General features: G+C 36.2%; 45 protein-coding genes. 15 read left to right on the forward strand and 30 right to left on the reverse strand.

The genetic code is table 11. The features are described from left to right. Nucleotides 1–281 precede the first annotated feature (281 nt). Nucleotides 282–908 carry an NUDIX hydrolase gene (locus tag RFH42_RS04520; protein WP_308974394.1) on the reverse strand — a complete coding sequence of 209 codons (627 nt, stop codon included), beginning with the start codon at nucleotides 906–908 and terminating at the stop codon, nucleotides 282–284. A 234-nt stretch (nucleotides 909–1142) separates the two neighbouring features. On the opposite strand from RFH42_RS04520, the gene RFH42_RS04525 reads away from it, so the two are divergent. Continuing rightward, nucleotides 1143–2384: an MFS transporter gene (locus RFH42_RS04525; RefSeq protein WP_308974395.1), complete on the forward strand. Its 1242-nt coding sequence runs from the start codon at nucleotides 1143–1145 to the stop codon at nucleotides 2382–2384. Here the strand turns inward: RFH42_RS04525 and RFH42_RS04530 are convergent. The 3 genes from RFH42_RS04530 to RFH42_RS04540 form a co-directional block, all read right to left on the reverse strand. Beyond that, on the reverse strand, nucleotides 2356–4917 hold the full coding sequence (locus tag RFH42_RS04530) for a TonB-dependent receptor (protein ID WP_374990812.1): 2562 nt from the start codon (nucleotides 4915–4917) through the stop codon (nucleotides 2356–2358). The two genes, RFH42_RS04525 and RFH42_RS04530, sit on opposite strands and share 29 nt — an antisense overlap. A gap of 166 nt (nucleotides 4918–5083) precedes the next feature. Beyond that, the gene (locus tag RFH42_RS04535; protein WP_308974397.1) at nucleotides 5084–6079 is read right to left on the reverse strand and encodes a FecR family protein; all 996 of its coding nucleotides are present in this window, start codon (nucleotides 6077–6079) and stop codon (nucleotides 5084–5086) included. Continuing rightward, nucleotides 6072–6626, reverse strand: a complete 555-nt coding sequence (locus RFH42_RS04540) for a sigma-70 family RNA polymerase sigma factor (protein WP_308974398.1) — start codon at nucleotides 6624–6626, stop codon at nucleotides 6072–6074. Before RFH42_RS04540 ends, RFH42_RS04535 begins: the two co-directional genes overlap by 8 nt. A gap of 306 nt (nucleotides 6627–6932) precedes the next feature. Here RFH42_RS04540 and RFH42_RS04545 point away from each other — a divergent pair, with 306 nt between their 5' ends. Next, nucleotides 6933–7661 (forward strand): SGNH/GDSL hydrolase family protein, encoded by a 729-nt coding sequence (locus tag RFH42_RS04545; RefSeq protein WP_308974399.1) that lies wholly within the window; start codon nucleotides 6933–6935, stop codon nucleotides 7659–7661. On the opposite strand, the gene RFH42_RS04550 is transcribed toward RFH42_RS04545, so the two are convergent. The 3 genes from RFH42_RS04550 to RFH42_RS04560 all read right to left on the reverse strand — a co-directional run bounded on the left by RFH42_RS04550 (nucleotide 7658) and on the right by RFH42_RS04560 (nucleotide 10578). Continuing rightward, the gene (locus RFH42_RS04550; RefSeq protein WP_308974400.1) at nucleotides 7658–8488 is read right to left on the reverse strand and encodes a DMT family transporter; all 831 of its coding nucleotides are present in this window, start codon (nucleotides 8486–8488) and stop codon (nucleotides 7658–7660) included. The two genes, RFH42_RS04545 and RFH42_RS04550, sit on opposite strands and share 4 nt — an antisense overlap. 142 nt (nucleotides 8489–8630) lie before the next feature. Further along, nucleotides 8631–9914: a sensor histidine kinase gene (locus RFH42_RS04555; RefSeq protein WP_308974401.1), complete on the reverse strand. Its 1284-nt coding sequence runs from the start codon at nucleotides 9912–9914 to the stop codon at nucleotides 8631–8633. Then, the gene (locus tag RFH42_RS04560; protein ID WP_308974402.1) at nucleotides 9907–10578 is read right to left on the reverse strand and encodes a response regulator transcription factor; all 672 of its coding nucleotides are present in this window, start codon (nucleotides 10576–10578) and stop codon (nucleotides 9907–9909) included. Before RFH42_RS04560 ends, RFH42_RS04555 begins: the two co-directional genes overlap by 8 nt. Before the next feature lie 256 nt (nucleotides 10579–10834). Here RFH42_RS04560 and RFH42_RS04565 point away from each other — a divergent pair, with 256 nt between their 5' ends. Further along, nucleotides 10835–13060 carry a TonB-dependent receptor gene (locus RFH42_RS04565; protein ID WP_308974403.1) on the forward strand — a complete coding sequence of 742 codons (2226 nt, stop codon included), beginning with the start codon at nucleotides 10835–10837 and terminating at the stop codon, nucleotides 13058–13060. A 140-nt stretch (nucleotides 13061–13200) separates the two neighbouring features. Here RFH42_RS04565 and RFH42_RS04570 read toward each other — a convergent pair whose 3' ends face one another. After that, nucleotides 13201–13776 (reverse strand): hypothetical protein, encoded by a 576-nt coding sequence (locus RFH42_RS04570; protein ID WP_308974404.1) that lies wholly within the window; start codon nucleotides 13774–13776, stop codon nucleotides 13201–13203. Nucleotides 13777–14808: 1032 nt separating this feature from the next. Here RFH42_RS04570 and ampC point away from each other — a divergent pair. After that, nucleotides 14809–15975: a class C beta-lactamase gene (gene ampC, locus RFH42_RS04575; protein WP_308974405.1), complete on the forward strand. Its 1167-nt coding sequence runs from the start codon at nucleotides 14809–14811 to the stop codon at nucleotides 15973–15975. Nucleotides 15976–16228: 253 nt separating this feature from the next. On the opposite strand, the gene RFH42_RS04580 is transcribed toward ampC, so the two are convergent. Together RFH42_RS04580 and RFH42_RS04585 are read right to left on the reverse strand one after the other, a co-directional pair. Beyond that, entirely contained in the window at nucleotides 16229–20770 is a 4542-nt protein-coding gene (locus tag RFH42_RS04580; protein WP_308974624.1) for a translocation/assembly module TamB domain-containing protein, read from the reverse strand. Nucleotides 20771–20888: 118 nt separating this feature from the next. Next, on the reverse strand, nucleotides 20889–23567 hold the full coding sequence (locus tag RFH42_RS04585) for an autotransporter assembly complex protein TamA (protein WP_308974406.1): 2679 nt from the start codon (nucleotides 23565–23567) through the stop codon (nucleotides 20889–20891). Between the two features lie 193 nt (nucleotides 23568–23760). Here RFH42_RS04585 and RFH42_RS04590 point away from each other — a divergent pair, with 193 nt between their 5' ends. Beyond that, nucleotides 23761–25083 (forward strand): MFS transporter, encoded by a 1323-nt coding sequence (locus RFH42_RS04590; RefSeq protein WP_308974407.1) that lies wholly within the window; start codon nucleotides 23761–23763, stop codon nucleotides 25081–25083. A gap of 2 nt (nucleotides 25084–25085) precedes the next feature. After that, complete coding sequence (gene coq7, locus RFH42_RS04595) at nucleotides 25086–25721, forward strand: 2-polyprenyl-3-methyl-6-methoxy-1,4-benzoquinone monooxygenase (RefSeq protein ID WP_308974408.1); 636 nt, start codon at nucleotides 25086–25088, stop codon at nucleotides 25719–25721. A 60-nt stretch (nucleotides 25722–25781) separates the two neighbouring features. Here the strand turns inward: coq7 and RFH42_RS04600 are convergent, their stop codons facing one another. From RFH42_RS04600 to RFH42_RS04655, 12 genes are all read right to left on the reverse strand, one after another. Next, the gene (locus tag RFH42_RS04600; protein ID WP_308974409.1) at nucleotides 25782–26498 is read right to left on the reverse strand and encodes a response regulator; all 717 of its coding nucleotides are present in this window, start codon (nucleotides 26496–26498) and stop codon (nucleotides 25782–25784) included. Nucleotides 26499–26554: 56 nt separating this feature from the next. Next, nucleotides 26555–29251, reverse strand: a complete 2697-nt coding sequence (locus RFH42_RS04605; protein WP_308974410.1) for a sensor histidine kinase KdpD — start codon at nucleotides 29249–29251, stop codon at nucleotides 26555–26557. A 143-nt stretch (nucleotides 29252–29394) separates the two neighbouring features. Then, nucleotides 29395–30009, reverse strand: coding sequence for a potassium-transporting ATPase subunit KdpC (gene kdpC / locus RFH42_RS04610; RefSeq protein ID WP_374990813.1), 615 nt, complete (start codon nucleotides 30007–30009; stop codon nucleotides 29395–29397). 15 nt (nucleotides 30010–30024) lie between these two features. After that, nucleotides 30025–32043, reverse strand: a complete 2019-nt coding sequence (gene kdpB / locus RFH42_RS04615; RefSeq protein ID WP_308974411.1) for a potassium-transporting ATPase subunit KdpB — start codon at nucleotides 32041–32043, stop codon at nucleotides 30025–30027. 12 nt (nucleotides 32044–32055) lie between these two features. Continuing rightward, entirely contained in the window at nucleotides 32056–33783 is a 1728-nt protein-coding gene (kdpA, locus tag RFH42_RS04620; protein WP_308974412.1) for a potassium-transporting ATPase subunit KdpA, read from the reverse strand. A 407-nt stretch (nucleotides 33784–34190) separates the two neighbouring features. Beyond that, a complete protein-coding gene (locus tag RFH42_RS04625; RefSeq protein WP_308974413.1) occupies nucleotides 34191–34652 on the reverse strand; it encodes a 2-amino-4-hydroxy-6-hydroxymethyldihydropteridine diphosphokinase in 462 nt (153 codons plus the stop codon). Beyond that, nucleotides 34609–34989 carry a dihydroneopterin aldolase gene (folB, locus tag RFH42_RS04630; RefSeq protein WP_308974414.1) on the reverse strand — a complete coding sequence of 127 codons (381 nt, stop codon included), beginning with the start codon at nucleotides 34987–34989 and terminating at the stop codon, nucleotides 34609–34611. The genes RFH42_RS04625 and folB overlap by 44 nt, the downstream gene beginning before the upstream one ends. A gap of 37 nt (nucleotides 34990–35026) precedes the next feature. Continuing rightward, the gene (locus RFH42_RS04635; RefSeq protein ID WP_308974415.1) at nucleotides 35027–36325 is read right to left on the reverse strand and encodes an ABC1 kinase family protein; all 1299 of its coding nucleotides are present in this window, start codon (nucleotides 36323–36325) and stop codon (nucleotides 35027–35029) included. 49 nt (nucleotides 36326–36374) lie between these two features. Beyond that, a complete protein-coding gene (locus RFH42_RS04640; RefSeq protein ID WP_308974626.1) occupies nucleotides 36375–37163 on the reverse strand; it encodes a HesA/MoeB/ThiF family protein in 789 nt (262 codons plus the stop codon). Nucleotides 37164–37409: 246 nt separating this feature from the next. Continuing rightward, a complete protein-coding gene (locus tag RFH42_RS04645) occupies nucleotides 37410–39053 on the reverse strand; it encodes an AMP-binding protein (protein ID WP_308974416.1) in 1644 nt (547 codons plus the stop codon). Between the two features lie 217 nt (nucleotides 39054–39270). Beyond that, entirely contained in the window at nucleotides 39271–40407 is a 1137-nt protein-coding gene (locus tag RFH42_RS04650) for an acyl-CoA dehydrogenase family protein (RefSeq protein ID WP_308974417.1), read from the reverse strand. Nucleotides 40408–40539: 132 nt separating this feature from the next. Further along, the gene (locus RFH42_RS04655; protein ID WP_308974418.1) at nucleotides 40540–41310 is read right to left on the reverse strand and encodes an SDR family NAD(P)-dependent oxidoreductase; all 771 of its coding nucleotides are present in this window, start codon (nucleotides 41308–41310) and stop codon (nucleotides 40540–40542) included. Between the two features lie 109 nt (nucleotides 41311–41419). Here RFH42_RS04655 and RFH42_RS04660 point away from each other — a divergent pair, with 109 nt between their 5' ends. The 3 genes from RFH42_RS04660 (at nucleotide 41420) to RFH42_RS04670 (ending at nucleotide 44643) form a co-directional block, all read left to right on the forward strand. After that, nucleotides 41420–42484 carry an AraC family transcriptional regulator gene (locus RFH42_RS04660; RefSeq protein ID WP_308974419.1) on the forward strand — a complete coding sequence of 355 codons (1065 nt, stop codon included), beginning with the start codon at nucleotides 41420–41422 and terminating at the stop codon, nucleotides 42482–42484. Nucleotides 42485–42505: 21 nt separating this feature from the next. Then, on the forward strand, nucleotides 42506–43546 hold the full coding sequence (locus tag RFH42_RS04665; RefSeq protein ID WP_308974420.1) for an NAD(P)/FAD-dependent oxidoreductase: 1041 nt from the start codon (nucleotides 42506–42508) through the stop codon (nucleotides 43544–43546). 185 nt (nucleotides 43547–43731) lie between these two features. After that, nucleotides 43732–44643, forward strand: a complete 912-nt coding sequence (locus RFH42_RS04670; RefSeq protein WP_308974421.1) for a hypothetical protein — start codon at nucleotides 43732–43734, stop codon at nucleotides 44641–44643. A 67-nt stretch (nucleotides 44644–44710) separates the two neighbouring features. Here RFH42_RS04670 and RFH42_RS04675 read toward each other — a convergent pair whose 3' ends face one another. Beyond that, nucleotides 44711–45178 carry an RDD family protein gene (locus RFH42_RS04675; protein WP_308974422.1) on the reverse strand — a complete coding sequence of 156 codons (468 nt, stop codon included), beginning with the start codon at nucleotides 45176–45178 and terminating at the stop codon, nucleotides 44711–44713. 17 nt (nucleotides 45179–45195) lie between these two features. After that, on the reverse strand, nucleotides 45196–45666 hold the full coding sequence (locus RFH42_RS04680; protein ID WP_308974423.1) for an Lrp/AsnC family transcriptional regulator: 471 nt from the start codon (nucleotides 45664–45666) through the stop codon (nucleotides 45196–45198). A gap of 724 nt (nucleotides 45667–46390) precedes the next feature. On the opposite strand from RFH42_RS04680, the gene RFH42_RS04685 reads away from it, so the two are divergent. Further along, the gene (locus RFH42_RS04685; RefSeq protein WP_308974424.1) at nucleotides 46391–46993 is read left to right on the forward strand and encodes a hypothetical protein; all 603 of its coding nucleotides are present in this window, start codon (nucleotides 46391–46393) and stop codon (nucleotides 46991–46993) included. Nucleotides 46994–47020: 27 nt separating this feature from the next. On the opposite strand, the gene RFH42_RS04690 is transcribed toward RFH42_RS04685, so the two are convergent. From RFH42_RS04690 to RFH42_RS04700, 3 genes are all read right to left on the reverse strand, one after another. Next, entirely contained in the window at nucleotides 47021–47581 is a 561-nt protein-coding gene (locus tag RFH42_RS04690) for a delta-aminolevulinic acid dehydratase (RefSeq protein ID WP_308974425.1), read from the reverse strand. A gap of 666 nt (nucleotides 47582–48247) precedes the next feature. Next, complete coding sequence (locus tag RFH42_RS04695) at nucleotides 48248–49012, reverse strand: glutathione S-transferase family protein (protein WP_308974426.1); 765 nt, start codon at nucleotides 49010–49012, stop codon at nucleotides 48248–48250. Nucleotides 49013–49380: 368 nt separating this feature from the next. Beyond that, nucleotides 49381–49929, reverse strand: a complete 549-nt coding sequence (locus RFH42_RS04700; protein WP_308974427.1) for an NAD(P)H-dependent oxidoreductase — start codon at nucleotides 49927–49929, stop codon at nucleotides 49381–49383. A gap of 119 nt (nucleotides 49930–50048) precedes the next feature. Between RFH42_RS04700 and RFH42_RS04705 the strand changes: the two genes are divergently transcribed. The 3 genes from RFH42_RS04705 to ychF all read left to right on the forward strand — a co-directional run bounded on the left by RFH42_RS04705 (nucleotide 50049) and on the right by ychF (nucleotide 52220). Further along, on the forward strand, nucleotides 50049–50405 hold the full coding sequence (locus RFH42_RS04705; RefSeq protein ID WP_308974428.1) for a winged helix-turn-helix transcriptional regulator: 357 nt from the start codon (nucleotides 50049–50051) through the stop codon (nucleotides 50403–50405). A gap of 71 nt (nucleotides 50406–50476) precedes the next feature. Further along, nucleotides 50477–51007: a cytochrome b gene (locus RFH42_RS04710; protein ID WP_308974429.1), complete on the forward strand. Its 531-nt coding sequence runs from the start codon at nucleotides 50477–50479 to the stop codon at nucleotides 51005–51007. A 121-nt stretch (nucleotides 51008–51128) separates the two neighbouring features. After that, nucleotides 51129–52220, forward strand: coding sequence for a redox-regulated ATPase YchF (ychF, locus tag RFH42_RS04715; RefSeq protein ID WP_308974430.1), 1092 nt, complete (start codon nucleotides 51129–51131; stop codon nucleotides 52218–52220). A gap of 95 nt (nucleotides 52221–52315) precedes the next feature. Here ychF and RFH42_RS04720 read toward each other — a convergent pair whose 3' ends face one another. After that, nucleotides 52316–52786 carry a hypothetical protein gene (locus RFH42_RS04720; RefSeq protein WP_308974431.1) on the reverse strand — a complete coding sequence of 157 codons (471 nt, stop codon included), beginning with the start codon at nucleotides 52784–52786 and terminating at the stop codon, nucleotides 52316–52318. Between the two features lie 195 nt (nucleotides 52787–52981). On the opposite strand from RFH42_RS04720, the gene RFH42_RS04725 reads away from it, so the two are divergent. Both RFH42_RS04725 and ygaH read left to right on the forward strand, forming a co-directional pair. Then, the gene (locus tag RFH42_RS04725; protein ID WP_308974432.1) at nucleotides 52982–53731 is read left to right on the forward strand and encodes an AzlC family ABC transporter permease; all 750 of its coding nucleotides are present in this window, start codon (nucleotides 52982–52984) and stop codon (nucleotides 53729–53731) included. Next, the gene (gene ygaH / locus RFH42_RS04730; protein ID WP_308974433.1) at nucleotides 53728–54075 is read left to right on the forward strand and encodes an L-valine transporter subunit YgaH; all 348 of its coding nucleotides are present in this window, start codon (nucleotides 53728–53730) and stop codon (nucleotides 54073–54075) included. The genes RFH42_RS04725 and ygaH overlap by 4 nt, the downstream gene beginning before the upstream one ends. Before the next feature lie 54 nt (nucleotides 54076–54129). On the opposite strand, the gene RFH42_RS04735 is transcribed toward ygaH, so the two are convergent. After that, nucleotides 54130–55734, reverse strand: coding sequence for a bifunctional aspartate transaminase/aspartate 4-decarboxylase (locus RFH42_RS04735; protein WP_308974434.1), 1605 nt, complete (start codon nucleotides 55732–55734; stop codon nucleotides 54130–54132). Nucleotides 55735–55788: 54 nt separating this feature from the next. Then, nucleotides 55789–57495, reverse strand: a complete 1707-nt coding sequence (gene aspT / locus RFH42_RS04740) for an aspartate-alanine antiporter (RefSeq protein ID WP_308974436.1) — start codon at nucleotides 57493–57495, stop codon at nucleotides 55789–55791. Between the last annotated feature and the right edge of the window lie 176 nt (nucleotides 57496–57671).

A 57671-nucleotide genomic window follows, 5' to 3' on the forward strand; every position in this document is an offset into this window, starting at 1 on the left:
CAGTTTTTATGAAGATTAAATGAATTCCGACTGTTTAACTCAGATTATTAAATGATAATTTTTATTGTGATTTAGTATAAAATACACTCAAAAACAAGGCGAGTTTATCATTCTAAATTCTCCCTTCACTTTTTTATAATCATTAATATTCAGTGCTAGGTGGCTTTTATAATCGTAATTTAACATTCAAAGATATAAAAGTATCCATGATGCTTTTTTATGTTTCTTATAAGAAAGTATATTAAATACACTAAAAACCACAATTAATATACTATTTTATTTTAGTCAAAGAATGTTTGATTACTATCAATTGTTTGAAAAAAAAGTTCTATTTGTTGCTTGTTGACTCTTGCAGTAGAAAGTTCTGGTAATTCATCACACGCAAAAAAGCCTAATTCTAAAGTTTCATGATTAGTCTTCAACTGACCTGAGTGAACTCTACAAGCAAAAAAAGCTTTATAAACATGTAAAAACATTTCCGGATGTAAATGTTTTCGTCGATCAAATAGTGCTAATAAACGATGAGCTTTCACATGCAATCCTGTTTCTTCTAAAACCTCTTTTTCGACATTTTCTGCTGCAGATAAACCTACATCTGCCCACCCTCCAGGTAAAGACCACAGACCATCTTGGCTTTCTTTAACTAATAAAATCTTTTGATCTTGAAAAATGACTGCACGTACATCAAGTTTAGGCGTTGCATACCCCACATCAATTAATACTTGCTCAATAAAATTTGAAGTATCAATGTGCTTAAGTTGTAATAATTGCTCTGTCAGTTGTAACAGCTCTTGATAACGCTCTTGATCATAAATATCCCGGCTATAATGCAAGCCAGATTGTGCTAATGCTGTTATTTGACTCAGAATATCCAACCATTGTTTCGATGTTTTTGTATTGATTTGCATATTACGATTTACTCCACGATTAATTTTTATAATTAAATAACATATCAATTGAAAACAGTGACACCAATTTTTTGATCAAAAAAAATGAATAGCATCATGAATAAAAAGAATTTATTTTCTCAAAACTATCAAATTTAGTTGTGATAGTTTGTATAGAAGATTGTAATTCAATCACTAGATTGTAGTGTTTCACTCAAATGGCCTTAACAACATATGATCAAGGGATCTGATTTTATGCGTTCAGCACATTTATATATAAAACCTATGCGGCATTCACAAAATAAAGCAATCGTATTTATTACTTTTGCACAATTATTAGGGACCTCTCTTTGGTTTAGTGCAAATAGTGTTGCTTTTAATTTAATGCAATCTTGGCATATTGGCATCACAGAGATTGGTTGGTTAACCAATGCTGTACAGACTGGGTTCATATTAGGTACTTTTGCAATTGCAGTGACTGGTATTGCTGATCGTTATGCTGCAAGTCGAATTTTTAGTTTAGCAGCTATCTGTGGTGCCGTATTTAATTTAGCTTTCGCATACCTTGCTGATAATATATGGAGTGGGATATTTTATCGGTTTTTAGTTGGTATCAGTTTAGCTGGAATTTATCCAATAGGAATGAAATTAGCGGTTTCTTGGGTACCTAAAAGCAAAGCCAAAGTTCTTTCTATATTGGTTGCCATGCTAACTTTAGGAACCGCATTCCCTTATGTTATCAAAAGCTTAACATCAAATTTAAATTGGCAATATATCATGAGTATTGCTTCTTTATGCGCATTTCTTGCAGCAATGATGATTTATCATTTAGGCGATCCTCATTTTAATTCCCAACATTTGACACCAGAAGTTACTCTTAGAAAAAAATTCAAATTACCTCTACATGTTTTTAATAATCATAAGTTTAAAGCTGCTGCTTTAGGCTATTTTGGTCACATGTGGGAACTATATGCTTTTTGGACAATTGTACCTTTATTAATTTTACAAACAAATATCGCTCAAGCTTTTGGCTTCAATCTAGTTCCACTACTGAGTTTCTTTGTTATTGCATGTGGCGCTTTGGGGTGTCTAAGCATGATTTGGTTGAATCGCTACTTCTCTAGCTCAACTTTAGCCATAGCTGCATTAACCTCGTCAACATTTTGTTGCATCATTTTTATTTTAGGTAGGAATACATTACCTGCCAGTATTTTATTATTTATTTTAGCTGTGTGGGGAACAACTGTCATTGCTGATTCACCACAGTTTTCAGCTTTATCTGCCCAATACTGCCCTCAGGAACATATTGGTGCTGCATTAGCCATCCAAAATGCTATTGGTTTTACCATCACGATTATATCCATATCACTTGTCACCTCAACTTTAGATCGAATTGGATTAGAAGCAATCTGGATATTAATCATTGGACCAGTTTTAGGTATTATTGGTTTTTATATTCAATGGCACATTAAAACCGTTGAGAAACACTCAACTTAAAATCACGACCTGTACCTGTCATATATTCACCTAAATACATTCTGTAATCTTTATTGAATAAATTATCAATAGAAAAATTAATTTGTGGGCCATGGTCACCGATTGGTTGCCAATCTACAAAAATACCATGCAGTGAATATCCTTTTGTTTTAGGTAGACTATAACTTACTGCTGTTTTATCTGTATCGGTAATACTACGTGTTTGGGCATCAACAAAAATACCTCGCCACCCCATACTTAAATTATGTTCAGGAATATTTACGCCTAGTGTAGCTGTTGCTTTTCGTGGTGGAATCTCTGTAATCCATGTTTTTTGATCAAACCAAGGATTAATTGGTGAATGATCACGTTGACCACGAATATAAGAATAAGTCAGACCTGCAAATACCAAAGGCTGATTATAAAAAACTTCTACTTCATAGGCTTTGGTATTATAGTCACCAATATTTCGATAGAAACCACGTTGAAAATTACCATTACAATCACGCATGCTTGCATCTAAACCCTGTGCTAATAAATCAGCTTGCGTTTGACAAAAAACAGAACGATGCCTAAAAATTTCATTAGAACCTTCTTGACGATAATGTGTTAACCGTAGCTGTAAATGATCTTCATTTTGAAGAATATTCTCAAAGTTCATTTCCGTTCCCAATCTCATTGCAAGCATTTTTTCAGGCTTCAAATAGCGACTAGTCTCAGATAATTCAACCAATTTAGACTGTACATAGAATTGTTCATCAATACGTGGTGCCCGCCAAGTCTTACTGATATTTGCATACCAAATCATATAACTTGTAGGCTGCCATGCTAATGCCAATCGTGGAGACCAGCCTGTATACTTTTTAGCACTATAATCATGCCCTGCACTCAAATCATTATAACGTGGAGCATAATTTCCATACCCTTGATTCTGTATATTGTCATAACGTAAAGAAGGTGTAATCGTCAGTGTCTTCCATTGATATTGATCTTCAATGAATGCACTATACATTTGTTGATCACCAGCTGGCATATAGTTTGGTTGATAAAACCCATAATTATATTGTGGATTATTACGATTTAATCTGTCATACATAACAGATTCTTGCTGCATCTTCTGATATTGCAAACCTAATTTTAACTTATGAAAGCCGTACAGTCCGTCGATATGACTCGTATTTGTTAGTTTAAAAGCAGTATTAATATAATTCACCCAACTCAAATTACCTAATGTACTTGAACTAGCACCAGCAGCCTCAGGTAAACGCTCATCATGTTGTTGTGTTTTTGAATATGAGAGACTTGTATTCAAGTGAATCAATGGATTCATTTCTGGATTGAACTCATAATGCAATGAATAACTATTATCTTGTTGATCTCGTAAAACTAAACGACGTTTCCACGCTAGATCATATCCATATTTAGAAATATCGCTTTCTGTTGGCACAGCATCTTGATCTCGCATTGCAGCAAAAGGTTCCCAACCTTTATGACCACTTTGTATTGCATTCAGTGTGATTTTTTGACTGGAAGTTGGGTAAAAATTTAATTTAGCCATGTAACTATCTTGTTCTTGAGCTGAATATAAGAACTCACTGTTATCAGGTCGTTTAACATTACCGCTATCCCGCTTTGTATAGAGTAAAATCGCATCAGCCAAATCTATTTCAGTTTTAGCATAAATAGCTGCAGTATATGTATTTTGTGAGTTGTTACTAAAACGAGAGTATTTTAATAGTCCACCTATTTGATGTCCTTCACGTAATAAATCAGTAGCATCTTTCGTCTCCATACTAACTTTACCACCAAAACCGCCATTGCCAACTTCTACATTATGTGGCCCCTTATCTACTACTAATTTTTTTAGCAGTTCCGGCTCTATAAAAACAGAGCCTTGGCGATATTTATCAAAAGACTTAACAGAGTCATCCAAACTAATAGGAACATCTTCCACACTTCCCATACCAAGAATATTTATATTTTGTCCTCCAGGTCGAGGTGAACCAGCTGATGAAATACTGGGCATAGTATCTAATAATTGAGCAACATTATTTGCTTGATATCGATCAATTGATTTTTGATTCAGCGTACTTTGGCCAAACTGAGTAGTATCATCTTCTCTTGCCTGTAAAATAATGGTTGGCATTTGATATAATTGGTCTGTATTTTGAGTCTTTATTTTTATATCTTGTTCCTTTGACTCAGTGCTATCTATGATATTACGCTCTTGAACAATATATCCGGCAACTGTTCTTTTAATTTCAAATGGGGTATTTTTCAATAAAGCAGTAAATGCTTGATCAATATCAAATTTCCCCTGCAATGCTAAGACTTGATAATCAGAAATTTTCTCTGTTTTTATCAGTAATGAAACTTGGTTTTGTTGAGCAACTTGTTGTAAGGCATAAGTCAGACTTCCAGCAGAAAGTTGATATTGCTGTAAACCACCTTGAGCAGCAGCAGAATTACTTAAAATACTTATTGAAATACTCATCGAGACAGCTAGCGATATTTGTGTCAAGATTGGTTTCATACACGAAGGAAAATGCTGCATAGTCCTACCTAATTTTACTGGTCAAATAAAAATCATTATTACTCTGCAGTCACTGTGGTAAGTGCCAAGTAATAAATACAAAATGTTTGATAATATGCCGTAGCACTACAGTAAAAACCGCAATTCAATTTATTCAAATAATGTTGATCCTAAATTTTGAATATAATCATGAATAATTTTTAGCGAGCCTCAATAAAATAAACTTACTTCCTAACTGATCAATTCTTAATTCGGGATACTGCATTGTAATAAGAGTTAAAATGGTTTGTGGGCTCTGTTGCATAGAAATAACCGCATTCACCCGAAGATCTGCTAATTGTTTCTTGTTATAAATAAAATATACCCTATGAAAATGTTCCAATTGCTCTAGTAGCTCAGATAATGGAATATCTTCTGCAACAAACTGATTTTTATTTAAATTATTCTCAATGGTTATAGGATTAATGTTCTTAACAGCTGTGATACCATTCAAACTAACATCAACCTGTTGTCCCTCTGATATGATTTTTTTAAACTTTGGATTTTCTGTGGTTTGTACCAAAACCTTAGAGTGTAACAAAGTTAAACGTGATCTTTTCTGATTTTGCTGCACAATAAAACGTGTTCCCATTGCTCTAAAATCAGCATGTAGAGAACTAACAATGAGTGGCCGTTTGGTATCTTTTGCTACTTCAATCATAATTTCCCCCTGAACCAATTCAATATGACGTTTCTTTTGATCAAAAGTAAAATTAACTGCGGAATCTGGAGCTAATGTAAGAAAAGATCCATCCTCTAATCGAAGTGTTTTCTTTTCTCCAATAGGCGTTTTAATCTCTGCAAAATAATATTGATAAGGAATCATTTGAACAGTCAAATATGATCCAATAGCAAATACCCCTATCCCAGCTAACTTCCCCCAATTCTTTTTTATTTGTTTTACAGCGTCTGAGTGTGCAGTAAAACAATGCTGTACTGTATTGGCATTAAGAACATGTTTCTTTGATAATGTTTGCAACTGCTTAGAGAACTCTAGCATTTCATCAATTTTTATTGCTTCATCAACGTGATGTTGCCTCCAAATAAAAAATTCTTTTTCCGCTTTCAAACGTTCTTTTTGATCATCAATACTTAATCGAACTACCCACATCGCAAGATCGGTAGAATTATCATCACTATGCATGGGCGATATCATCTAATTTTTTTCTGCTTGCGTAACATAAGCTAAGACTTTTTGCTAAATAGCCTTGTACAGAACGTAATGATTTATTGAGATGAAGAGAAATTTCACTTTGGCTATAACCTTCAAAATAATACATCACAAATGCCTGACGAACATAAATTGAGGTATCTACTAAGGTAATACTCAAAAAATCTAATATTTCAATAGCATCAAAAATATCTTGTTGGCTCAATTGCGATTCATAAGCCTCTAATTGTTGCTCTAAACTAAATAAATAGTTTTTTTCAAGTTGATAGCGCCTTTGTTTATCAATACTAATGTGCTTTGCAATATGTAATAGAAACGCCCGAGGCTCTCTAATTTCTTGTAATGATTGTTTAGTTTGCAATAATCGAACGAAAGTATCTTGTACCAAATCAGATGCATTTAAGGGATAACTAACCCTCTGATTTAGCCAAGACCTTAACCAAATATGATGATTATTATACATATTTTCAATTAGTTGATGTTGAGTAGCTGATTTAGATAGGGAGTCCATAAGAACCATTGGGAAAACACTTTAAATAATAATGATTATCATTCATTTTATTGTGTTTTGTAAACATTTTAATTGAGTAATGAAATGATGACCAATGGCGATGAATAAAATCTATTCATCACCATTAAACTCAGATTTGAAGATATATTGAAATCAATATTGCTAAAACAATAATAGATCTTCATTCAATGAATGACTTATTTTTAAGTGATTGCAAATGGATCTGCCAATAAAGTTCAAATATTCTACTTTAAAATGTTTTATTATCTACATAGTTAGCTTAATCTTAAACTTAAAGCGTTCGGATAATATTTTATGTTTAACAGCCCGTATGAAATTTTATTGAGCCCACTATTAATCGCACAAGGTTTATATACAAAATTCAAAACACCCCGATTAGCAGAAGCTCAGGGTCAAAGAGAAGGTTCCATTGGGCAAGGGGAAAATTTGCGTTTAATATTGTGTGGAGATTCTGCTGCTGCAGGAGTAGGTGCTAATCTACAACAAGAGGCATTATCTGGCCAAGTCTTACATTTATTACAAGAATATTATCAATGCCAATGGTGTTTAGAAGCAAAATCTGGTTATACCTCAGCTGCATTTATCACTCATTTAGAGCAGTTAACAGCACAAAATTTTGATATTGCCATTGTTTCTATTGGAGTAAATGATGTGACAAAAATTGTTTCAATAGAAACATGGAACAAAAATATCGCAAAAATTCATACGTTACTTACTCAAAAATTTGCTGTTAAATATGTGATTTATTCAGCAATTCCTGCAATGCAACAATTTCCAGCTTTACCTTTTCCACTGCGCTATTTTCTCGGTAAAACAGCACAACAAATGAATCGACAATTACAAGAAAAATATAACAATAAAAAAGATAGTACTGTTCTTTCTATACAGCTACCGATCACCACACATTATATGGCTCATGATGGATTTCATCCCAATCCCGTTGGATATACATTATGGGCACAGCATGTGGTTCAATTAGTTTTACAATATCAGAATAAAATACCACCTAAAATTGACTATTAACTTTTCACTCGTTTAAACAGCACCAACACACCTGAGGCAATAATTAATCCAATACCAAAAATTATGCTATTCGAAATTGCTTCACTGAAAAACCAATAACCTAAGATCAATGAAAAGATAATCTGACTATAAGCTAGACTACCAACAACAATTGGATTAGCACGCCCATAAGCACGGGTTAATGTAACTTGTCCTAATGTTCCAAATGTACCCAAAGCCAATATCCAAAATAAGTCTTGAGTTGCTAACTCAGTAAAACCACCTGTAAGTTGGGTAATCATAAAACTTAAGACTGTTGTGACTAAGGCAAAGTAAAAAATAATCCTTAACTCAGGCTCACCACCTCGAACTAGCCTACCAACACGGGCATAAGCTAAAGCTGTAAATAACCCAGATAGCACACCAATCAAAGCAGCTGAGGTTGAATCAGTACTAAATTGGGGATTTAATAATATTACACATCCACCAAAACCTAGTAACACCGCAATAATCAAAAACCAATGCACTGATTTGGGCTCAGTCAGCAAACTTATAATTGTTTGAAAAATTGGATGTGTATAAGTTAGAGTACTTGCTGTACCCAAAGGTAAATTAGCCAAAGCATAAAATCCACAGTACATAGCTATAGCTCCATAAGTGGAACGTAGAATATGCATGCGTGGGACTTGGGTTTTGAAGGAAATTCCCCCTAGTTTCATTACTATACTTATAAACAGTAAATTTAATCCGCCACGGTAAAATAATATCTCAATCACACTTATTTTTAATGCTAAAACCTTAATAACAGCAGCCATAATGGCAAAAAAATGCAGGCCAATAACATCCATAGAGCAGGCATGAGTTTTCCTAAATTAAGTCATTATTGAATTATAAAACAAAGCCATGGGAGTATTATTATCAATACGCATCATGTTTATTACATTTATTTCTTCAAATGATTATTTTGTCTTAGTCGTAGCTAAGAATGAGCTACTCTATACTCACTCTTGAAGCATCCAATTTTAAAATTGCCTTTGTTCCTTTGGTTTTTTCGGATTCAAATTCAAGTCGCCAACCATAATGTTGACAAATTTTGAGAATAAGTTCTACGCCTATACCATTGATTGAGGATGTACCAGCCCTTACACGCTCTCTATATAACTGACTAATTTCTTCTGCTGTCATTCCGTGGCCTGGGTCATGAATAATTATGCTACTCCCTTCCTGATATATTCTAATTATTCCCTTATCACTATGTTCAATAGCATTTCTAAGTAAATTACCAATTGTTACTCTTAACAATTGTAATGGTGCATAAACGATAAATGCGGTTTGTATTTCATTGCGAACACTTAACTGTTTGTCTATACAAAGATGTTTATGATATTCAATAATTGATGGTATTTCTTTACATAAATCAATATGTACGGAATACTGATTTAGTTTCTCTTTGCTTCTCGCCAAAACTAAAAGCATCGCCAATAGTTCTTCCATTTCAGCAGTTATTCTTGATATTCGTTGTACATGTGGTTTTATACGAGTTGTAGTATCAGGGTGATCTAGTAAATGTTCAATTGCTCCTGAAATCACTGAGATAGGAGTTCTAAGCTCATGACTAACTGTTTCAAAAAAAATCTTTTCTTGTTTAATATATTGATGTGACTTATTTAAATAGTCGTTTAATGCAGCATTAATAACAGAGTATTCATAAAAACGATCATCCAAACCCTCAACTGAAATAACATCTTTTTCGGGAGATATTGTTTTCAGCTGCTCAGCTAAAGCTAAAAGAGGGCCTATAAATTTATCCATTTGTCTATAGGTGATATAAGCAACAAACAATACAGCAAAAATGGTAAGTAATATTGTTGAAACTAACATTGTTTCTTCATGTTTTTCAATTTCAGTAATATCGAGTGCTAGAATATATTTGTTATTATTCTCCTTTATCACTTTGATAATATACTCTTTGTCTAAATATTTTATTTCATCATGTATTCCCTCTCCTAGTTGATTGAATATACTAGGAATAACATCACCTTTCCCCTCGTTATACCAGACTAGACGACTCTCTTTCCCTTCTAAATCATCATTGATCAAGCCTTCCTTTTTATAAAAATGTGTTGTCTCTAGATCTAACAATTCCTCCCAGACTAACTCTTCTATTTTTTCATTAACTATATATCCGTTCACACCAACAGCTATTGTCAGTAAACAAGTATATATGATTAAACCCGCGACAATTCTTTTACGAAGATCAAATCGTTTAATCATTACCATTAACCATAGAACAAATTTGATATCCCAATTTATGACAAGTTTTTATTAATTTTATGTCGTAATTAGAATCAATTTTTTTTCGTAATTCATAAATGTGTGTTCTTAATAAATCTTTATTCGGAAGATTATCTCGCCATATGGTAAATTCAAGCCTCTCTCGAGTAACAATTTTCGGGCTTTCACGCATTAATAAAACAAGTAATTTTTTTTCAATTGGATTTAATTTAATATGTACGTTATTACGTATTACCTCATCTGTATGTAAGTTATAAGATAAATCAGATACCTTTACTATAGCATTTTTACCCATGCTTCTTGCATGTAAAGCTTTTACTCGTGCTCTAAGTTCTCGGGTAGAAAACGGTTTAGTTAAATAATCATCTGCACCAGCAGAGAATCCTTCTAGTTTATCTTCTAAATCAGATTTAGCAGTCAACATAATAACTGGTGTAAATATATATTCTTCCCTAATTTTTCGTAAAAGCTCAATTCCACTTATTTTTGGCAGCATCCAATCTAATATAAGAATATCGTAGTGATTATTTTGGCAAAGTTCTAAAGCAGAGTGAGCATCTCGAGCAACATCTAATAAGTAATGATCTTGCTCAAATACAGCAAATATATTTGCTATTAAATCTAGATGGTCATCTACAACCAATATCCTCATTTATGAGATATCCGACAAATAGTAATGATAATACTTACTATTTGCATTAAATGAAAGCTCTGTATGCTATCCCGTAAGGTAAAAGTTGAAATAAAAAAGTAAAAACTTACTTAAATTATATTTAGCAGTTTCTATTGAATAAAACAGACAACATTGCACATTTTGACAATTTTCCTACATTTGAAGTGTTACCATTCTCAATTAGTAATGATTTTCATTAGCTTTTTGTACTCACTGGATCATAGATATGAAGTATATTTCAAGTAAAAAGAAACCACTCCCGTCAAAAGTGCTTGTTTCTGCTTTTTCATTAGCAACAGGAGCTTTAGTATCTTCCCCTTCGTTTGCCGATGATGAAAACCGAGTTATACTTGACACTATTGTGCTAAATGCAGATGCGAATCAAGAACCATCTTACTATATTAAAAGTTCAAAAAATTCAAAAATTACGACCCCTTTACTCGATGCACCTCGATCAATTCATATCATTTCAAAACAAGAAATAGATGAACGCGGCTCTTCCTCATTACAAGATGTACTTCGAACTACTCCAGGTATAACTTTAGGTTCTGGTGAAGGTGGCACGCCAATGGGAGATCGTCCATTTATTAGAGGGTATGAAGCTAGTACAGATATCTTAATTGATGGAGTTCGTGATTATGCACGAGGCTCTCATGATATTTTTAATCTAGAAGCTGTTGAAATAAGCAAAGGACCTGGATCTGTTTATTCTGGCCGTGGATCTACAGGTGGTACGATTAATTTAATTACAAAGAAACCTAAAGACAAGAATGAATCTGAAATTACCACAGAATATCAAAACTCGGGTACAGGTCAGGCAAAATATAGATTTACCACAGATAATAATGTGCTTTTAACTGAAAATATTGCATTTCGTCTGAATGCAATGTTAGATCAAGGTGATGTTGCTCGCCGTGATCAGGTTGAGGTTGATCGTTGGGGAGTTTCACCAAGTATTACTTTTGGTTTAAATACACCAACTCGACTTACTGCTGGTTATAGCTATTTAGACTTCAGTGATACACCAGACATGGGGGTTCCATTTAGTAATGCCAAAAATCCTAATCGTAAAAAACCCATTGAAAGTATGCCCTTTAATACAAACTTTGGTCGTCCAGACATTGATTTTAGAAATTATAACTCAGAAATTTTTCATCTAAACCTAGAACACGATTTTAATGAAAACTTAAAAGTTAAATTTGCCGCTAAAGATTTAAAAACCACACAAGACTATTTTTTCACACGCTTAAGTTTTGGTTGTGCAGCTAGTAGTGGTAATGCTTGTGCTACTGAAGGAGCTGGTCTAAGTTATGAAAGAAATGATCGATCATCCTATAGAACAAGTCATGTCAATAATGGCCAACTTGATTTACAAGCTAAATTTAATACTGGGTTAATCAAACACAATGTGATTACTGGTATTGATTATAGTAAAGAAAGAATTGGCACTAAAGATATGACCGTTACTGGTGCAGGAAAAGAAGTAGTGGATTTTTATAATCCAACCAACTCACGCCATCCAAATTTTAATATTCAATACGGCCCAGAAAAGAAAGCAGGTGAAATCACAAATACAGGTTTATATGTATTTGATACTATTAGCCTAAACAATAAATTAGATGTTAATTTAGGCCTGCGATTTGATGATTTTGAATCTACAAACTTCAAAGATACTGTCTCAGAAAGCATGTTTAATTACCAAGCTGGTATCGTTTATAAACTTGCACCATTCGGTCGAATTTATACAAATTATGCGACTTCCTCTAACCCAAGTGGTGATAATTTAGGACAAGCAGGAGGTGCAGATGGCGTAGCAAGTGGTAATAGACTTGGGGATAATATTGGTCCTGAAAAGACTCGTAGTATAGAAATTGGTACTAAATGGGAATTTTTTAATGAACAATTAGCTTTCAATGCTGCCCTATTTGAAACAAAAAAAACCAACGCACGTAGCACTGATGCTGAAGGCATCGTTGCTATAGATGGTAAAAACCGCGTTCGTGGTGGTGAAATGAGTGTTTCTGGAAAAATTAATCCATCTTGGGATATTTCTGCCGGATACACTTATTTAGATAGCAAACTTCTAGATGGTGGTTTTGTTAAACAAGCAGACCAATATATTGAAAATCCAGATAATGGCAATCAGTTGAAATTTATTGCAAAACATAGCGCCAACATATGGACGACTTATGCAATGAACAGTAAATTACGTTTAGGTGCTGGCGCAACATATGTTGGAAAACGTTTTGTAGATGACAGTAATGACTACTATTTACCTCAACATATTCGTTATGATGCTTTTGCTTCTTATCAACTTCTCCCAGAATTTGGTTTACAGTTCAATATAAATAACATTAGTAATGAAAGAATATATGATGCGTCACATGTTGGTGTTTTCTCGACTGTAGCACCTGGGCGCTCCTTTGCACTTAAAGGAACATATCGTTTTTAAAATTAAATAATTTAACAATCTAAGCATAATTACAGCAGTAGTTGTGCTTTTTTTAATTCAATTTACAAGCCCATTTTTCTATTAAATTAAAGTAATAAAAAAACCATCCAAAGATGGTTTTTTAAATTTACTTATCTAAATTAATTAGCAGTATTTTTATACTTGTTATAGAAGTTTGTACCACATACACGTTTAGTAAAATCTGCATCAGCAGTTGCTATTGATAAAGGTTTATCTCTAGTTAGGTAGATAAACTCCTTATAAAGTTTATCTTCTGCTTTTGTCGCTTTGCCTAGACCTGTTTCTGGTCTATCGTAATTTACACAGTAACCAAGAGTATTTGATGTCTTCTTATCTTTAACAACTTGAACTTGGTTGTATTTAAATACATATCCCTGGTTAGCTTTGGCTAAATCACCTTGTGTTTTTTGATTTCGAGCAAAAGGCCCCGCTAATCGATCAATTGCTGCTGCATACTCAGTATTCATTTTGTTGCTTACAAACTGCATATCAGAAGAACTTGCAGAACTATAGACTACGCCCTGTTTCGCAATATCTATGCCGTACGCTTCCCATTCTTCAGACTCTTTTACATAAGGCATTGCATCCGATAACATGTTTCCAAATTTAGATAACGCATCAGCCGTGCCAGATGTACTACATCCAGATAAAATAAAAACGGGCAATGCAGCTATTAATAAATATTTTTTTTTCATCTTGTTTTCCAAAAACCATTTAGTGAATTTTAATATTTATATTTTGTAAAATGCAAACAAATAGTGAAATAGAACACAAAAAAGATATAATCATGGGCACTTTAATATTTACTGTACACAATAAATTGATTACTCAGAGGAATACCATTGATATAGGCAGATTGAAAAGTGTTATTTTAAAACCGAGTAAATAGATAGGTATTTTATTTGCAAATAGTAGCTATTCCCATTTAGGTGTTCAAAAAGTATTACGCTGCTTATATAATTTCAGGAATAACAAAAATTCAGCGCAAAACTACAATATACCTAGCCAGAAAGCCTACATGGAGCATAGACAACACCATGTAGGCTTTTTTTTAACGATAACCCAATAAATACAGGTTTAAAATTCAGCGCTTAATACTGCTAAAGTATACATCAGTAAAAAAACATATCACACATAAACCCATATGATTTTATCGATCAAATTACATGTCTTTATTGATTATATTATTATATAAAAATTTTTTAACCCTCTGCTACTTAATAAAACGCTATATTTATATAGCTTAATAGAGAATTATTTTCTATTGCTAAACATTAGATAAACAAAATTTAACTTAATTATGATTGGCATCAAATTTATTTTGAGGTCAAAGAGAAAGGAAAAACACTTAAATTATTTTTATATATCTACATTAAAAAACCATTAATTATTATAGCAAACCATCTATAGACTATCTAATATTTAACAAGTTGCAATAAAATCTAGACCATTTGAATTGAATAAATTTTGATGCACGTATCTCCTCATAATAATTTATTCAATCCTATCTTTTATGGCGAGATAGAAATTTTTAAGGACAAATAAGCTCTTTAAATGCTCTATAAAAAGAGTCTATAAGCCCTCCATGCAAATTACACTAAAAATTGAATGCTTGATTCAACTATTTTCAATAGATGGCTCTATACTCAACAGGTTCCATCTCTTTTTTTAAATCTTTATCTTAGATTTGCATTTATATTAAAATTTGCACTTTAGGTTGATCTAGTATGTATCTTCGTCCTGATAGCAGGTTATTTGCTTTCATTATCTCTTTATCAATCACTGGAGTTACATATTCAACTCCCAATCACTTTAGTGAAACTCAACTAAATCACACCATGCAAACTGTGATTCCAAAACTTATGAAGGATCAATCTATACCAGGTATGGCAATTGCTGTCATAAAAGATGATAAAACTTATTATTACAACTATGGGTTAGCCGATATTGAAGGCAATAAACCTGTAACAAATAAAACAATATTTGAACTTGGTTCTGTAAGCAAAACATTTACAGGAGTTCTAGGGGCAGAAAGTGTGATCCGAAATGAGATAAAACTCTCAGATCCTGTAAATAAATATTGGCCAGAATTAACAGGCAAGCAATGGGCAGAGGTTAGCATGCTAAATTTAGCAACCTACTCCGCAGGTGGTCTCCCATTACAAATACCAGAAGAGATCACTAATAAAAACTCCTTATTAAATTACTATCAAAATTGGCAGCCGACATGGAAACCAAGTACGCAAAGATTATATTCAAATGCTAGTATTGGGTTGTTTGGACTATTAACAGCGAATGCTGCAAAAATGGAGTTTAAACAAATGATGGATGAAAGACTAATAAAACCTTTGAAGCTGACAAATACCTGGTTTAATGTCCCATCATCCAATATGTCTAATTACGCGTGGGGATATGTAAATACTAAGCCTGTCCGAGTATCCGTAGCTATGTTAGACAATGAAAGTTACGGTATTAAATCTTCAGTTGAAGATATGGCATATTGGATTCGTGTCAATATGGATAATCATATTGTGAATAGCTCAATACTTCGCGAAGCAATCGATTTATCACAAAAAACTCAATACCATGTTGAGAATGGAATTGAACAGGGTTTAGGCTGGGAAATGTATGAACTTCCAGTCAAAGAAGACATTATTATAAAAAATAGTGATAATAAAAATGCACTTTCTTCTTATGCTATTAAACCTTCAGTTTCAAATGAAAAACTTGAGAAAGAATATTTTGTTCATAAAACAGGTGCAACCAGTGGTTTTGGAGCCTATGTTGCTTTTATTCCATCTCATAAAGTGGGAATTGTTATGTTAGCCAACAAGAACATTCCAAATGTTGAAAGAGTAAAGACAGCATTTACAATCTTTAATACTTTAAATTAGCATCCAACATATTACAGCTCGTATTTTTATCCTTCCAATGTATAAATCAAGATTTATAAAACATGATAGATATCACTCTGCCCTAATTTCAATGACAATAAGTTAGGGCAAAGTTCATTATTGGATGTTGCATTTAAAGACTGAAAGCCTCAACAGTCTACAAAGCGTCTACACAATAACAAAATCATGTAGACGACTTTTGCATTTAAAATATAAAAATCAAATCATTATATCAAAAACCAACCACTCAATTTTAGAATTTCCAGTTATAGAAAATATCTATGGCCTTCTCTACAGATTCACTCGCTTCTAAATATAAGCGTTTGTTCATTTGATAACGTAAAGTCAATTTGTTTACAGGTGTAAATACACCTACACCATAACGAATATAAAGATCTGGAGTAATATATCCTGTTACACTAACTTGGGTATCATTACCTGTACCCTGCGCATCTAATGCCAAACCACTTAAGCCAAAAGTACGACCAATTTGATTTGTAAATGCACGAGTACCACCTAAACCTAAACTAATACCTGCAGCAGCAATCGTATTATTAACATCAGATTTAAAGCCTTCAGTATTGCTTAATCCGCTTGAACCTTCATTAATACGCCCCGTAATGAGAGCATTTAAAGCTTCCTGTTCAGACAAACCAGCATCATTAAAAATCTGAATATTAGGTGCAGTTGCTGTACCTAATACACGTACCCCGACATTGCTTCCCGAAACAACCTTATTGGTTTCAATATCAAGTGTAGGATTAGATAATGGTCCGTTAAAACGAGCAATTGCACGATTAAGATCTAGTTTCTGTCCATAAGCTTCAATTGTTACGCGTTGACTGACACCAATTGCACCATTCGCACGCATAGCAACCTGTTGACCACGTTGTGTAAGGTTTAAACGGCCAATTAATGGAATTCGACTATCAAAACCTTGGAAAATCACTTTATCACCAAGACTGACTGCAACATCTGCTCGAATATCCCAAGGTTTTGTAGCTTTAAACATGGCGAGTTGATCTTGGCCTTGTTTAACAATACGAACGTCAGGTGATACGTTTACAACGGTTGCACTTGATTCAGGCATTGAAATTAACGCACGAGGTATTGAAACCTTACCATTAACACTAATGCGTTTACTTGCAGGAAGAACATCCAACTTCATTTCGGTGTCCACTACCGCCGTTACCAGTGGGGCCTGACGAATTAAAAGTTTATCGCCTGTCAAATTCAGTGTAATTCGTGGGTCATTTTTCCAATCAATGTTTCCATTTAATTTTCCTACGCCACTTCCACTATTAAATGCACCATCAATACTGGCATTATTTTGATGAATAGAAGAATACAGTTGAATATTATCTAGGTTAACAGGTATGGAGATCATACTAATAGCACCATTTTTTAGGCGCATTCCACCATCAAATAGTGGTTGAGTTAATGTTCCACCAATTTTACCAGCAAAAGATAATGTACCATCCATTTTACGAACATCGGCAATAAAAGGTTTCAAGATTCGAAGTTGTACTTCATTAAATGCGACTTCGCCTTGCATAGTTTTATTAGCACTATAAGGATTAACCAAAACACTCGCAAAACCAGTACCGATATCAGGTGCTTTAACATCAAGACGCAATAATAATTTATCTTGAATACTTTTTGCGACAATACTCGCTTCATCATAAGTCATGGTTGATGCAGGGTCATCAGGATCATCTGCTGCCAAACCAACTTCACCTTTATGAGTGACTAAACGAGCATCAATAACAGGGGCTTTACCTTGTGTCCAACCAGCTTTAGCATAACCATTCAAATTACCTGTCATTGCTAAGCCTTCAGGCATAAATGCAGCAAAATCTTTCAAATCTAAATTATTAATAGCAAATGAAATATTTCCCTTAGCTTGACTCGCTCGAATCGGTTGATCAAAACATAATTGACTCTCATTACTTGTCCAACAATGTTGTCCGACAAAGAGTTCTGATTTTGCAGAATTAAAAATAATAGGTGCATTTGCAGTTTGTTTTAAATGCGCACGGACGGAGTCGAACTCGCCTTTTTGTACTTGCCCTAACCAATCATTCTGTGCATTAAAACCACCAACAAATTGCACATATAATTTCGAATAATAGTTCCAGCCTTGAATCTGCAGCATATGTGCTTTGCGCGTACCGGTTAGCGTGATTGCTCCGTGTTGAATTTCTCGGTTACCAGACCTTAAAGTATCCATTTCAGCACGAATAGAACTGGCTACTGTATCTGATGTTGGTAATTCTCCTTTTAGACTTAGCTTTTTAATGCTTAAACCTTCAAAACCAAAATTATCAACAACCATATTTGCAGTTGCACTTAGGCGAGGTTTTGCTTGTAAGTTGATATAACCATAGGCACGACCACGTAATCCGTTATATAGCTCCATCAATGCAGGTGCATCAATTTTTAAACGTAAACTTTGTGCATTACCAGATGCCTGCAATTGGTTGCCAGCATAAGAAATAAATAAATTATTTGCTTCAAACTGCTGTGGAACCAAACCAGATTGACTACTATTTAAGATCATTGCAAGATTGCCTTGACCACGTAGCGGCTTATTGTTGATTATCCCAGCCAAGTTTAGTTGTTCAATACTGACCCGTTTATTTCGATCAGACCATTGACCTTGTGATTTAACCTGACCTGAAACCTCACCTCTAAGTGATGAGACAAAATAATGTGGTTTAAAACGCATCATTGCAGCGTTAATATCCCAACTAATACCATCTTTTAATAGTACTTGACCTTTTGCAGATGCCTGACCAGCAACACCACTATGCTCAAATTGATCAATACGAATAAATTCTGGTGTACCTGAAAGATTAATTTTTAATGCGCCAGACCCTACAGGAACCTGAGTTGAATTAAGTGATCCCGCATATTTCACTGCAAAACTCTTAAATGCTCCACCAGATTTCGCATCATTAAATAATAATCCGATATTGCTTTTTCCAACTAAACGCACACTTTCAGTTTTAGCTTGATTTGCCATCTGCCCAACTAAATCAATCGATTCTAGCTGAATAATTTGGGTATTAGGTTGTGCATAGCCACTCGCCTGAATATGTCCGTTTAATGTATGAATAGGTGCAGCCGTAGCAATTAATTGTGGATTAAAATTATTTGCATTAAGTAATGCATTCCATTTTAACTGACGCTTCTCTGTAGGCAACTCAACATACGCTTTAGCATTTAAACCACCTTGAGCTGTTGTTAAACTAAAAAGTGGGACATTTAAATTATTATCTTTGATTGAAAGATGAGCAGCATATTGTCCTGTTGGCAAACTACCTTTTTCATGTGCAGTTACATGTGTATTCACTTGGATATTTTGTTGCTTACTATCAATTTGTAAGTCAGCTTTACCATTCTCACTATTTAACCAACCAATATATGGCATGGCACGGTTAATCTTATTCCAACTAACATTTAATAATAATGGCTCAGCAACAGGATTTTTATTTTTTGCTACTGGTTTTTCTGCTGCTTGATTTAGTTGTAATGCCCAAGATTCATATTGATCAAAATTAACATTAGCATTGAGATGAACACCCTCTTTAAGTTCACCTTTACTACTAATATCAGCATCCAATGTTGGTGGTAGAAATTCACGCGCAACTTCAGGAATAAGATTATCCTTTGGGTTAATTCGGTCTAGACGACCTTTAATATCCCAATGTACAAAATCCTTCCAAGCTAACATCCCACTCAGATTAATAGAGCCTCCCATGAGCTGCCCATTAAACTGCTGGATATTCAACTTCTCAATTAAATCTGTACTCAAAGTTCCTGTGTATTGACCTTGAGGGATTTGAGCTCCGCTTAAATCGGTATCAACATCAATATTCAATCCTTTGACATTACCATTAATCGTAATTAAACCTTTTTTCGATAGTAACTTTTGTTCTGGTGCAATAGGCCAATGATAATCTCGTAATCTTAATTGCCCTTGTAATGGCACATCTGGAGCCATAGGATGTGCAATTGCCCAACCACTTAGCAAGTCAGGTGTTTGTGTAGCGAAACCAGCACGAAGACGATCAAGTGAACCTTGTACATTAACTGAAATTTGTTTGATATTTAGACTTTCTAAAGCAGGTATAATAACCAATGCTTTTGCAGCAATTGGGTATTTACCAGCATGATTAAAATCCATCATTCCAGAAGCATTTTTAACCGCAAGAAAACCCATGTTGAGCTGAGCATCTTTAAACGTTAATTTTGTTCCAGACCAAAGCACATCCTTAGTCACAATATCGTTAAATTCAACTTTACTGCCAACATTTTGAATCAATAGATGATCAAGTTTGGCCTCATCAACACGTAATGTGAAAGGCAAAGGAATATCTGCGAATTTAAAGGGTTCATGACTTGGTGGAGCATGATTAATCACTTGTAAGTTAGAAACAGTTGCTCGTCTTAAATGGATTTCTTTTGCTAAAATTGCACGCCAACCTAAAGCAACTTCAGCACGATCTGTTTTTATATCTAAATCTTTTAGATGAATGGCTAAATCTCTTACAATAATACCTTGAACGATATTTCCGCTCTGATACTTATATTGGATCATACTTTGTTTTGATAATACGCGATCTAAGAGAAAACGACTGCCTTTATCTGTTGATACCATTACTGCAATTGCTGCAAACAAGCATACAATAACCAGGAGTATTCCCCACAACACACCTTTTAATACAAGCCGCTTATTTTTTTGTTCCGGCTGCTGAGCTTGAGGCTCTTGATGCTGTTCGTCGTCAGCCATGGTCATTATATAATTCCCCAAATCTAAACTTAATATACAAAATATTTAAGTAATTTATTTACTTTTAGGGCCCTATTATTATGAGCCCTAAACAAAATAACAATTAAAATTACTTAAATTAGAGCTGCGAACCAATAAAAAAGTGTAAACGAATTGGTTTACCTGGTTCTGAAATCCCAGAAGCAACATCTAAACGAATAGGACCAATTGGAGAACGCCAACGTACACCAACCCCAACACTGTACTCAATTGGATTACTAAATTTTTCATCAAATGCATTACCAAAATCACTGAATAATGCCGCTCGCCAACCTTCTTTAAATTGGTAATTATATTCTACTGTCCCAATAGCAAGGCCTTGTCCACCAACTTTATAACCATCAATCATTGGAGATAAACTCTTATAATCAAATCCACGCATACTTTGATCACCACCAGCAAAGTAACGTAAGTTATATGGTACTTTATTAAAATCATCTGCGTAAATATACCCAGCATTGGCACCAACAAAAAATTGGTGGTTTGCTTTATCTCCTAAAGAATAAAGCGCCTTCCAATTTGCATTGAATATGGCCATGTTGGTGTTACTTAGAATTTTATCACTACCCAGTTCTATTTTATAAGACTGTTTGAATCCTTGAGTAGGGTTCAAGCGATTGTTACTACTTGTTTTTGATACCTCATATCCTACAAGGAGTGCTTCTTGCTCAGGCTCTGCACCAGGAATTAAGAAACCATCTGGAATGGTATTATTTGAAACATCACCATTGCTGGTCATACGATCCAATCGATAACGTACACCAAAAACATGTTGCCATTCACGACGTGAGTTTTTAATGATACGGTCTGCACCAAGCACTGCTGTTTCAATTGTTAAATCTGTATTTGGCCCCACACCGTCTCGTGCTTCACGCTCATAACCACCAACCAAGTTAATATAATCATTTAGTGGATGTTTATAAGGAATGCTGTAGCGTCCATCTATAGATTGTCGAATTTGTGATAATTCCATGTTGGCATCAAAAGAGTGACCGTATTGGTTCACAATAGCACGACGATACTGTCCACGCACACGTACGCCTGTATCAGTTCCATAACCAATACCTGTTTCTAAGCTATTTAACTTATCTGCATTTAAGGTGACAATAACAGGAACCACTTTATCAATACGCACTTGATCTTTCATTGCATCAAGTTCGTCTGTTCGATCTCTTTGTTGGTCAATCGTTTTTTGTGCTGGTGAAGCAGCGCGTGTTTCAGCACCAGCAAACTGCTGTTCGTCCACTACTGTTTGTGTTACTTCTTTATTTGACACTTTTACAGCAGGCGCCGCTTGTGGACGTAAACTATCCATAATCGCCTGTTCTGTAATTTTATTGGCATCAACCAAAGCTTGTAAGTCAGGAGGAAGATCTAAATCATCGGGTAAAGCATCGGGACGTACCGCATCAACCAATGTATAGTTAAAATAACGACTGTTGGTTAGATTATTTGCCAACCCATTGACACGCCAAGCGGTATAATCTGCACCCGGTTCCCAAGGAGCCAAGGTTTTAAGAATATCCAATTTAATTGGTAACGGTTTATCTGGGTCACTCATTCTAAATTCTACATGACCCAATTTATAACGTTGCCCAGTATCGTAACGTAAATTTATATCTACAGTATTTTCTGGTTGATTGACTTTAACATCATGCAAACGCCAAAGACTGTCGAAGAAACCGTTATTACTTGCAGCCTCTTGAATATTGGTTTTGGTATTTTCATACATACCATGGTTAAAAATATCACCAATATTAAGTTCAGGTAAAAGTGCTAACACTTGGAACTGAGGTAATTTACCTCCTTCTCCTTGGAACTCGATATTCTGATGAGTAACTAGTGCAGGCTCTCCAGGTGTAACTTTTACCTGTAATCGGCGATCACTTTGTTTTTCAAATTTAAAACTCGCATTGTAATAACCCACAGCTTGAGCTGCCTGATTTGCCATGCTGCGCAGCTGAGGTACCGCTGATGCATAATCAGAAAAGGACTCAACGGTAAAAGTGGATAATTTGGCACGAATATTTTGAGCAAGTAAATTGGGTGCGCCTTCAACGACAGTAGTAATTTTTTCAATAGGTTCAGCAGTATCTTCCTTAGGTGGTCGAATACGTTGTACTACACGTTTTATAAAACCTGGTTTTTCCTGTACTTCTGGCTCTTTTTTTTCAGTATCTAGAAATAAATTACCATTTTCTCTTGCCTTCACTACAATTTCTTTATCTGCGTCAATATTGCGCATGAGTTGTTCAATATCTACAGGCGCACGTTTTATTTCTTGATATTCTTGTTCAGTAGACTGTGCAATTTCTGGAAGATTATTAATCTGACCACTTTGTTTAAAATCATGTGCTTGCTGTTTTGCTTCTTCAGCAGCTTGATAAATCTCATTTGCCATATTCTGATCTACAGTATTCACGGGCAAATCTTCGAGGTCTTCAAAGGCTAAAGGTTTAAGCGGTTTTGTTTTACTTTCTTGAATTTGTTGCTGTAATAACGCCACACTATCAACATCTACTTCTGGTACGGCTAATGGTATTGCAACATTATTCCCAGAAGGCGTGTTTACCTCAGAAGACTCTTGCAGATCAACAGCTGAAGTCGCTTCAACAGCCGATTGCGCATAGAGATTTGGAGCAACAAATAAACTCAAAAATACACTTAAGCATAGGTATTTATTGACATTATTGGCATCAATAATTTTATGAAGATGATAAGTAATCACCGATTTTCTAAACTGAATTTGGGTTGGCATACCAAGCTCTATATACTTTCAATATCCAATTCTGTCACTAAGAATGGTTGATTGATTGAAAAAAACCATTCAAAAACAGAGTTAAATTTATTAATAATTGGTGAATTATGCAATTTAAAAATATCATACATGAAATTCTAGATATAATTACGTATTAATCACATTTCTTAATATATTTAAATGAAGTTCCCAAATGAAAAAAAATGATCATATTTTAGGAACGCGTCGCTTCTTGCCCATGTTCCTCACTCAGTTTTTTGGTGCATTAAATGACAATGTCTTTAAGCAATCTTTGGTGGTTATTTTTACCTTCGGTTGGATTCAACATCAAGGACTAGAAATTAGTACATTAAATAATCTGGCAGCCTTGTTATTTATCCTACCTTTCTTTATCTTTTCTGCGACTGCAGGACAAATTGCTGATAAATATGAACGTTCAAAATTAATTCGAGCTATTAAAATCCTTGAAATTTTGATTATGCTGATTGCAACTCTTGGCTTTATGTTTGGTAGCTTATGGTTGTTGATTTTTGCATTATTCTTAATGGGTACACATAGTACATTCTTTGGCCCGATTAAATATGCAATTTTGCCTGATATTTTACATAAAGATGAATTAGTACAAGGAAATGCAATCTTTCAATCAGGTACATCCATCGCGATCCTGATTGGAATGGTTTTAGGTGGGGCTATCATTTTTTGGTCACAAGGTGAAATGCTGTGGATTAGTCTGACTGTACTGGTCATCGCAATTGTGGGCTACCTATGTAGCCGTTATATACTTCCTCAACCCATTCCAGATGCTAAACTGACCGTTGATTGGAACTTTTTACATACCAGCATAGATACCCTACGATATGCAAAATCACTACCAACGGTCTTTCTTGTTTTACTTGGGAATTCATGGTACTGGTTTTATGGTGCAACTTTCTTAACTCAAATTCCTTTGCTCGCTAAACAGTATTTACATGGCTCTGAAAATGTTGCTAGTTTGCTGCTCATGCTATTTTCAGTTGGTATTGGTATTGGGTCCTTATTATGTAAAAAAATTGGTGGTACCCAGATCAACTTAAAAGTTGTGATGCTTGGCTGTGTTGGATTAACTCTTTTTGCATTCTATCTAACAATCAGTTTAGGCTTTTTACCTCCCGTAACCAATGGACAAGTATTGGGCCTTTATGATGTTTTTCATGCAGGTATGGCCTACTATCATGTTATGTTTGCAGTTGCTTTATTGGGTATTTTTGGCGGTTTTTATATTGTTCCTCTCTATACAATGATGCAAGCATTTGCACCAGTTTCACACCGCGCACGTGTTGTTTCTGCTAATAATATTCTAAATGCTATTTTTATGGTGACTGCATCAATATTTTCTATTTTAATTTTAAGCTTCTTAGAACTAGACCTAACGGTGTTATTTAATATTACCGCTATACTCAGTGCAATCTTTTCATTGCTACTGTTAAAATACCTACAACCACTGATTGCGACTACCCCTTATTCTTTGGAGGATTAACTATGCGTCATTACACAGGTTTGGATAAATTTATCCACTCTTTTGACCAAGCACTAAGAAGTCTAGTTCCTGGTGCAACCGCTGCTCATCGAGAAAATCCTGCTCAAAACTTAGAAAGCGCTCTAGGTGTAAGTGAAGCGCGTCATGTTGCTGGTTTAATGCGAGTAAATCATAGTGGTGAAGTTTGTGCTCAAGCGCTTTATCATGGCCAAGCACTGACTGCAAAACTTCCAAATGTAAAACGTGAAATGCAACAGGCTGCAATTGAAGAACAAGATCACTTAGCTTGGTGTGAAGATCGTTTAGTTGAACTCGATAGTCATACAAGCCTACTCAATCCTGTTTGGTATGGTTTATCTTTTGGTATGGGTGCATTGGCAGGAATTGCTGGAGATAAATACAGTTTAGGTTTTGTTGCTGAAACTGAACGCCAAGTCAGCCTACACTTAGTAGATCATATTAACCAATTACCAGCTCAAGATTTACGTTCAAAATATATATTAGAACAAATGAATTTAGATGAGTTACATCATCGTGATACAGCAATTGCTGCTGGTGGTGTTGACTTAGCTCTGCCTATTCGTATTACCATGACAGCCATTTCAAAACTCATGACCAAGACAAGCTATTATATCTAAAGCTTAATTACATACTGCGTTAAGCTTTTTCTGCACCACATAAAGCTTAACGCATCTAACTTATTGTTTCCCTAAAAAACGCAATCCAACACCTGGCTCTGTTGCGATATAAGTCGGACTAATTGCATCATCTCCTAGTTTATGGCGCAATTTCGCCACTAATATACGCAGGTAATGTGTATCTTCTTGATGCGTGGGACCCCAAAGCTCTTTTAATAGTTGGGGTTGAGTCATTAGTCGACCACTATGTTGTACCAACATAGTAAGAAGTTGATATTCTTTACGCGTTAATGTAATGAGTTTCTCGCGTAAATACACTTGCCGCTGAGCATAATCAATTTTCAATTGACCATCATCGTATATGGCAGTCTCAACAGGTACAGCGACATGTCTGAGCGTAACACGGATACGCGCCATAAGCTCTTGTACACTAAATGGTTTAGTCACATAATCATGTGCACCTGCATCTAGTAAAGTTACTTTCTCCAGTTCATCAGCACGTACCGATAAAACAATTACGGGTACTTGAGACCAACACCTTAATTCTTTTAACACTTCCTTACCATCTAGATCAGGTAGACCTAGATCTAAAATGACAAGGTCTGCCCCATTTAAAGCCAAGAGTTCTAAACCTTGTTGACCATTTTCAGCAAGTGAGGTGGCATAACCTTGTGAGCGAAGTGCGATATCTAAAAATTTTCGCACTTGAGTCTCATCATCAATGATCAAAATTTTGATCGGACTACTGCTCTGATCTGATTTTATATTATTTAACATAAATCTCTTTCATGTTAAGACTTGCAAAGTCTTTGTGGTAATGAATATTTAGCTTATTATGCGCTGATTTGTTGAATCGGCAAGCACATACAAATTCGCGTACCACGATTATTTTTTCCTGCAGTTGCAGTAATTTCACCCTGATGGGCACCAATAATTGCTTTTACAATCGTTAGACCTAAGCCAGTACCAAATTGGCCACGATCACCACGCTGCATGGTATAAAACATATCAAAGATCCGTTGTCGCTCATCCTCAGGTATACCAACACCTTGGTCACTAATCGCAATGGCGATATGTTGATCATCGGCTTGATAGGCTTCTATACATACATCTTCATTTTCTGGAGAAAATTTTGCAGCATTTTCTAAAACATTAAATATTGCTTGTTCAATCAATGCTGCATGTACATACAAATTAAGGTCTTGGTTAGGCATATTGATTTGTACATTGATCTGAGGCATATATCGTTTCAAACGCCGTACAGCAGACCCTACCAATTCATCCACCCCAATCCAATCTCGTTTTAAGCTCAGACCTTCATGGCCTAAACGAGTCATATCTAATAAATTCTGAATATATCGATCTAAACGTTCACCCTCTAGTTGAATTGTTTCCAATAAGCTTGTTTGATCGAGCGGACTCAAATCTTGTCGATAGTGAATCATACTTTCTGCAGCCCCAATCATTGCTGCCAATGGTGAACGTAAATCATGTGAAACAGAGGTTAATAATGCTGAACGTAGTTTTTCAGTTTCTGTCGTCACATTGGCTTGTTCTAAAGCTTTACTCATTTGTGTCCGCAACAATGCTTGAGCAATATAATCAATCATAGACTCAGCCAGTTGTTTTTGTTCTACGGGTAATTTTTTCTTATTTTGAAATTTTAGACCAAGCACACCTATACATTGCTTAGATGCCAATAAAGGTGAGAACCACCACTCCGACTCGGTTAGTGTTTGGGTAAAACGCCCTGAAGCTTGCTGATTTTTAAATGTCCATGCAGCGGAGATCTGCTCTTTTTCAGAAATATTTGAGCTATTTTTGGGGTCTGCTTCTTCATTTTCTAATTGTAACCAAACTTCTGCATTTAGATTTTTTTCTAAACTTGCCCGCCCAAGATTAAGTACATCGCTTGAATTTACTGCAACAGAAAGCTTATGTCCCAAGTCTTGCATGATACTGTTGTAACGATTCGCTGCTTGTAATGCAACAACCTGTTCACGTAATTTAGATGCCAAACGACTAGCAATCAAAGCAGCAGCAAGAAATGCCAATACAGTAATCACACCTTGGTGTGCTGAAATTTGCAAGGTCATCCGAGGCGCGATAAAAAAGAAATTGTATGCTAAGAAGAAAATAATCGCGGAACAAACAGCAACCGTCATACGTGTTCTAGCTGCCACAAAAACAACTGCAGTGATAAAAATTACTGATAACTCACCAACACCTAAGTAGTATTCACCCAAACTTGCAATCAATATACTGACTATTGTTGTGATTAAAACTAGTGCTGTTTCTTTTAAACTTAAAACATAGCTTTTTAAAGGTAGGTAGTGCTGTGTCTGCGCTTTCACCAATGGTGATGCTATAGTTACTACACTAATTTCAAAACTTGGATGTGATCTTAAAAGTTGTTGCAATAAATCTTTTGCAATGAATATTGATCGTATTCGCTGTAATAACGGATGGTTATCTTGGGCAGATTGTGTCATGACTAGCGTAGAAACACCCCGTTCTAGAGCAAAACTTTTGAGTAATTTTGCATGTGCTTGCCCATACAAAATTTCTGTCATCCCCCCCATTTGTCGAGCCAAAGCAAATGCTCGATCAATGTCTCGTTGGTGTTGATTATTTTGTGCATGTTGCTTAGGCCCTGTAGGACTCAACTGAGAATGTGAAAATGCAACAACTGTCCACTTGGCTGCTCTTTTTTCGGCAATACGACAGCCTATTCGAACAATTGCCTCCGCTTGTTCAGGACAATCTAATAAAACCAATACATGATAATTAAGAGGGATTGGAACTTGACCTTGTAAGACAAAATTTTCGCGAACATCAACATCAACATGATCAGCAACCGTTTGCATTGCTAATTCTCGTAACGCAGTCAAATTACTACTATTAAAAAAACCTCGTAATGCAGGTTGAATTTGTTCAGGGACATATACCTTCCCTTGATTCAATCGTTCTAATAATTCAGTTACAGGTAAATCAATTAAACGAATATCACGTATTCGTTGCAACATTTGATCGGGTACTGTCTCTTTGACTCGTATACCTGTAATTTGAAAAACAACATCATTTAAACTTTCCAAATGTTGAATATTCATTGTGGTAAATACATCAATACCAGCATCTAATAATTCATTAATGTCTTGCCAACGTTTTTCATGACGACTACCTGGTACATTTTGATGAGCAAATTCGTCAACCAAAACAATAGATGGACGCTGTTGAAGTACAACATCTAAGTCCATTTCTTCCAACATATGTCCTTGATAGGGTATTTTTTTACGTGGAATAATAGGTAAGTCTTGTAATAATTGTTCAGTTTCAACACGACCATGTGTTTCCACATAGGCGATTACAACATTCTGATTTTGTTGTAATAAGTCTCTAGCACGCACCAACATGGCATAGGTTTTACCCACTCCTGGTGCTGCACCTAAAAATATGGTTAATCGCCCTGATTGATAGCGTTTGACTTGTTGTAACAAGGTATCTGCTTTATTGTGGCGACCGTGAACCATAAATTTATACTCAACCTAAATGCAAATTTGATGAAATTTTTTAAAAATTAAGAGTTAAATAGCTTTAATAAACGTATTTATTAAAGCCATATACAAATTATCATGCTTTCTTTGTTGCAACATCAACTAAACTATATTCAGATTTATTTAACTGAAGTATGCAGACGATCAAGCGCTAAATTAAGTTCTAACACGTTTACACGGGCCTGTCCGAGTAAACCAAAAGTTGGCCCTTGGGTATGTGCTTTTACTATTTCATTTAGCTGATCAATACTTAAATGACGTGCTTGAGCAACTCGATTCACTTGTAGTTGTGCAGCTGCTGGGCTAATTTCAGGATCAATCCCACTGCCTGATGATGTTACTATATCGCTTGGAATTTGATCTATAGCAACATGTTCTCTAGTGGAGATGAGCGCACGTCTTTCATCGATGATTTTACTTAACTCTGGATTAGTCCGAGCAAGGTTACTTCCAGCCAATGCCATTACGTCGTAATGAACAGCAGATGGTCTCGCATAGAAGTATTGATCACCAACAAAAGCTTGTGCGACCAATTTGGAACCCACAATTTTCTGATTTTCAACTAACATACTTCCATTTGCTTGATTTGGAAATAATACTTGACCTAGACCAGTCGCTACACTGCTATAGCTAAAACCGCATACTAATAATCCAACTAGAGTCAAACCAACAGCTGGTCGTATTAACTGAATCAGTTTCGGTTCTGTCACTTGCGTATTCATTGAATAAGTCATTTTAAGCACCTCTACTTAGATTATTGAACTGATCAAAACATCAATGATTTTGATTGCAATAAACGGTAATATCACCCCACCTACTCCAAAAATCAGCATATTGCGGCGTAATAATTGTGTAGAAGTTGATGGTTTAAATTTTACCCCACGCAGTGCTATTGGAATCAAAGCAGGTATAACAATCGCATTAAAGATCAGTGCAGATAAAATTGCACTTTCACTACTTTTAAGCTGCATGACATTTAATACCTGCATTTCTGGAATAGCGGTAACAAAGAGTGCTGGTAAAATTGCAAAGTACTTGGAAATATCATTGGCCAAAGAAAAAGTGGTCAATGCACCTCGTGTAATCAATTGCTGTTTCCCGATCTCAACGACTGCAAGTAATTTTGTAGGATCAGAATCTAAATCAACCATATTTCCAGCTTCTTTAGCAGCCTGAGTACCCGAATTCATAGCTAAACCAATATCGGCTTGGGCTAAAGCTGGAGCATCATTGGTACCGTCACCAACCATAGCCACTAAGTGTCCCGCTTCTTGCTCACGTCTAATACAAGATAATTTATCTTCAGGTTTAGCTTCTGCAATATAGTCATCAACACCCGCTTCAGCAGCAATCGCTGCTGCAGTTAATGGGTTATCTCCTGTGACCATCACGGTTTTGATACCCATTTCACGTAAACGTGCAAATTTTTCTTTTATCCCAGGTTTGATCACATCAGAAAGTTCAATGACACCCAATAGATTGTGATCACAAGCAACAACTAACGGTGTTGCACCTTTAGATGCGACCTGTTCAATACGCGTGCGAAGTTCAGTTTGTAGATTTATATCTTGCTCAGTAAATTTAATAATTGCATCAAGTGCGCCTTTACGAACGTGTTGGCCATTTGCTAAGTTAACCCCTGAAATACGTGTTGCAGCATTAAAAGGAATAAACTCTGCATTTTCTGGTTCAACCACCTTTTCGCCCAAATCCTTAGCTAATGCAACAATAGACTTACCTTCTGGTGTTGGATCTGCTAATGAAGTTAATAAAGCAGCTTGACGTAATTCACTCTCTGCAACTCCAACTAATGGATAAAACGCCGTGGCCTGACGATCGCCATAGGTAATAGTGCCGGTTTTATCGAGCAACAGTACATCTACGTCACCAGCAACTTCAACAGCTTTACCTGATTTAGCAATTAAATTGGCTTTAAGTGCACGATTCATTCCTGCGATACCAATGGCAGGTAACAACCCTCCAATCGTTGTTGGAATTAAACACACCAATAGTGCAACTAAAACGATTGGATCAATCTTGATGTTTAAGAAATTTGCTATGAATGGCAAACTAAATACCACCAATATAAAGGTGCATGTCATTACCATGAGTAAAATACCCAAAGCAATTTCATTTGGTGTTTTTTGACGTTTTGCACCTTCAACCAAAGCAATCATGCGATCTAAAAAGCTATTACCTGAGTCAGCACTAACTTGCACAATAATTCGATCAGTTAGTACTTTTGTACCACCAATAACACCAGAGCGATCTGTGCCTGCTTCGCGTAAAACTGGAGCGGACTCCCCAGTAACTGCAGCCTCATTAATAGTTGCAAATCCCTCAATGATCTCACCATCAGCAGGAATCATCTCACCTGCACGAACTTCAATTAGATCATTAACTAATAATGCCGTTGCTGAAACCCGTTCACCCTCTTTATCTGTAAGAGACTTCAAACGTAATGCAGTTAAATTTTGACGGGCTTGTTTTAGGGACGAAGCTTGACCACGACCTTTAGCTTCAGCAACTGCCTCAGCGTAGTTTGCAAACAGTACGGTGATAAATAAAATCACACTCACTGATAAGCCAAAAAATAATGTGCTATATCCTAATACTGTACTCAGGATGCTGACGAGTGTACCCAACCAAACAATGGCCATAACAGGATTTTTCATCGCATGCTGTGGCATCAATTTAACGAGTGCACTTTTCCAAGCATCAGCTTGAATAAAAGTTGAATTAGTTTGAGCTATTTTTGATTTAGACATGATACTCGCTCCTTAGGCCATCATTAACATGAGATGGTCAGCTACTGGGCCTAAGACCAATACAGGCATAAATTGTAATAAGGTCAGCATCACCACTATGGCAATCAATGTTAGTGCAAAAGTTGGAGTTTCAATTTGCAACGTACCATTGCTTTCAGGTGCTTGTCGTTTTGCTGCCAAGCGTGCTGCAATGATTAAGGGAATAATCATGGTTGGGAAACGGCCAAGTAATAGAGCTAAACTCGCACTCACATTCCACCACACAGTGTTATCACTTAAACCTTCAAAACCAGAGCCGTTATTGGCAAATGCTGAAACATATTCATAGAAAATCTGACTGATACCATGAAAACCTGGATTAGAAGTACCAGCTAATTCAGGAAAAAATACAGTAATGGTAGTTAGACCTAAAATGACAGCTGGTTGTAGCAAAATTAATACGGCTAATAACTTTATTTCTCCTGCTTCAATTTTACGTCCGAGTATCTCTGGTGTACGCCCTGTCATTAATCCTGCAATAAATACTGCCAAGAATAGGTAGATCATGAACTGTTGCAAACCACAACCAATCCCCCCCCAAATGGCATTAATCAACATATCCATTAGGGCAACCATACCTGTTAGTGGAGATGCTGAATCATGCATCATCGCAACTGAACCGTTATTCACTTGAGTAGTAACTGCAGCCCAGATAGCTGAATCATTCGCACCCAAACGCATTTCTTTACCTTCCATCAGGCTGAGTTGCGTAGCTGTTTGAGAAAGGCTTTCAGACCAGATTGCTGTGCCAGCAGAAATGACGGACATAAGCAACATACTGCCAAATACCAGTCCTGCAAATTTGAAACGACGTGTGAAAAAACCAAGCATCATTACAACAGAAATAGGAATCAGTAAAATTGCCATCATTTCCATAAAGTTTGATAACGGCGTTGGATTCTCTAAAGGTACACTGCTGTTTGGACCATACCAGCCACCACCATTACTACCTAACTGTTTGATTGCAACCATTGGGGCCACAGGACCTAACGGAATTTTTTGTTGTTGTGCTTCTACTTGTTGATCTAATACAGTTGCCGTTGGACCTGCTTGTAATGTAGCAGGTACACCTTGGCTATTTAAGAATAATGACCAGATTAGACATAAAGGAAGAAGAAATCTAAATGTTGGGCGTATAACATCTGCCCAATAATTACCGACGTTTCCTTTAGATTTGCTTAGGCTATTTTGTTGAGCACCAGAATTAAGCTCTGCATCTTTTGAATTGTTGGAGTGGAATAATGCTCGAATGGTTGCAACAACCATAGCCAAACCCATCATTGGTGTTATTACTTGTAAGCCTACAATAGCAACCATTTGTGATAGATAAGATAATTGAGCCTGTCCAGAATAGTGTTGTTGGTTAGTATTGGTTAAAAAAGAAATCATGGTATGTAAAGCAAGATCCCATGACATATTCGGTACTTGATCTGGATTGAGTGGCAACCAAGCCTGACACATTAAAAGAATCCAAACCGATAAGCCGATAACAGCACAACTAATCGCAAAACTTAAACTATATGTTTTGGCACTCATACCCTGCTGAGGGTTTGTCCCGAGTAAGGCATAAATTGGCTTTTCAATCCAATGAAAGAGTGGATCTATTTTCATTGGGCGATTTTGCATAATCGCCGCAAGATATTTCCCCAAAGGAATCGCAATTAATATCGTGATTAGTAATAACAAGGCATAAACCCACATACCTGTTCTCCTTGTTGGTCAATAACTGTTTGCGTTATGAAGTGATGTTTATTATCTAGAGCAATAATATTAAAATGGTCATGCGGTCTAAGCGGATCAGATCCGTTGACCTGACCGCAAATACATACTAAACACATGTTGTAAATACCTTGATATAACGGAACAACTCCAGTACTCAGTATCGGTAAAAGCTGCGTAAAATCGCTATGTTACTTCAGTGTCGTCTGCGTAAATTTTGCGTAAATTTTTTAGTTAAATCCGTATCTAGTTGTATCGAGATGCAGTACAAATTATTTATTGTTTTAATACTAAAAAAAGAGTCAGCATAGGTATATGCTGACTCTTTTAACATGAACATAGTAACAGTATGATTACATTAAAAATCAGGAATCATTAAAATAACCCGATTAGGCAGAAACAAGGTCTACTGTTTCTAGATGTAATTCCATTAAAGGAAATGTATGTGCCTGATGTTCAAATAATGTATGTGGCCATAACTGAGCAAGTGGAATTTTAACATCTAAGGCGAGAGGCATTTTTTTAGGATTAAATTGCATATGCTCCAAATCCATCCCCCAAGCGATCAAATCAATATCTAAACTAATATGATGTGATGGCCTTACACGACCCGAAAGTGTCTCCCATTGTTTGAACATATCTTGAATCTGATCTGGTGTTAAATTACACGATAAAATACAAGCTGCATTCCAATAATCCGCTCCCACACCATCACGGCATGGAATCTGATAAATTGGAGAATATTGCACTTTCCCTAACTGCTCAAGCTTAGCGAAAACATCTCGAAAATGCTGGTCAGGTTGAAGATTACTCGCTAATGCGAGTGCATAGGTCATGTCGGTGGCGTTCAAAACGTATTCCTACAGCTTGTGCTTGGGCAATAATGGCTGGTTTGCGAATAGCAATTCGTATAGATTCAATTGCATCAAAACGTATAAACAACTGTTCAACAACCAATTGTGCAGCATGTTCTAACATTTTGGGTTTTGCCTGTTGAATTGTCTCAGTTGCGATTTCACACATTAAGGCATAATTTAAAGTGTCATCCAATTCATCTGAGTGCGCAACTTTTTTTAAACAAGTACGCACAGTGATATCAAGAGATAAGGGTTGAATAATTTGGCGTTCCCAAGTGAAACAGCCAACAATAGTATCAACTCTTAAATCTTCTATAAAAATTTCATCCATTACACAGACTCAGCTCATACACTCTAACAAAAACCATTTAATGTTTTAAGGCTTGATGTTGATCGACAGTTTGCACCATTTGTAAACGTTGGTCAGCATAAATATCGGTGTAAGGTGCTAGTACGCGCATAAAGCGGTCAAAATACAGCATTTGCTTAAAGAGTAAAGCAAAATCACGTGGGAAACGAATACCATGACGCTCACCCACGGCAACCATATCCATCATAATGTCATTTAAATCAGAAGGATTGGTGCTTAATATCTGTTGTGGCTCAGCAAGTAAAACACCACTGAATAAACGTTCTAAGTCATTTGCCAATACCGTAACATCAATATGTTGGCCAGTCATTCCCATCTGCAACATGCACTCAGCCATACGAATGTAGTTTGTACGTTGTAAAGCATCCATAAAGCCAATACATGCAGTCCAGACTTCAGGTTTTAACTCCCCAACAATACCAAAATCAATAAACCCCACCCGTCCATCTTCAAGTAACATTAGGTTTCCAGCATGTAAATCAGCATGGAAGCTATTGCACATCATTAAGCTGCCAAACCAAGTATTCATCGCAGTAATCAACACTTGTGAAGGATCTTTAGCAACACGTCGAACAACATCAAAATCAGTTAAAGGAACACCATACAAACGCTGCATCGTCAGGACACGGCGTGTTGAATACTGGTGATATACCTTAGGTGCAGTTGCTGCTTGATTATTAGTCATATTGAGATATTGAATAAAATCATCAAGATTCCGCGCTTCCTCAATGAAATCTACTTCACGTACCATACGTGTTTTAATTTCCTCAACGATATCGGCCAATGAAGCAAACTTTACTTTAGGTATAGCCTTTTCCAATAATTTGGTTGCCCAATGTAAAACATTGAGGTCTGTATACAGAATAGTTTCAACACCTGGTTTCTGTACTTTTATTACAACATCTTCACCCGTAACCAACTTGGCCGCATGCACCTGAGCTATAGAAGCCGATGCCAAAGGTTTAGTTTCAATTGAGGCAAAAATTTTATTCAGATCTTGTCCTGCAAACTCAGAAGCAAGGACTTGTTGAACATAACTAAAAGGCAAAGAAGGCGTCTGATCTAAACACCCTTGGAACTCCTCAACATATTCACGAGGAAATAGCGAAGGAGTACTGGCAATAAACTGCCCTAACTTAATATAAGTTGAACCTAGAGATTCAAATGTTTCACGCATGAGCTTCGCATTACTTGGCTTTTGCGTCGCATATTTAATACCAGCACGGGCTGCAATTGCGGCTGTTTCACCTACACGGGCTATAGAGCGTAAGCCATCAAATAGAATATTTTTTTTCATAAGATTTAAGCGTAGAAAATTGACTGTAGTGTAACAAAAAAATTAAGACCTAAAGTTGGCTTTGTAGACATCTCGGACAAGTTTCTTCTTTCTCAAATGCTAAGATACGTTGTCTTAAGGTTAAACCATCCCAAAGTAAAAGTTTTTCAAGTAAAGGGGTTTTCCCCAAACCTAAGTACAACAACGCATGATGTGCTTGTAAACTGGCCATAACATTCGGTGTTGTCGCTAGTACACCTGAGTTAGCGCAGCGTAGACTTAAATCATCTTCTGCATTTTCTACCGCTTGCTTAGGAAATAAACATTCATAACACGCGCTGTGCCCATCCTGCATAAATAATTGTCCTTGAAAACCAATTGCAGAAGCACTAATCAAAGCAACGTTTTCCTCTTTACAGAATTGACTGACTAAATAACGAGTTGAGAAATTGTCACAACCATCAAGAACCAAATCTTGGGCTGCAACAAGTTGACATCCATTGTCTGCATCAAATTTTTCAACAACACTTTTTAAACGTATGTAAGGATTAATCTCAATTAAGCGCTTAGCCAATGCTTCAGCCTTAAAATCTCCAAGATTTTGTGGTGTAAAAGCAACCTGACGCTGCAAATTACTCATTTCAACTTGATCAGGATCAATTAAGGTAATTTGTCCTACGCCTGCACGTGCGAGTAATTCAGCACTACTACATCCAATTCCACCACAACCAACGATCAGGACATTAGCTAATTTTAGTTTTTCTTGCGCCTCTAAATCCCAGCCATCTAATAAGATCTGACGACTATATAAGTGCATTTCCTCATCACTTAGCTCTAGGTCAGTGTCAAATTGATCTATCACGTATTTACCCTACATCCGTTGGTTCAATCCTAAATTGAATATCAATGGCAGACATTAATCATTCAAAGCCAACACAGTTTTACTGTGGCTTTGTAGTATAAGGTTTTAAACGTTAAGAACAAATAGATTAGATGATAAGACAATTGAGTATATCTTTGCTTAGGCTATTTATTTTAAACGTAAAAAAACACCTCATGATTCGACTTCACTCGGTGCTTTTCTACTCAGTTTAAATGACTAAGATCAACCTGCTTGTTTTAGCAGCTCCATCTTATTGACTTCCTGTTGTTTCAATAAATTACGTTGTATCTTCCCACTTGAGGTTTTGGGTAAGTTTTCTACAAACTCAATCTCACGAGGATACGAATGTTTTGATAAACGTGAACGGACATACTCCTGCAATTTATGTTTTAGCAGATCATTCGCCTGTGCCGTTGTTTTTAAAACAACAAAAGCTTTCACTAATTCGGTACGTTCTGGATCAGGTTTACCAATCACTGCTGACTCTAAAACCTCTTCACATTCTAATAAAGTGCTTTCAACATCGAATGGGCCTACACGATAGCCTGACGTTGTAATTACATCGTCAGCACGACCAATGAAATCTACACCACCAAAATCGTTAAGTTGTACAGTATCACCTGTTAAATAGTACTTTCCGATAAATGACTTACGATCTTGGCCTGCATAGCCTTCAAACCAAAATAAATCTGATGCTGAACAGTCTATTGCTAAAGTGCCTATGCCCCCGATTTCAACTTCCTGATGCTGTTCATTCAAAACACAAAAACGATGTCCTGGTATTGCATACCCAGCTGAGCCAACTTTCTTCACATGATCAAGTGCGTGATGATTTGCAATCACCATGCCTAATTCTGTTTGTCCATATTGATCATAGATGTTTACTTCTAAATCTCGATTAAACCAGTTAATCACTTCTGGAGTTAAAGGTTCGCCAGCACTACTGACAACACGTAAATGCTCTTTAATCGTTGGATTAAATTTTTCTTTAAAACCAAAGAACATTCTGAATGCAGTAGGTGATCCTGTTAAATTACTTACCCGATATTTTCGAATCACTTCTATAGCATGATCAACACTAAAAGGCCGCTCATCCATGATAATGCTGTGACCCAAACTTAATGGCCCTGCAATTCCATAATACAAACCATAAGCCCAACCTGGATCTGCTAAATTCCAAAAAGAGTCATCTTCACGAAGATCAACTGCGTGAGTCATATAACCCTTAAATGCTAAGAGTGCTTTTAAAGGTACAGGAACTGATTTTGCTAGACCTGTTGTGCCTGAAGTAAACATCATTAGGAAAGGGTCGCTAAAATCACACATGACTGCTTGTTGTGAAGTAGACTGACGGCGCATGACAGTATAAAAATCAGGATCAGTTGAATGCTGTTCTTTTGCATGTACACATAAACGATGCGCAATTTCAATCTGATTTAATTTTGCAGCTTGTTCTGTGTTGGTTACCACTAATTTTGTTTGTGCAGTATGCAGCCGATGTTCTATTGATTTTGATTCAAATGCTGTAAAGAGTGGTTGATAAACAGCACCAATACGCCAAGTTGCTAAAATTGTAATTAATAACTCTGGTGTACGCGGTAACAAACCAGCAATACAATCGCCCTTGCTCAAACCAATAGATTGAAAATAATTGGCCATTTGAGCCGAGGCTTGATCAAGTTGCTCAAAACTCCATTCTTCAGAGAAACCTTGTTTCGCCTCCCAAATCAGTGCTGTTTTGCCTGAGCCAACATAACGTTGACAACACTCAGTATAAGCATTGACCGCATGTTCAGAACCTACTAAAAGTTCGTTAATTGAATTTTGATAATTAAATTCTTGATATGCCTGTTGTAGTGTCTTCATGACGTAACCCTATTCCTCGTTTGGCAGTACTTGCTGTACTGTCATATTTCTACACTTTATATTCGTTTACGCTATGTTATGTTGAATGTCCTATTCATCAATTCCTAGCTAACCATGTCACTCGATTGCTTGCAATTTCCATAAACTGCAACTGATATGCAGTTTATGGACAGTTTTTCATTTTTATTATGTGATCAGTCTATTTGTTACGATGGCATTATAGTTTTGTCACTTCACGTGCAATGACCAAACGTTGAATATCTGAAGCGCCTTCATAAATCTGGCTTACTCGTACATCCCGATATATACGTTCAACAGGGAAATCAGCAACGTATCCATAACCACCATGAATTTGAATAGCATCTGAACAAACTTTTTCCGCTATTGTAGAAGCAAATAACTTGGCCATAGATGCTTCTTTTAAGCAAGCCATACCTGCATCTTTTAAGGTTGCTGCATGATAGATTAATTGACGTGCAGCCTCGATTTGCGTGGCCATATCGGCCAATCTAAATGCAACTGCTTGATGTTGTACAATTTCAACTCCAAATGCCTTACGTTGATTTGCATATTCCACAGCGGCTTCAAGCGCAGCGCGTGCCATACCTACTGATTGTGCAGCTATACCAATACGACCAGACTCTAAGTTGGATAAGGCAATCTTATAACCTTCCCCTTCATTACCTAAAAGGTGATCTGCTGAAACACGACATTGATCAAGCACAATTGTTGCTGTGTCAGAACAGTGTTGTCCCATTTTTTCTTCTAATCGCGAAACGATATAACCTTCACTATCAGTCGGAACAAGAAAACATGAAATGCCACGTTTGCCTGCAGACTTATCTGTCACTGCAAAGACTAAGGCAATTTGTGCATATTTACCCGTAGTAATAAACTGTTTAGTACCGCTAAGTACCCAATGATCTCCATCTTTTACAGCACGACAACTGATCGCACCAGCATCAGACCCAACCTCAGGCTCAGTTAAACAAAAACACCCCAACCATTCGCCAGTCGCTAATTTTGTCAAATATTTCTGTTTTTGTTGCTCATTACCATATTTCGATAAAATGCCACATGGTAACGAGTTTTGAACACTGACAATTGTAGAAATCGCACCATCTCCAGCTGCAATTTCTTCCAAAGCAATCACTAAGGCACTATAATCTAAACCTGCTCCACCCCACTGTTCAGGTACAGTCATACCTAATGCCCCTAACTCACCTAGAGCTTTAAGTTCTTGATGTGGAAATTGATGAGTTTTATCTCGTTCTGCTGCAGTTGGCTTTAATTGGGATTGCGAAAAATTTCGCATCATGTCCTGAACCATTTGTTGTTCTGCGGTGAGTATCATGGTCGCTTCCTCTGCGCTGCATTTAGTTTTGATATATTGACTAATATTTAGTTATGCCTTTCCCTTCCAAGTACCATGTATATAAGTACAGGTACCCAGATAAAAAGATTAAGGCGATTAGATTTGCTTAGGCTATTTTGCAGCCATTCGGATTGCACCATCTAAACGAATAACGTCTCCATTTAAATAGGCATTTTCAAAGATATGTCTTATTAATTGTGCATACTCATCAGCCTTAGCTAAACGAGATGGGAATGGAACCATTGCACCAAGTGCAGTTTGCACTTTTTCTGGAAAACCTTGCACCATAGGTGTTTCCATAATACCTGGAGCAACAGCCATAACACGGATTGCATAGGCAGCCAATTCACGTGCTAATGGTAAAGTCATGGCTACGATTGCGCCTTTTGATGCGGCATAGGCTGTTTGACCAATTTGTCCTTCAAAAGCTGCTACCGATGCAGTATTAATAATCACACCACGTTCTTCTTCGCCTTCTTGCAACTCATATTTCGCCATAAGTGCAGTCGCAAAACGTAACATATTAAAAGTACCTGTCACATTTATATTCATCGCACGTTGAAATAATGCCAAATCATGAATGCCATTTTTGCCTAAAATTTTTGCTGATGGAGCAATACCTGCACAGTTAATTAATCCATTTAACTGCCCATAATCTTGTTCGAGTTGCGCATAAAAATCTTGTACTGCAGCTTCATCGGTTACATCTAGTTGTACAAACTGACTGTTAACACCTAATTCTTCTGCTAAAGCTTGACCAAGTTCAGCATTCATATCTACCATAACTACACGAGCAGCATGTGCGTGTAAGTGGCGCGCTGTAGCTGCACCTAGCCCCGATGCACCACCTGTAATCACAAATACTTTTCCTTCAATCTTCATGATGTTCCTCAATTAATTTTAAACTTGGCCGAATAGGCAGAGTAATCATCCTCAAGATTCAGTACAATTTCCAAAACATGCATTCTGCTTGATGGATTTGGACAGTAACATGGAAAATACTCAAGGTGATCAACAACATGATCTCCCTTTTAGCTCCACACAACAACCTAAATATAGCAAAGGTACGATTTCAATTGCCTTAGTGCATGAGGCTTTGGCATCAGCAAAAATGCAAGGTGTAAATACAGAGCAACTTTTACTCCAAGTGGGCATACCTTTAGAATTAATGAATTCAAGTAAAACACGAGTTTCTGTAAGTGTTTATGCCCAATTATGGATTGCGCTTGCTGATCTAATGAATGATGAGTTTTTTGGAATGGATCGCCATCCAATGCGACGTGGCAGTTATCAATTAATTTCTCGTCTAGTAATGCATAGTGAAACAGTAGGTCAAGCACTAAAACATATACTGCAATTTTTTAATTCAATTTTTGATGATATTCATAGCGAATTAAAAATAGATCAAGAAGGTATGCTGCTGATATTGCATGATCATCACAGTATTAAACCGATGTTTAGCTATGCAACGTATTTAATGCTGATACATACCTTAATGTGCTGGTTAGCAGATCAACGCATCCTCATTGAACATATACAGTTGTGTTGTCATGCACCCATTGATGATCAAGATTATCGAGTCAGATTTTGTGAAAATATTACTTATTCAGCTAAACAAAACCAAATTAGATTTGATGCAACTTGTCTAAATATCAAAATTAAACAAGATAAACAAAGTTGGTATCAATTTATGTTGCATACCCCACAAAACTTATTGACTCGCTTTAAAAACCCAGATGCTCTCAGTAGCCGAATACGCAAACATTTAATGCAAGTTCATCCTTCACAATGGTTAGAACTCAATGCATTATCTCAACGTTTAAACATGTCGGAAGCAACTGTGCAACGTCGCCTAAAACATGAAGGCTTGAGTTATCAGCAACTCAAAAATGATATTCGACGGGATACTGCTATTGAATTTCTAACCAAAACTGAAAAATCTATTCAAGCAATCAGTGATGAGCTTAATTTTCAAGATCCGAGTGCATTTCATCGTGCTTTTAAAAAATGGACAGGGGTTAGCCCAGGAACCTATAGAAATTCAGGTGAAGTCTAAGTAACTCAGTAGAAATTATATATGACAGATTTAAACAAACGAGTAATTATTGTAGGTGCTGGGATTATTGGAAGTTCAATCGCCTATCATCTGAGTCAGGAACATTTTCAAGTCACAGTTATTGAAAAAAACCAACCTGCATCCGCTGCAACTGGAAGTGCCTTTGGCTGGCTTACTGCTGCTGTTGAAGAAACTGCCAACGATTTACCACTGCGTAAAATTGCCCTGACAGACTGGCATCGATTAGAACAAGAAATTCCCGATTTAACCATTCGCTGGAATGGATCGATTCAGTATACTCGTGACATTAAGCACTATCGAGCAGGTGAAAGTGCATTACAACAACACGAAATACGTGAACTAGAACCATCGCTGCACTCCCCGCCTCATTATGCACGTTTTATGCCCGTTGACGGCTCAATTGATGCAAAAGAAGCAACCCTAACACTCCTTGAAGCCGCATGTCGACAAGGTGCCACCCTGCTTAGCCATACTCTTGTAAGTGGTTTTATATTTGAAAATAATAAAATTGTCGGTGTAAAAAGCTCGCAGGGCACACTCGAAGCTGATTATATTGTACTTGCTTGTGGTATTGATATACCAACACTAGCCAATACTATTAATCAAAAAGTTCCTGTACTTAGCTCTCCCTCCATTTTATTGCGGTTTAATTCCCCCCAGCATGTGGTAAATCGTATTATTTCTTGCAATGATTTTGAAATTCGCCACGCTAGAAATGGTGATTTACTTGCCGCAGAGGATTATTTATCAGATAAGAGCCTGACGGATATTGCTACTGAGGCAAAAAAACTGATTCAACAAAATTTAGCACATACTCAAACCATCTCTCTTCAACAGCAATCTATTGGATATCGACCTATACCCGAAGACCAATGCCCTATTATTGGGTTTATTGAATCCACCCAACCGGTATATGTAGCGGTTATGCATCCTGCTGTCACTTGTGCAGCGAGTATAGGTCGGCTTGTCTGTGAACACCTTAAAACAGGCATTCAACCTCAAATTTTAAATAAATATCATCCGAATCGATTCAATGCTTAACTCAATAGCAAATAAACATGTTCAACTCTTAAAAGTCATTGAATTTTGTACAGCTAACTCCTTTCATACATTTAATGGATTTTTATGAAAAAATTCAGTTTATTTAATCAATTAAAAATAACTGTTAGAATCCAAAACAAGAGGCAACCACGACTGCCGCAATAATCAATATGATTAGGATGAACATGAATAATAAGTTACTTATCGCATTACTCAGTTGTATCATTGTCATCGGATGTTCCAAACGCGAGCAGGCTCCTGAGGAGGCAGCTCCATCTACCGAAACAACGACAACAGCCGATGCAGCTGTCGCTGATGCAGAATCTGCTGCACCTGCAGATGCAAATAGCACACCTGTCAATGCACAAAAACCAGATACCCTATTAAATCCTGATATTAATCCAGTTGAACAAAATCGACGAATGGTACGTGAAGCGCAAGTCGCTTTTAGTACTCAAGATGTGGTTAAAACAACCTTAGCTGTAGATAAACTCACTGTTGAAACAGGCGGTTTTGTTGAACAAAAAAACATTAACTTTCAGGTAACTGACGTAGAAACTCAAAATATTGCAGAAGGTAAGATAAAGGTCTTTGAAAAAGTCGAACCTCAAGCTGAAATGATTGTACGTATACCTAGTGAAAAGGCTGCAGACTTTGTTAACCAACTTTTGCCGTTAATGTACTTTATGAATCAACAGCAATATTCAGCTAAACGCTATGAATTAAAACTGCTTGAAGAAAAAATAGACCAAACACACAGTGTTCCATCCAATACCCGAAACACTCAGTTAAATGAAATTTCACGTTTAACTCAAATGGAAACCCAAGACCGAATTCGTTATAGCACAATTGCTTTACACATCAATCAGCCAACTTTAGTACGTGAACGCATTGACGTGAATATTAATACTGTTGCACGGCTTAATGCTGATAATTTTTGGAAAAGAGCATGGAATGGCATTCAATATGGCTGGCAGTTTGTCCTCGATTTGTTCATTTTTCTCATCACCATTTGGCCTTTATATATTGTTTTGATAATTGGTTTTATTATATTTAAAGCTGCAAGAAAAGTTTTGAATCGCTTTAAGTCTAAGTAAATTATTTTTCTATTTCATTAAAAAATATGTAGTGTCTTCTCAGACACTACATATTTTAGAGATCACTTTAATCTATTTCTTGCACTACGACCGTTTTAGCCATCTTGTCATGCCAAGCTTGTTTTTTGCTATCAAAAAAAATCCAAAAATACCCCAAACAAAAAACCAAAGCAGAAACAAAATATCCTAAGTATCGAATGACACCTTGACTAAACGTTATATTTTTCCCAGTTTCTGCATCTAAAACTTTAAGTCCCATTAATACTTTTCCAGGTGTAGCGGCAAAGTACATCCAACAAAAAATATAAACAACTGCAGCTGCAAACTGAAGAATCAATTCTGTTTGACTGTATGACGTACTATCTGCATACGTCGTGCTATCAAAGAGCAAGCCGATAGGCAGTAAAATAACGAGATATAAAAATAGATCAATCAGGCTTGCTAGCAATCTCACCCCAAATCCAGCATAGCGAAAGTGGCTAACAAGGAGATGGTCAATATCGTCATGAGATATTTTTTGTGTAATAAAAGACATCTTTTACCTCCTTTAAATTAAAGTGCCCCCAATAAAGCACCACAATTTAATACGTTATATTCTTTAATTACAAAACTAGAATGTAGCGCGACTACGTGCTCGATTTTACCCATACGCTTTAATAGAATGTCACTATAGTTTTCCATATCTTTCGCAATGACTTCCACTAAAAAATCTGCTGTCTGACCGGTAACTAAGAATGCATTAATGACTTCAGGAATTTGTTCTAGTTCTTCCAAAAATGCAGCAAAACTTTCACTATCATGTTTACTTAATGATACCTGTAAAATAACATGTAATTTGAAGCCTAGTTTTTCATAGTTAATCTGCCTCTTTAAATCGGCCATAACATTACAATCAATTAGGTTTTTAATACGGCGATGTACAGAACTTACAGACAAATTAATGCGTTCGGATAATTCATTTAAATTGATTTCTTCATGACTTAAAATTTCAAGAATTTGTTTATCAAAACGGTCGAGTTTCATAATCTTGTCCTGTAATGCTCTATTAGCAATCATAGCGAACTAAATGTCAAAGTACTCGATCTTATTATCATTGGCTGTGCAATTTTTTAAGGGTCAAGGGAAAACACATTGTTTACTTCAACAACTATACGTTTGTAACCTATAGCATGTGCCTATAAACTTTTGGTCTATAGCGTCCTAAGCCGAATCAAGATCTTTTGGATAATGTTAGTACCTTTCTCCCAAATGGACTAACAACTCTTTTCGATCCCCATCACACCCTTGACGTATAAGTTAACAACATCTTGGAATAATTATTTCCCTAATATCATTATATTTCCAGTATTTTTTATATTTTTTTGCGCAATATAAAAGATATCTAATATATTTTCTCTAGTTTATAATATTTATCATTTATATCTTTCGAAATTTAAGCTAAAAATAAAAAATAAATTCATAAAAATTTAATATAACTTACTTTACAAAATACAGGCTTTTCTCAGTTCTTGTTATAAAGCTAAATAATGACAAGTTACCACTTCATTTCATGCTTATTCTAGATGTACTTTCCAAGAAAAATACAGACAAACATCTTCTTCGTAATAGTTTAAACTTTACTTTATGTACTGCTATCATTTTTATTTTTAATATGACATGTTCCTTACGATCTTTACTTAAATTATGCTGTATTGGCAGCTTAATATGTTCAAATCCAGTTATAGCTGCTGAAATTGATCAAGCGCGAATGTTAGATATTGCACGTCATGTGATCAAGATGCAGATCTTAAATGATCCACATGCTACAGAGAATATAAATACTTTGGCAGAGCTTATAGTCAACTCCAAGCAAAGTCAGGATACGGCTCCCATATTAGCTCCCATCCCCAAACAGGGTCTTGCCCAGCATTTAAGAGAAATCAACACACAAGGTTTAACAGGCACTACAGCCAAAAGCATGCTTGATGTTATCAATCAGGAAATAGACCAAATCAGTTCAATGTTTAAAAGTTGTTATGTTCTTGGAACAGTACAAGAAATAGCACAAGACCTCTATGCAGTTCCAATTCAGTGTTTAGTGCCTCAACCTAGCCTACAAGCAGTTCATGATTATCATCAACAAGTGGCTAAAATACGTTCAAACACTCAGGCGCAATCTAAAATCCAACAGCTTAGAATTAGTCAACACATCTTCAAGCAGTCAGAAACACAAATATTCCATTCTAAATTAGTGATAGACACTCATCAGGCACCTATTTACCGCCCAATTATTGAAGATGATAACTATTTTCCTAATGTCGTTCTTGACCACAAAGCAAATGCGCTGACAATCAAGAAAACAACGAAATAAGAATGGACGTAAAGCAATGCTTATTGGCTATTTACCCTGAGTCTCATATAGATGATACAACTGAGTTTCTTTGTTTAGTTTAGCTGCTTTGCGCCATGCTTTACGTGTTGAATCACCCAATGTTAAATGGTAGAAAAACTGAGTCAAAAACATTAAACTCGCATTTCCGTCAACATAGTCGATTGGAGCAAGATATTTCTTAGCACCTGCTTTGAGCATCACTTTTGCCAACTGTTCTGCCCCTAATGTACACCCCGTTGCAATGACTTTTAATTGGTCGAAAGTAGCGAATTTTTCTAAGTCTTTGGCTGTAAAAAATTTTGATCTTGGTTCGTTCTGTGTATAAATCTCTGATCCAAGTTTTGGCATACAAAAACGCTGTTCATCGCCATGAAAGCTCAAAAGTAAATAATCTATATCTTTCAAACATTCTTTAGCAGAAATAATATCAATGAAATCATTAGGTCGACCAATCCAACGTGTTGTTACTTGAATTTGAAAATATTCTAGGATAGCTCTAAGTGCGTATGCTTCTGTTTCACAGCTTTCACCAACAACAAGAAATACTCTTAATATAGGTTGACTCATAAGGCGATCAAAATCATTTAGATTGAATTGAGATTAACTTGTGTTAATACCAAACTCAACAGTGGATCTTTTTGAGAAAACAATAGATTAACTTAGGCTATTTACTTCTAGTAGAAAATAATCATTTATCTGAAATAATTCTTATATTTAACTGCAAGATATTAGAAAATTTATTTTAAATTTTATTCTGAAAAATTTTTAAGGGGTCAAGGGAAAACAACATGTTTCACTTCAACAACCATAACTTTGTAAGTCAGAGCCTGTGCCTATAAACTCTTGGTCTATAGCGTCCTAAGCCGAATCGAGACCTTGTGGGTATGTTTAGCGCCCTTCTCCCAAATTTTGCTAAACTTACTCTCTTCGATCCCCGTCTCACCCTTGATGTATAAGGTAACAATACTCAGCATTAATTATTTCCCTCAATTCATGCTTTTTCGCACTCATTTTTAAAAAATTTTCTCTTTTTAACAATATATACAGTATTTTTTTCTTATTTAAGGTTTTTTATCATTTATATTTACCTAGAAATCGGCATTTTGAGCTATTTTTATATATTCAAGTCGCCTAAATGAAATTTTAGAACAGAAGCATATTTTTAATCCGCTTAGGCTATCTGGAGTGTGTTTCATGCTTATTGGCCACATTGAGTGGCCATACCACCATCATTTAAACACCACGCCAGTCAACTCGCGCATTACGTTCATTCGCATAAGTGCGTTTTACATATTGCCCCAACGGCAGTGATAACAGTTCAGCTTTATATAACTCAAACTGCTCCGATGATTCTGCACCAAATTCTTTTTCCCATGGTGTTGACTCAAGTTCAAGTAATGGCGCCAACATAGAACACACGGCGATATCTGCCAAACCTAATCGCGCACCAATTAAATATTTTCCACCATTTTCCAGTAGTTGTTGATTTAATTGTGCAACGATATTATCTATTTGTAATTTTGATGCCTGTACATTTTCATCATTTAATTGATAATTTTTAGTCACCAAACTTTTTAAAATTGGCTTAGAAAACTTTTCGAATTGACGTAAATATCCTTTTTCACCAATCATAATTTCTAAGGATTCGTCACTTTTAGATAAAGAATGCGCCAAACCCCAACGACGTACATGTTCTCCTAATGTCGTTGCCAATAAATTGGTCTCTAATGCCTGATCTCGCAAATACTGATTTGATTTTAATAGCGGATGTTCAGGATAGTGTTCATCTAAATACAAAGCAATTAAGGTAGAATCAGCAATCCAATTTCCCTGATCTTTTAAAATGGGTAATGTTCCTTGTCCCGTTTTCAACTGTGCAAAAGCACGATGCACTCCAGGAATAAGATTATGCGCAACATAATTTAGTTGTTTATAATCCAAAATCCAGCGCGCTTTTTCACAATAGTGCGACAACGGAAATTGGTAAAGTATACGCATTTCATCTCCATAATATTTTTAATCATCAAAATAGCAGCTAAGTTTAGCTTATGTAGCCTACTTTAATCGGGCAATTTTATAATTACAATGAGCTTTTATACCTGAAGCGACTTAATTTGATCTCCTCTCCAACCTAAAGAACTAAGATTCCCCCTACTAGATTCTCATGACCCGAGAAACACTGTTTCCTAAGAAGAATATTCTGTGCCGAATTTATATTCCTATCATGGAGCATACCTGAGCAACACAGCTGCGCAAGTTGCACTGCCTCTCTTATTCCAAGACCAGCTTTACTTTTCAGACTGCGCTGCTCCAATTTCAATTATTAAACAATATATTACGAGCCAGTAAACACTATTTAAGCAGTACTAAGCAAGATCAAGCTCAATCAATTTCTTGAGGCGAATAACATAGTCTAATGCACTTTGATCAACCCGTTGTGCCTCTGGCTGATTTTCCGCATCATAAAACGCATAGATCGGCTGATAATCCGCTTGCGTATATAGTGCAGTCAATTTAAATGGATTCAAGATTTGCTCTAAGCTTAATTGGTAACTCCCTGTATTTGAAAATTCATCTTCTTTTATTCCTGCAGAAACAGCCAACATGATTTTCTTTTGCTTTAAGCGATCACCAGATGAACCATAGGCCCAGCCATAACTCAACACATCATCTAACCACTGTTTCAATAAAGGTGGACAATTAAACCAATACAAAGGAAATTGAATAATCAGGTGCTGGTGCGCTTCGATTCGTTCTTGTTCTGCCAAAATATCTATTTTTCCATTTGGATAGGTCTTATATAGCTCATGCACAGTAAACAATTCAGGGCTTTTTAACAATTCAGCCACCCAACGCTTATTTACTGTTGATTGTTCAATATTTGGATGAGCAACTATCACTAAAATTTTCTTCATTTCACAGCTCTACACGATCAATATCATTATGCTATGCAGTATAAAATTATGCTTTCATAATTATAAGTACGGTAATTAATGTTATATACTATACTAAAAGATAGTATAGGTAATTATTGATGAACAAATGCGTAGCACCGAATACCCTATTAGCAGATACAGATTTTGGTTACACGCTGTCATTAATTAATGGTAAATACAAAATGATTATCATGTATTGGTTGGCTAACTATAAACAAGTCATGCGCTTTAATGAGTTACAACGCTGCATAGCGAATATTTCTTTTCGTACTTTGAGTAATACTTTAAAAGAAATGGAAAAAGACCAACTTATTATTCGTACTGAATACCCACAAATACCACCAAAAGTTGAATACAAGCTTTCGGACCGTGGCCAATCCCTTATCCCAATATTGGACCTAATGTGCGAATGGGGAAAGCACAACAAAAATACTGAGTCAAACCTATCGCAATAGTAAAATTCAATTAATATAAAATTAAGAAATATGCGTTTAAATGTTAGACCTCTAATCTTTGATAGATCAACATGAATAATAGTACCTATCCCAAATCCATTATATTTTTACATTGGCTATTATTTTTATTGGTATTGACCGTTTATTTTAGTGGAGGTAACCCAACTCACACCGGAATAATCGGCTCAATACATGTGACTGGAGGTATTGTTATTTTTGTCTTGGCAATCATCCGCCTTTTATTGATCTATATACACAAAAAAAATCTTCCTTCACCAGCACTTATTTCACCCTTACAATTAAAATTAGCTAAGCTCATGAAAGTTCTACTCTATATAAGCTTACTCCTCGTTCCATTTATTGGCTGGCTGGCACTTTCGAGTTTAACAACTCAATACAGTCTATTTACTTGGTCAATTCCTTTGTTACAAAGCATGCAATCATATGCCTTGATTGCCCCTTTCCACGAACTTCTTGGACAAGTCTTCATTACACTGATTGGATTGCATGCTGCAGCTGCACTTTTCCACCACTTTATTTTAAAAGATCATCTGCTAAACCGCATGATCAATAGTTCATCTCGCCATAACAATGATGAATAAATAATCTATTTTCACAAATAAAAATAGCATCCGTGCTTTTACTGATGCTATTCATTCCCCTACACGGCGCTTTCATGTAAAATCGTCGGCAATTTTATGACATTTTTTAGTGAGTCAGTTCATGGGTTTTAATTGTGGCATCGTCGGCTTACCAAACGTTGGTAAATCTACCCTTTTCAATGCATTAACTAAAGCTGCAATTGCTGCTGAAAACTTCCCATTTTGTACAATTGAGCCGAATACAGGAATTGTACCTGTACCAGATGAGCGTTTAGATAAACTCTCTGCAATAGTAAAACCACAACGAATTTTACCAACAACTATGGAATTCGTAGATATTGCGGGTTTAGTTGCTGGTGCATCTAAAGGTGAAGGTTTAGGTAACCAATTTCTAGCCAATATTCGTGAAACTGATGCAATTGCCCATGTTGTACGTTGCTTTGAAGATGAAAACGTTATCCATGTAAATGGTAAAATTGATCCATTAGATGACATTGCAACCATCAATACAGAGCTTGCACTTTCAGACTTAGAAACAGTAACTAAATCTCTAACTCGCTTAAGCAAAAGTGCAAAAGGTGGCGATAAAGAAGCTGTTGCGGTTAAAGCCGTACTAGAAACAATCTTACCTTTGCTTAATGAAGGTAAACCAGCCCGTGCAGCTGATCTTTCTGATGATGAGCGTAAACTCCTGCGTGGCTATGGTTTACTTACCCTCAAACCAACAATGTATATCGCTAACGTTGCTGAAGATGGCTTTGAAAACAACCCTCATCTAGATGCAGTACGTAAATTAGCTGAAGAAGAAAATGCTATTGTTGTACCTCTTTGCAACCAAATTGAAGCTGAAATCTCTTTACTTGAAGAAGATGAACGTGCTGAATTTTTAGATGCAATGGGTATGCAAGAACCTGGTCTAAATGTCGTTATTCGTGCGGGTTATAGTCTTCTTGGTTTACAAACCTATTTCACGGCTGGTGTACAAGAAGTTCGCGCTTGGACTGTTAAAATTGGTGCAACTGCACCTCAAGCAGCAGGTGTTATTCACACTGATTTTGAGAAAGGCTTCATTCGTGCCGAATGTATTGCTTACAATGACTTTATCCAATTTAATGGTGAAGCTGGTGCCAAAGAAGCTGGCAAATGGCGCTTAGAAGGAAAAACATACATTGTTCAAGATGGTGATGTATTGCATTTCCGCTTTAATGTCTAAGCACTACAGTAATGCCACTTTTCTAGTCGCATCACTTTAGTTAAAAAACACGCCTTTCAAAGGCGTGTTTTTTGTTCAACATAAGTCCAGCATCATTAACCCGACTTGGGAGAGGTATTCCCTAAATTAGGTTGCGCTAAAGCATCTCTACACTGTGCTTTATCACGTTCATAATCTGCTTGTTTTTGACCAATATTACGTTCTTTATCCAATACTGCACGTGCCCAAACATCTAGACTGGTTAATGCCTTACGACAAAGTGCATATTTACCCTCAGTCACCGAGTCTGTCATTTTGACATTAATTCTCCAATCTGTACTTAATTTTCGCACAGGTTGGCGCACCTGACTTTCAATTAAATTCAATTGCTTACGATAAACATAAGCATCCGCCTCATTGATCAACAACCATGCCTTGTTAGCATAAGTCGTTGCATCATTACTCATTTTGGGTGCAGCCTTAATTTCAACCTTTTGCTGCTGCTCGTTCTGCCCACAGGCTTGTAAAAACATACTGCCAAATAACACCGCAGTAACAGCCACAAAACGCAATTGCAAAAGTTTCATGAGTATCACATCAATAATTAAACAATTGCTCACTATGCTATGCAATTCAGTTATAATTCTCAACCTGTTTAGTGACTGTTTACGAATTACTCATTGATTTAACACATAGAATTATTTTTTGTATTTTGTCATTGTATCAATAAGTTGCAACACAAATAGTTGTTATAAATAACCCAATCAATTAACAGGTGTACGGTGTCACATCACACAAGTGCTGCAAATAATCGTGTTGCCCAATTTTGGCAAGGCGCTAAAGACAGCCAAGTCATTATCTTTACTTATTTACCTGTATCATTTGCCTTTGGTGTTTCTGCTCAACAGTTTGGTTTTAGTGCATGGGAGGCTTTATTCCTTTCATGTACCATGTATGCAGGTGCCAGCCAATTTTTGGTGGTTGCCTTATTGGCCAGTGGCACTTCCATTTGGATGACTGCCCTTACTGTTATTGCACTTGATATCAGACATTTGCTCTATGGTCCTGCATTAGTCAATCTCATACAAGACAAACTCAATTTAAAAACCACTGCACTTTGGTCATGGGGACTCACTGATGAAGTCTTTGCCAGTGGTATGATTCAGTTATCACAACGCCGTCAACAATGGTCTGAAGCGTGGATGCTTGGCTTAAGTTTATTTAGCTGGTTATCTTGGAGCATGGGATCATTTTTAGGGGGAATTTTTGCAAACCAAATTCAGTACCTACCCGCTTTTCTACAAGCAGCCCTAGACTTCTTGTTACCAGCACTATTCCTAAGTTTCTTACTTGCTGCCTTTGAAAAAAAACATTACTTCGTTGTATCCGTTGTACTTTGCATTACAGGCCTAACTTGTTATCTACTTGGACTCTCCACAGCAATATTTGTTGGTATTAGTTCAGGAATTGTGGCTGGTCTTATTAAACATTATCTCATTGACCGAAATAAACCAACTGGTGAACATTCATGAATATTGAAATTATCTTGGTAGGGATTATTGTAGGGATTGCAAACTTCGCTTCACGCTTTGGTCCATTTTTTTTCATTCAAAAAATGCATAAAAAAAATGATCAAAGGGGGGCAATGTGGATCAAAATTGCATTAGGTTCAATTGGAATTTCAGCAATCAGTGCGATGCTCGTTGTAGCGACGTTACCACCTCTTTTAGAAAACCCTGATAAAAGCTTTGCCATGTTAGCTGGATTCATTGTTTTAACTGTAATTTATTTTGCTTTTAAGAAAATTGTTGTGGCAACCTTAACCGCAGCATTGGTATATGGTTTGGTTTATACCTATATGCCTGTTAGTTTTTAAGCCGCAAAAAATAATGAGTAAAAAGAGGCTTAGCCCCTTTTTACTTCAACTCAATTAATCAACTGTTGCTATTGATGTTGCTAGATACTCTTGATAGGCATCATCAGCAAATTTTCTCAATGATCGGCCTATTGCTGCATACTGATAAGCATTTAAATTTGCCAATGAAGCTCTCGCAGAAGGATGTTCTACTGCAAAGCCTGAGCCTGGTAATAAAACAATTCCAGTTTCATCAGCAACACGAAATAGCAATTCAGCTGGTACTTTTGTTTTCATCACCCAATCAGCAAAATCATGACCATAAAGCTCCCGTGAAGTGTTTTCCAAATCAACCAATGTGTAATAGTTTATCGAATTACAATCTTGGGGTGCTGTTGTGCCCAACTGACGATATAAGGCTAAATCACGTTCTCGAACCACAGATTGGACTGCTTTTTTATAATATTGTTGTGAATCCATCATATTAAACAATGCAAATAAAACCATCTGCACTTGCTGTGGTGTAGACAACCCAGCTGTATGATTTAAAGCTACATTTCGACTATCGGCAACCATTCTATCAATAAACCGAATACAGCTTGGGTCTGTTGTTAAAGAACTATAACGCTTTTCCAATGCAAACTGATCTTCAGCTGATAAATCAGCAATCTTTTCATCAATAATATTATCTTTGCTCAAGGCGATAATCCCTAAACGCCACCCAGTTGCACCAAAGTATTTAGAGAAAGAATAAACCAAGATTGTATTATTAGGACATAGTGCAAATAAAGATTTAAAATTATCTGCAAATGTCCCATAAACATCATCCGTTAAGATAATAAGATCAGGGCGCTTTTTGATAATATCTGCCAAAATAACTAAGTTTTCATCACTCATTTTTACCGAAGGCGGATTACTAGGATTAACCAAAAAAAATGCTTTAATCGTTGGATCTTCGAGTTTACGTAACTCTGCTTCTGGATATTGCCATCCTTGTTTAGGATCGGCATGAATGAATACTTGTTTTAATTGGTAGTCATTAAGTTCAGGTATTTCAAGATAAGGCGTGAAAATCGGTACACCAAGCGCAATTTTATCACCATAGTCTATGATTTTATTTTGTTTTAAAGAGTTAAAAATATAGGCCATTGCAGCAGTTCCTCCTTCTACTGCAAATAAATCCACCGCTTCTTTCTCTAGACCATGTACCCCCATTTCACGAAAGATATATTCCTTAATAATCGATTCGCTAACATGTAACATTCGATCGGGTACTGGATAATTACAGCCCAATACTCCTTCAACCATTTCCAATAAAAATGCATCTGCATCTAAACCCAGTTGATCTCGAACATAGGATAAAGCTTTACCTAAAAATGTCACGCCAGATCGGTCGGTGTTACTTAAAACAAAATGATCAAATCTTTGTTGTAGCCCATTCTGCCGAGGAAATCCCCCTAAACCTTCTGGCATATATGAAAAGGAAAACTCTGCTTCAGTGGCAGCGAATAATCCTAACTGAAAAAATGCACGGCGTGGTAATGTTGCAAGAAAATTGGGATTCCCCCTACCTGCATTTAACATCATTCGATCTGTTTTACTTTGTGCTATTGCAATCAATTGATCTTTTAATTCAAATGGACTTAATTTTGAGTATTTTGTGTAATCTGTCTTAATCATTTGGAATGTATCCATTATTAGAGTAAATGTATAAATATTTATTAAGGTTAATCTTTAGACCAATCCAACAATAACTGGCCCAAGCAAGGTTAAAAAAACATTTGCTAAAGCATAGGTAATCGCAAATGGAACCGTAGGAATAGAGTTTCCAGCTTTATCTAATACTGCACCAAAAGCTGGATTTGCACTTCGGGCACCCGCAAGAGCACCAGCAAAAACTGCAACATTTTTATACTTCAACACATATCGAGCAAATAACATGCTCAGTATTAAGGGAACTATCGTCACAACCAAACCAATCAAGAAAAGAGATAAACCTTTGTCTTTGATCGTCTGAATAGCTTGTAGACCAGACTGCAAACCAACAGCAGCAACAAAACCGGCCAAACCTAAATCCCTTAATAATTGCGATGCTGCCAAAGGCATATTACCGTGTAGCTGGTGACGATTATGTATCCAGCCAAAACATAAACCAGATACTAACGCCCCACCACCCGCACCAAGTGTCAGTGGGATTCCTGCAATATGTACGGTTAATGCACCAATCAATAATCCAACAACAATACCTGCGGCATGTGTAGACCAGTCTGTTTTTAAACTGCTTGGTAAAATTTCTCCTGCCTCTTTAATGACTCGCTTCAAATCACTTTGGGTTCCATAAATCGTGACTATATCGCCGTATTGAAATATATGACCATTGGTTAACGAAACCTTTTCACCATTATGTTTAATAGACAATATATAAATGCCATGCTTCAAATACGCTGGTGTGTTTTGTACTAAATCCCTTATAGAGCTACCAATATATTTAGAATTACGCAAAATGACTTCAGCCGTTTCCATGACCAATTCCATGTCATCGGCAGACTGTAACTCAACGCCTATGAATGAACCACTTTCCACCACATCAGCATAGCGACCAACCACTAAAACAATATCGTTCCGTTTTAAAGTAATTTCAGGTGTAATATCTAATAATTGGCCATTACGTTTGAGTTTTTCGATTGTAATCCGATTAGTTGCATCATGGTGCTGCACACACAGTTCTAATTCTTGAATAGATTGCCCCTCAACCATTGGGCCAACTTGAAAGATACGACCAATAATCTCAGGCATTGCCATTGCCTGTTGTGGAGCCAACTCAACCGCCCCAGCCAACAATTCTGAATGTGCTAACAGTGCATCATCACGAATTTCACGTCCCATAAATTTGGGTAATATATTTGCACAAATGATAATTGCGCCCAATGAACCAAAAACATAGGTCACTGCATATCCAATTGCTACATTTGCCTGTAACTGCTGAACTTGAGCTGTAGGAAGGCCTAAATGCGATAGTGCATCACCAGCTGTACCAATGATTGCAGATTGTGTCATACCTCCTGCTGCCAATCCTGCAGCTAGTCCCTTATCTAAATTAAAAAGTCTAGCCATCAACCAAACTACGATCAGAGCACTTAATGCCATGAACATAGCCAGTAAAACCTCTTTAATTGAATTTGGACCAAGTGATTTAAAAAATTGCGGACCACTTTCAAAACCAACTGCATAAATAAATAAAGCAAATAACAATGCTTTAACACCAGGATCTATAGACACTCCAATTAAACTTAGTCCAACTGACACTAAAAGCGACCCAGCTACACCACCAAATTGAAATGTCCCAACCTGAAATTTTCCAATCCAAAAACCAATTGCAATGGATAGAAACAGTAAAATTTCAGGACTATGTTGTAATGTTCGTTGTAACCACTCCATCAATAAACCTATTATTTAAGTCACAAATCATAACTATAAGTTATGTATTGAGGCGTGAATAGAATCTTAAATTCGGTTTTTTTAGCATTAGATAGATAATTTAATGTGATTTTATAAAACAAAATAAAATAAAATAAATAAAAAATTTATTTTTTCATCAAGATAAGTTATCCACTCAT

The sequence above is a fragment of the Acinetobacter rudis genome, assembly GCF_031157835.1.
Taxonomy (GTDB): Bacteria; Pseudomonadota; Gammaproteobacteria; order Pseudomonadales; family Moraxellaceae; genus Acinetobacter; species Acinetobacter rudis_A.

Bases quoted from the DNA above. Each gene is read 5' to 3' on its own strand.
- RFH42_RS04520 (WP_308974394.1), bottom strand. From the start codon at position 908: ATGCAAATCAATACAAAAACATCGAAACAATGGTTGGATATTCTGAGT.
- RFH42_RS04525 (WP_308974395.1), top strand. From the start codon at position 1,143: ATGCGTTCAGCACATTTATATATAAAACCTATGCGGCATTCACAAAAT.
- RFH42_RS04530 (WP_374990812.1), bottom strand. From the start codon at position 4,917: ATGCAGCATTTTCCTTCGTGTATGAAACCAATCTTGACACAAATATCG.
- RFH42_RS04535 (WP_308974397.1), bottom strand. From the start codon at position 6,079: ATGCATAGTGATGATAATTCTACCGATCTTGCGATGTGGGTAGTTCGA.
- RFH42_RS04540 (WP_308974398.1), bottom strand. From the start codon at position 6,626: ATGGTTCTTATGGACTCCCTATCTAAATCAGCTACTCAACATCAACTA.
- RFH42_RS04545 (WP_308974399.1), top strand. From the start codon at position 6,933: ATGTTTAACAGCCCGTATGAAATTTTATTGAGCCCACTATTAATCGCA.
- RFH42_RS04550 (WP_308974400.1), bottom strand. From the start codon at position 8,488: ATGGATGTTATTGGCCTGCATTTTTTTGCCATTATGGCTGCTGTTATT.
- RFH42_RS04555 (WP_308974401.1), bottom strand. From the start codon at position 9,914: ATGATTAAACGATTTGATCTTCGTAAAAGAATTGTCGCGGGTTTAATC.
- RFH42_RS04565 (WP_308974403.1), top strand. From the start codon at position 10,835: ATGAAGTATATTTCAAGTAAAAAGAAACCACTCCCGTCAAAAGTGCTT.
- RFH42_RS04570 (WP_308974404.1), bottom strand. From the start codon at position 13,776: ATGAAAAAAAAATATTTATTAATAGCTGCATTGCCCGTTTTTATTTTA.
- ampC (WP_308974405.1), top strand. From the start codon at position 14,809: ATGTATCTTCGTCCTGATAGCAGGTTATTTGCTTTCATTATCTCTTTA.
- RFH42_RS04580 (WP_308974624.1), bottom strand. From the start codon at position 20,770: ATGGCTGACGACGAACAGCATCAAGAGCCTCAAGCTCAGCAGCCGGAA.
- RFH42_RS04585 (WP_308974406.1), bottom strand. From the start codon at position 23,567: ATGCCAACCCAAATTCAGTTTAGAAAATCGGTGATTACTTATCATCTT.
- RFH42_RS04590 (WP_308974407.1), top strand. From the start codon at position 23,761: ATGAAAAAAAATGATCATATTTTAGGAACGCGTCGCTTCTTGCCCATG.
- coq7 (WP_308974408.1), top strand. From the start codon at position 25,086: ATGCGTCATTACACAGGTTTGGATAAATTTATCCACTCTTTTGACCAA.
- RFH42_RS04600 (WP_308974409.1), bottom strand. From the start codon at position 26,498: ATGTTAAATAATATAAAATCAGATCAGAGCAGTAGTCCGATCAAAATT.
- RFH42_RS04605 (WP_308974410.1), bottom strand. From the start codon at position 29,251: ATGGTTCACGGTCGCCACAATAAAGCAGATACCTTGTTACAACAAGTC.
- kdpC (WP_374990813.1), bottom strand. From the start codon at position 30,009: ATGACTTATTCAATGAATACGCAAGTGACAGAACCGAAACTGATTCAG.
- kdpB (WP_308974411.1), bottom strand. From the start codon at position 32,043: ATGTCTAAATCAAAAATAGCTCAAACTAATTCAACTTTTATTCAAGCT.
- kdpA (WP_308974412.1), bottom strand. From the start codon at position 33,783: ATGTGGGTTTATGCCTTGTTATTACTAATCACGATATTAATTGCGATT.
- folB (WP_308974414.1), bottom strand. From the start codon at position 34,989: ATGGATGAAATTTTTATAGAAGATTTAAGAGTTGATACTATTGTTGGC.
- RFH42_RS04635 (WP_308974415.1), bottom strand. From the start codon at position 36,325: ATGAAAAAAAATATTCTATTTGATGGCTTACGCTCTATAGCCCGTGTA.
- RFH42_RS04645 (WP_308974416.1), bottom strand. From the start codon at position 39,053: ATGAAGACACTACAACAGGCATATCAAGAATTTAATTATCAAAATTCA.
- RFH42_RS04650 (WP_308974417.1), bottom strand. From the start codon at position 40,407: ATGATACTCACCGCAGAACAACAAATGGTTCAGGACATGATGCGAAAT.
- RFH42_RS04655 (WP_308974418.1), bottom strand. From the start codon at position 41,310: ATGAAGATTGAAGGAAAAGTATTTGTGATTACAGGTGGTGCATCGGGG.
- RFH42_RS04660 (WP_308974419.1), top strand. From the start codon at position 41,420: ATGGAAAATACTCAAGGTGATCAACAACATGATCTCCCTTTTAGCTCC.
- RFH42_RS04665 (WP_308974420.1), top strand. From the start codon at position 42,506: ATGACAGATTTAAACAAACGAGTAATTATTGTAGGTGCTGGGATTATT.
- RFH42_RS04670 (WP_308974421.1), top strand. From the start codon at position 43,732: ATGAATAATAAGTTACTTATCGCATTACTCAGTTGTATCATTGTCATC.
- RFH42_RS04675 (WP_308974422.1), bottom strand. From the start codon at position 45,178: ATGTCTTTTATTACACAAAAAATATCTCATGACGATATTGACCATCTC.
- RFH42_RS04680 (WP_308974423.1), bottom strand. From the start codon at position 45,666: ATGAAACTCGACCGTTTTGATAAACAAATTCTTGAAATTTTAAGTCAT.
- RFH42_RS04685 (WP_308974424.1), top strand. From the start codon at position 46,391: ATGTTAGATATTGCACGTCATGTGATCAAGATGCAGATCTTAAATGAT.
- RFH42_RS04690 (WP_308974425.1), bottom strand. From the start codon at position 47,581: ATGAGTCAACCTATATTAAGAGTATTTCTTGTTGTTGGTGAAAGCTGT.
- RFH42_RS04695 (WP_308974426.1), bottom strand. From the start codon at position 49,012: ATGCGTATACTTTACCAATTTCCGTTGTCGCACTATTGTGAAAAAGCG.
- RFH42_RS04700 (WP_308974427.1), bottom strand. From the start codon at position 49,929: ATGAAGAAAATTTTAGTGATAGTTGCTCATCCAAATATTGAACAATCA.
- RFH42_RS04705 (WP_308974428.1), top strand. From the start codon at position 50,049: ATGAACAAATGCGTAGCACCGAATACCCTATTAGCAGATACAGATTTT.
- RFH42_RS04710 (WP_308974429.1), top strand. From the start codon at position 50,477: ATGAATAATAGTACCTATCCCAAATCCATTATATTTTTACATTGGCTA.
- ychF (WP_308974430.1), top strand. From the start codon at position 51,129: ATGGGTTTTAATTGTGGCATCGTCGGCTTACCAAACGTTGGTAAATCT.
- RFH42_RS04720 (WP_308974431.1), bottom strand. From the start codon at position 52,786: ATGAAACTTTTGCAATTGCGTTTTGTGGCTGTTACTGCGGTGTTATTT.
- ygaH (WP_308974433.1), top strand. From the start codon at position 53,728: ATGAATATTGAAATTATCTTGGTAGGGATTATTGTAGGGATTGCAAAC.
- RFH42_RS04735 (WP_308974434.1), bottom strand. From the start codon at position 55,734: ATGATTAAGACAGATTACACAAAATACTCAAAATTAAGTCCATTTGAA.